Annotated in this window: 40 protein-coding genes and 1 pseudogene; 28 read left to right on the plus strand and 13 right to left on the minus strand. The window is 29.2% G+C overall.

The annotated features are described in order from the left end of the window. The first annotated feature begins 260 nt into the window (after positions 1-260). Entirely contained in the window at positions 261-461 is a 201-nt protein-coding gene (locus tag FAY47_RS20645; RefSeq protein WP_207706244.1) for a hypothetical protein, read from the plus strand. 111 nt (positions 462-572) lie between these two features. On the opposite strand, the gene FAY47_RS21200 is transcribed toward FAY47_RS20645, so the two are convergent. Beyond that, complete coding sequence (locus FAY47_RS21200; protein WP_279232070.1) at positions 573-704, minus strand: hypothetical protein; 132 nt, start codon at positions 702-704, stop codon at positions 573-575. A 235-nt stretch (positions 705-939) separates the two neighbouring features. Here FAY47_RS21200 and FAY47_RS14610 point away from each other — a divergent pair, with 235 nt between their 5' ends. The 6 genes from FAY47_RS14610 (at position 940) to FAY47_RS14635 (ending at position 11043) form a co-directional block, all read left to right on the plus strand. Next, a complete protein-coding gene (locus FAY47_RS14610; RefSeq protein ID WP_143317645.1) occupies positions 940-2661 on the plus strand; it encodes an ABC transporter ATP-binding protein in 1722 nt (573 codons plus the stop codon). A 374-nt stretch (positions 2662-3035) separates the two neighbouring features. Beyond that, entirely contained in the window at positions 3036-4922 is a 1887-nt protein-coding gene (locus tag FAY47_RS14615) for an endonuclease MutS2 (RefSeq protein ID WP_143317646.1), read from the plus strand. A gap of 379 nt (positions 4923-5301) precedes the next feature. Then, the gene (locus FAY47_RS14620; protein WP_143317647.1) at positions 5302-6327 is read left to right on the plus strand and encodes a pectinesterase family protein; all 1026 of its coding nucleotides are present in this window, start codon (positions 5302-5304) and stop codon (positions 6325-6327) included. 299 nt (positions 6328-6626) lie between these two features. Then, positions 6627-7733, plus strand: coding sequence for a hypothetical protein (locus FAY47_RS14625; protein ID WP_185966846.1), 1107 nt, complete (start codon positions 6627-6629; stop codon positions 7731-7733). 335 nt (positions 7734-8068) lie between these two features. Continuing rightward, on the plus strand, positions 8069-9439 hold the full coding sequence (locus FAY47_RS14630; protein WP_143317649.1) for an MFS transporter: 1371 nt from the start codon (positions 8069-8071) through the stop codon (positions 9437-9439). A 2-nt stretch (positions 9440-9441) separates the two neighbouring features. Continuing rightward, positions 9442-11043 carry a glycoside hydrolase family 43 protein gene (locus tag FAY47_RS14635; protein WP_143317650.1) on the plus strand — a complete coding sequence of 534 codons (1602 nt, stop codon included), beginning with the start codon at positions 9442-9444 and terminating at the stop codon, positions 11041-11043. Positions 11044-11162: 119 nt separating this feature from the next. Here FAY47_RS14635 and FAY47_RS14640 read toward each other — a convergent pair whose 3' ends face one another. From FAY47_RS14640 to FAY47_RS14650, 3 genes are all read right to left on the minus strand, one after another. Further along, positions 11163-12182, minus strand: a complete 1020-nt coding sequence (locus FAY47_RS14640) for a galactose ABC transporter substrate-binding protein (RefSeq protein ID WP_143317651.1) — start codon at positions 12180-12182, stop codon at positions 11163-11165. 262 nt (positions 12183-12444) lie between these two features. Further along, positions 12445-14037: an FMN-binding glutamate synthase family protein gene (locus FAY47_RS14645; protein WP_143317652.1), complete on the minus strand. Its 1593-nt coding sequence runs from the start codon at positions 14035-14037 to the stop codon at positions 12445-12447. 293 nt (positions 14038-14330) lie between these two features. Next, positions 14331-15512 carry a MalY/PatB family protein gene (locus FAY47_RS14650; protein ID WP_143317653.1) on the minus strand — a complete coding sequence of 394 codons (1182 nt, stop codon included), beginning with the start codon at positions 15510-15512 and terminating at the stop codon, positions 14331-14333. A gap of 433 nt (positions 15513-15945) precedes the next feature. Here FAY47_RS14650 and FAY47_RS14655 point away from each other — a divergent pair, with 433 nt between their 5' ends. The 3 genes from FAY47_RS14655 to FAY47_RS14665 all read left to right on the plus strand — a co-directional run bounded on the left by FAY47_RS14655 (position 15946) and on the right by FAY47_RS14665 (position 19803). Further along, a complete protein-coding gene (locus FAY47_RS14655) occupies positions 15946-17361 on the plus strand; it encodes a glycoside hydrolase family 1 protein (RefSeq protein WP_143317654.1) in 1416 nt (471 codons plus the stop codon). Positions 17362-17721: 360 nt separating this feature from the next. Beyond that, positions 17722-18810: an FIST N-terminal domain-containing protein gene (locus FAY47_RS14660; protein ID WP_143317655.1), complete on the plus strand. Its 1089-nt coding sequence runs from the start codon at positions 17722-17724 to the stop codon at positions 18808-18810. 15 nt (positions 18811-18825) lie between these two features. Then, on the plus strand, positions 18826-19803 hold the full coding sequence (locus FAY47_RS14665; RefSeq protein ID WP_143317656.1) for a methyl-accepting chemotaxis protein: 978 nt from the start codon (positions 18826-18828) through the stop codon (positions 19801-19803). 143 nt (positions 19804-19946) lie between these two features. Here the strand turns inward: FAY47_RS14665 and FAY47_RS14670 are convergent, their stop codons facing one another. After that, entirely contained in the window at positions 19947-22451 is a 2505-nt protein-coding gene (locus tag FAY47_RS14670) for an alpha-L-arabinofuranosidase C-terminal domain-containing protein (RefSeq protein WP_143317657.1), read from the minus strand. Positions 22452-22864: 413 nt separating this feature from the next. Here FAY47_RS14670 and FAY47_RS14675 point away from each other — a divergent pair, with 413 nt between their 5' ends. Beyond that, a complete protein-coding gene (locus FAY47_RS14675; protein WP_143317658.1) occupies positions 22865-23863 on the plus strand; it encodes a bacteriochlorophyll 4-vinyl reductase in 999 nt (332 codons plus the stop codon). 31 nt (positions 23864-23894) lie between these two features. Here the strand turns inward: FAY47_RS14675 and FAY47_RS14680 are convergent, their stop codons facing one another. Continuing rightward, a complete protein-coding gene (locus FAY47_RS14680) occupies positions 23895-24473 on the minus strand; it encodes a hypothetical protein (RefSeq protein WP_143317659.1) in 579 nt (192 codons plus the stop codon). Between the two features lie 385 nt (positions 24474-24858). Between FAY47_RS14680 and FAY47_RS14685 the strand changes: the two genes are divergently transcribed. The 10 genes from FAY47_RS14685 (at position 24859) to FAY47_RS14730 (ending at position 37326) form a co-directional block, all read left to right on the plus strand. Continuing rightward, positions 24859-25875, plus strand: a complete 1017-nt coding sequence (locus FAY47_RS14685; RefSeq protein WP_143317660.1) for an alcohol dehydrogenase catalytic domain-containing protein — start codon at positions 24859-24861, stop codon at positions 25873-25875. 34 nt (positions 25876-25909) lie between these two features. After that, a complete protein-coding gene (locus FAY47_RS14690) occupies positions 25910-27856 on the plus strand; it encodes an alpha-amylase family glycosyl hydrolase (RefSeq protein ID WP_207729672.1) in 1947 nt (648 codons plus the stop codon). A 4-nt stretch (positions 27857-27860) separates the two neighbouring features. Next, a complete protein-coding gene (locus FAY47_RS14695) occupies positions 27861-29009 on the plus strand; it encodes an extracellular solute-binding protein (RefSeq protein ID WP_143317661.1) in 1149 nt (382 codons plus the stop codon). Between the two features lie 43 nt (positions 29010-29052). After that, on the plus strand, positions 29053-29706 hold the full coding sequence (locus FAY47_RS14700; RefSeq protein ID WP_143317662.1) for a dihydrofolate reductase family protein: 654 nt from the start codon (positions 29053-29055) through the stop codon (positions 29704-29706). A 61-nt stretch (positions 29707-29767) separates the two neighbouring features. Next, positions 29768-30427, plus strand: coding sequence for an HAD family phosphatase (locus FAY47_RS14705; protein ID WP_143317663.1), 660 nt, complete (start codon positions 29768-29770; stop codon positions 30425-30427). 44 nt (positions 30428-30471) lie between these two features. Further along, positions 30472-31896: an amidophosphoribosyltransferase gene (gene purF, locus FAY47_RS14710; protein ID WP_143317664.1), complete on the plus strand. Its 1425-nt coding sequence runs from the start codon at positions 30472-30474 to the stop codon at positions 31894-31896. An 86-nt stretch (positions 31897-31982) separates the two neighbouring features. Beyond that, complete coding sequence (locus FAY47_RS14715; protein ID WP_143317665.1) at positions 31983-33362, plus strand: MATE family efflux transporter; 1380 nt, start codon at positions 31983-31985, stop codon at positions 33360-33362. A 115-nt stretch (positions 33363-33477) separates the two neighbouring features. After that, positions 33478-34701 carry an MFS transporter gene (locus tag FAY47_RS14720; RefSeq protein ID WP_185966847.1) on the plus strand — a complete coding sequence of 408 codons (1224 nt, stop codon included), beginning with the start codon at positions 33478-33480 and terminating at the stop codon, positions 34699-34701. Positions 34702-34734: 33 nt separating this feature from the next. Continuing rightward, positions 34735-36414 (plus strand): M3 family oligoendopeptidase, encoded by a 1680-nt coding sequence (locus FAY47_RS14725; protein WP_143317666.1) that lies wholly within the window; start codon positions 34735-34737, stop codon positions 36412-36414. Positions 36415-36672: 258 nt separating this feature from the next. Next, on the plus strand, positions 36673-37326 hold the full coding sequence (locus tag FAY47_RS14730; RefSeq protein WP_143317667.1) for a hypothetical protein: 654 nt from the start codon (positions 36673-36675) through the stop codon (positions 37324-37326). A gap of 229 nt (positions 37327-37555) precedes the next feature. Here the strand turns inward: FAY47_RS14730 and FAY47_RS14735 are convergent, their stop codons facing one another. After that, positions 37556-38950: a peptide MFS transporter gene (locus FAY47_RS14735; protein WP_143317668.1), complete on the minus strand. Its 1395-nt coding sequence runs from the start codon at positions 38948-38950 to the stop codon at positions 37556-37558. Positions 38951-39280: 330 nt separating this feature from the next. On the opposite strand from FAY47_RS14735, the gene FAY47_RS14740 reads away from it, so the two are divergent. Further along, positions 39281-40513: an MFS transporter gene (locus FAY47_RS14740; RefSeq protein WP_143317669.1), complete on the plus strand. Its 1233-nt coding sequence runs from the start codon at positions 39281-39283 to the stop codon at positions 40511-40513. Between the two features lie 72 nt (positions 40514-40585). On the opposite strand, the gene FAY47_RS14745 is transcribed toward FAY47_RS14740, so the two are convergent. After that, positions 40586-41557 (minus strand): glucosaminidase domain-containing protein, encoded by a 972-nt coding sequence (locus FAY47_RS14745; protein WP_143317670.1) that lies wholly within the window; start codon positions 41555-41557, stop codon positions 40586-40588. 276 nt (positions 41558-41833) lie between these two features. Continuing rightward, positions 41834-43384 carry a nitrite/sulfite reductase gene (locus FAY47_RS14750; RefSeq protein ID WP_143317671.1) on the minus strand — a complete coding sequence of 517 codons (1551 nt, stop codon included), beginning with the start codon at positions 43382-43384 and terminating at the stop codon, positions 41834-41836. 320 nt (positions 43385-43704) lie between these two features. Here FAY47_RS14750 and FAY47_RS14755 point away from each other — a divergent pair, with 320 nt between their 5' ends. Together FAY47_RS14755 and FAY47_RS14760 are read left to right on the plus strand one after the other, a co-directional pair. After that, complete coding sequence (locus tag FAY47_RS14755) at positions 43705-45123, plus strand: TldD/PmbA family protein (protein WP_143317672.1); 1419 nt, start codon at positions 43705-43707, stop codon at positions 45121-45123. 12 nt (positions 45124-45135) lie between these two features. After that, positions 45136-46410: a metallopeptidase TldD-related protein gene (locus FAY47_RS14760; protein WP_143317673.1), complete on the plus strand. Its 1275-nt coding sequence runs from the start codon at positions 45136-45138 to the stop codon at positions 46408-46410. Positions 46411-46508: 98 nt separating this feature from the next. Here the strand turns inward: FAY47_RS14760 and FAY47_RS14765 are convergent, their stop codons facing one another. After that, the gene (locus FAY47_RS14765) at positions 46509-46724 is read right to left on the minus strand and encodes a hypothetical protein (RefSeq protein ID WP_143317674.1); all 216 of its coding nucleotides are present in this window, start codon (positions 46722-46724) and stop codon (positions 46509-46511) included. 135 nt (positions 46725-46859) lie between these two features. On the opposite strand from FAY47_RS14765, the gene FAY47_RS14770 reads away from it, so the two are divergent. Further along, positions 46860-48041, plus strand: a complete 1182-nt coding sequence (locus tag FAY47_RS14770) for a cyclopropane-fatty-acyl-phospholipid synthase family protein (RefSeq protein ID WP_143317675.1) — start codon at positions 46860-46862, stop codon at positions 48039-48041. A 92-nt stretch (positions 48042-48133) separates the two neighbouring features. Here FAY47_RS14770 and FAY47_RS14775 read toward each other — a convergent pair whose 3' ends face one another. Continuing rightward, a complete protein-coding gene (locus FAY47_RS14775) occupies positions 48134-50491 on the minus strand; it encodes a M4 family metallopeptidase (RefSeq protein WP_143317676.1) in 2358 nt (785 codons plus the stop codon). Between the two features lie 365 nt (positions 50492-50856). On the opposite strand from FAY47_RS14775, the gene FAY47_RS20345 reads away from it, so the two are divergent. The 3 genes from FAY47_RS20345 (at position 50857) to FAY47_RS14790 (ending at position 55936) form a co-directional block, all read left to right on the plus strand. Beyond that, positions 50857-54072: a glycoside hydrolase family 9 protein gene (locus FAY47_RS20345; protein WP_185966848.1), complete on the plus strand. Its 3216-nt coding sequence runs from the start codon at positions 50857-50859 to the stop codon at positions 54070-54072. 177 nt (positions 54073-54249) lie between these two features. After that, entirely contained in the window at positions 54250-55350 is a 1101-nt protein-coding gene (locus FAY47_RS14785) for a DNA alkylation repair protein (RefSeq protein ID WP_143317677.1), read from the plus strand. A gap of 55 nt (positions 55351-55405) precedes the next feature. Next, positions 55406-55936 (plus strand): CDP-alcohol phosphatidyltransferase family protein, encoded by a 531-nt coding sequence (locus tag FAY47_RS14790; protein WP_143317678.1) that lies wholly within the window; start codon positions 55406-55408, stop codon positions 55934-55936. 65 nt (positions 55937-56001) lie between these two features. Here the strand turns inward: FAY47_RS14790 and FAY47_RS14795 are convergent. Both FAY47_RS14795 and FAY47_RS14800 read right to left on the minus strand, forming a co-directional pair. Further along, a pseudogene (locus tag FAY47_RS14795) lies at positions 56002-56826 on the minus strand (TerC/Alx family metal homeostasis membrane protein); the annotation flags it as partial. Positions 56827-56942: 116 nt separating this feature from the next. Continuing rightward, positions 56943-57506: a sigma-70 family RNA polymerase sigma factor gene (locus FAY47_RS14800; protein WP_143317680.1), complete on the minus strand. Its 564-nt coding sequence runs from the start codon at positions 57504-57506 to the stop codon at positions 56943-56945. Positions 57507-57671: the final 165 nt, after the last annotated feature.

Genomic DNA, 57671 nt, shown 5'->3' on the forward strand with positions numbered 1-57671 from the left:
AGGATTTGTTAGTCTAACACAAACATATCAAATGATGCATTAAATTCTAATGAACCGCCGTATACCGAACGGTACGTACGGTGGTATGAGAGGTCGGTAGATAAAATAATTATCTACCTCCTACTCGATTAAGCGTGTTATATTTGATTATGCAGTCAATCTTATTCTTATTTTATTCTTTTATTTCAAACCAATCAGGTGTTTTTTCAATTGAATTCCAAAGGTTTTTAGGTATATGAAGCTATTTTAGTTTTGAAATTTTGAGTTTTGTTGCAATTTCATTTTCTTTATCATTTGCTACTAGCTCAGTCCAGTTAGGATTTATAATTAATGTTTTACCTAATGCGATTAAAGGAATAGTATCTTTTACAATTTTAAGAATGGATTCAAGTGTTATTTTTTCATCTTTACTGTCTACAGGTTTTGCGGAAAGAATATTTTCTAATGAAGCATGTATATAATCTAAGTCAAGTTTAATTAACCGAATTCATCTTTTATTATAGTATGGAGAGAAGCAGTTTTGAAACCGCTTTATTACCTACATCATAAACTCTTTCATTGTAGTAGTTTAATTAATCATCAGAAATAGTTCTATATTCGTTACTTGACCAAGTTGTCATAGATGCCATTACTAATCTGTTTCTAGTAGTAATTCTACATGGGAATTTAAAAGTTTCAAATAAATTATTATACTTCGAATTCATTCTTTTGACTCCTCTTTTGAATATTTGCATTATTTTTTATTACTTCTAACCTCATGTATTATTATTTCTTCTTCGATAATGTTTTTATTTCTGTTTATTTATCATAGTTGCTAAAATTGCAAATTGAGTTTGTTGATATTTTGTAGATTTTAATCCAATAAATAGAAAAAAAGTAATAAAAATATAAAGTGTAAAAAAATATAGACGATATTCATATAGAGAGGAGAATGATAATATGAACAATAAAGAGACAATGCTTAAGTTGATTAATTTATTAAAGGGAAATGGGAGAAAGATTTTTGCAATTATTATTTTTTTGCTTATTTCTTCACTAATAGCTATAATTTCTCCATTAATTAATAGGGGCATTATGGACGATGGTTTTTTAAGCAATAACAAAAATGTTGTGATTTTTTATTCTATTCTTGCATTAGTATTAGTAATTATAGATAATTCGATAGAGTTGTGGAAAGAAAATGTGAGAGCAACTTTAAAGGCAGAAATTACATATAATCTTTTTAATAAGTCATTTCATAAATTAAGAAGGATAAATCTTTCAGAACTTAATAAAACAAATAATACTGAACTTTTAAACAATATACATAATGATATTTCTAATATATCAATGGTGGCTGATGGAGTTTTTTTTATTACCATAACACAAATATTTAATATAATAGGAGGAATTATAGGGTTATGTATAATTAGCTGGAAATTAACCATATTAGTTATATGCTTTATTCCTATAAAGTTTTTTGTTGCAAGGAAATTAACAAAAGAAAGAAATCAAATGGCAAATCACTATATGACAGGATATTCTAAATTTGCAAGGTGGTTTGGAGATACTTTAGGTGGGATAAAAGAAGTAAGGATATTTGGATTATTTAATAAAAAAATAGGAGAATTTAATGATATGCAAGGCAATGTCATTAAGCTAGAAAAGAAAATGACTATGCAAAATTCTTTTAACCTTGTATTTGATCGTACATTACAATCTTTTATTACAACTATATTATATATTATTGGTGCTAATATGGTATTTGACTTGAACTTAACTGTTGGAAGTATAGTTTCTTTTATTTCTTATTCTATTTATTGTATAAGTCCTATATCAGCAGTGCTTAATTTAGGACTAGTTCTATCAAATATACTTCCTTCAACAAGAAGATATTATGAGTTTCTACAAATGGATTCAGAAGAGGAAGAAAATAAAAGTACGGTTTCTTTAACAGAAGAGATGATGAATAATCCACAAATTAATTTTCAAAATATATTCTTTTCATATGATGGTGAAAGAGATATTTTAAAGGATATAAGTTTTCAGATAAATCCAGGAGAAAAAGTAGCATTAATAGGGTTAAATGGATCAGGAAAGTCTACTATAATTACCTTGTTTATGAGATTTTATAGAGCATATAGTGGAAAGGTTCTTCTCAATGGAATGGATATTAATAAAATAAATATTGATGATTATAGAAAAAATGTATCTATAGTTTCTCAGGATAGTTATTTATTTAATGATACTATTAAAAATAATGTTTGCCTTTATAAAAACATTAAAGACGAAAAGTTTCAACAAATTTTAAAAGATTGTAATTTATATGAGTTTTATGAAAAACTTGATGAAGATTATAAAATAGGAGAAAACGGACGTTTACTATCAGGGGGACAAAGGCAGAAAATACTTATAGCTAGAGCTTTGGCTACTGAGAATAATATAATAATATTAGACGAAGCAACCTCCAATATTGATATAGATACAGAAAGGCAGATTAATGAATTGATTATGACAAAACTTGCAGATAAAACTATAATAATAATTAGTCATAAACCAAATGTGTTAAAATATATGGATAAAATAATAGTTCTAAAGGATGGAGAAATTAATGCTATTGGAGATCATGATGAACTTTTGAAAGAAAGTAAGGTTTATAATGATATATTAAATAATAGATAAATTTACAAAGTTACTATAGGAAAGAAAATTATATTTAAATACAATTGGCAAATTTGTGATTTTAATATATACTATTTAGTAGATAGGTTTCAAAAAAAGAGAGGTATTTTTGTGAGTGTTTAGTATCTAAAATAGTTAATTAAATATTAATTCTAAAAATGGTGGAGTATACCATTTATTTGTTGTGGAATTAATTATTACTATTAAAGATACAAGTCCACGAATTTACTTTATAAGGATAATACAATTATCTCTATTAATTGTTGAATTTTAAGCTGTGGAAGTATCCATAGCTTTTTTATTATACAAAAAAGAAATCTATCAAGATTTCGTAGGCTTGTAGTGTAATAAAGATATAAGGATGGTTTAATAGAATGAATAAAGAAACATTAGAAAAATTACATTACTACGAATTAAAAGAAATAATAAAAGGATATTGTGTTAGCGGACTGGGAAAAAGATTAATCGATAAGCTAGAGCCTAGTACTAATATAAAGATTATAAATAAAAGATTAAATGAAACATCAGAGGGAAGAAGATTACTAGATGCATCTTATATTATACCACTAGAAGGCATTTCTAATATTTTACTTCTTATAGAAAGTATGGAGAAGGGAGCTTCCTTGGATCCCAATGAATTAATTACTATATCTGATTTTTTAAGAGGATGTAGAAAGGTTAAGCAATTTATGAAGGATAAAGATGGATATGCACCTACATTAAGTTTTTATGGAGAAAATATTTCTGATTTAAGTTATTTAGAAGATGAAATAAATCAATCTATCACAGGCAGTATGGTAGACTCTAATGCTAGCAAAGAACTTAAAAAAATAAGAAGGCAAATTGATATATGCGAAAATAAAATAAAGGAAAAATTAGATAGATTCCTTAAAAATGGCGAAAACAAAGAGTGTATTCAAGAGTTTTTTATTAGTCAGAGAAATGGAAAATATACAATTCCTATAAAATCAGCTTATAAAAATAAAATTCAAGGGACTGTTATTGAAACATCATCAAAGGGAACAACTGTGTTTATAGAGCCAGAAGTTATTGGGAGATATACAAGTGAGTTGTCTATATTAAAAGCAGAAGAGGATGTTGAAGAATATAGAATATTATCTACTCTAACAGATATGCTTTTTGAAAGAATAAAGGATTTAAAGATGAATCTTGAGGTTATATCTGAATATGACATGATTTGTGCTAAAGCTAAATATAGTAAAGCAATAAATGGGATAAAACCTAAAATAAATAATCGTGGATATATAAAGATTATTAAAGGAAAATATCCTCTTATAAATAATAGTGTTCCATTAGATTTTGAGATTGGTGAAAATTATAGAGGTTTAATAATAACTGGACCAAATGCTGGGGGAAAAACTATAGTATTAAAGACAGTTGGACTATTTACTTTAGCAGTACAGTCGGGATTCCATATAGGAGCTGTAGAAGGAACCGAGTTTTCAGTATTTCAAAAGATATTTGTTGATATTGGTGATAATCAAAGTGTTGAAAATGCCTTAAGTACATTTTCGTCCCATATAAAAAATCTAGCTGAAATAATTAGGAAAAGTACAAAGTCAACATTGCTATTATTTGATGAAATTGGCAGTGGAACAGAACCAAATGAAGGATCAGCTTTGGCTATAGCAATATTGGAAGAGTTATATCATAAGGGCTGTATTACTGTAGCAACTACTCATTATGGAGAAATAAAAAATTTCTCCAATGAACATCCAGATTTTGAAAATGCAGCTATGGAATTTGAAATAGAAACTTTAGAGCCATTATATAAACTTAGTTTAGGAAAAGTTGGAGATAGTAATGCATTGTATATTTCTAAGAAGATGGGATTATATAATTCAATTATAGAAAGAGCAAGAATATATATGGATACTAAAAATTACAATTACAGTTTATTAGAAGAGAGTAAGGTTATAAAAGACAAGGATGAAGAAATAGAAGAAGAGTTTTTAGAATATTCTATAGGTGATAGAATTATTCTTTTAGAAAATAATGAATCAGCAATTGTATATAAAGAAAGAGATAAGTTAAACAATATTATTGTATTATACAATAAGGAATTTATTCAGGTTAATTGTAAAAGAATAAAATTAGAAATAAAGGCAAGTGAACTTTATCCAGAAGGTTATGATATGAATCAGCTCTTTATAGATTTTAAAGAAAGAAAACTGGCAAATGACATTGCTAGAGGGTCTAAAAAAGCATTAAAAAAAATAAAAAAGAATAGTAAATTATAATAAGTATTGATTTTAGTTATAAAAATTTAAATTATATGTATTAGAAAAAGCTGAAGCATTTGCTACAGCTTTTTTATTTTAGATACAAAGATGTTGTTTACGATGCTATTAAGGTATTTTACGTAATAATTATGGACAAAAATTAGAAAGTGAAATAAAATTCTTATGGAAGTTTGTGTTATATTTAGTCAACAATGTACAATTAACAACTGGTAAATATCTATTGAATATCAAATTGTCAAAATATATTGATGGGAGGAACAATTAAATAAACAAATGAGATAATTATTGTATCAATAGATATATAGACTTCAGATATTTAATTCAAGTGATATGAAAACGATTGCTGAAGAACTAATGAAATTGTGAGGAAATAAATATGAAGTTAAGAAAAAGTTTGAGTTTTATTGTAGTTTGTTCTATGATGATGTCAGTATTTGGTAGTGTTGTGAGTGCTAAAACGTCAGATATTAAAAAGATAGTTGTTTCAAAAGATGGAGGCGGTGATTATACTACAGTTCAAGAAGCTATTAATGCGGTTCCTGATAATAATACTTCTTGGTATATAATAAATATTAGAAATGGTGTTTATAAAGAAGTAATCAGAGTGCCTGAGAATAAAAAGTTTATTAGTTTAATTGGAGAAAATGCAGAAAAAACTGTATTGACATATGATAACTGCAATAGTGTTTCAGGGACAACAGAGGATTGTACCAGTACATTTTTAGAAGGTGATGATTTTTTTGCTAAAAATATCACATTTGAAAATTCATTTGATTATAATAATTCACAACTAAAAAACAAACAAGCTGTAGCTTGCGAGCCTATGGGAGACAGGCAGGTATTTGTTAATTGTCGATTTACAGGTTATCAAGATACTCTCTATGTAAGAAAAGGCAGACAATATTTTCAAGATTGTTATATAACTGGACATACTGATTTTATATTTGGTTCTTCAACAGCTGTATTTAAAAATTGTGAAATAAATTCAAAATATAAAGAAGGTGCAAGTGTAACAGCACCAAGTACATTAACAGAGAGCAAGATTGGACTTGTATTTCTTGATTGTAAATTAACAAGTGATCCTAATCAACCAGCTAATTCTGTATACCTAGGACGCCCATGGCATCCAAGTTATGTAAAGGATCCAGTATGCTCAAGTGCTACTTTTATACGTTGTGATTTAGGAGAACATATTAATATTAATGGCTGGACAAAAATGAAAAATGTAGATCCAAGTACAGAAAGACTTAGTGAATATAAAAATTTTGGACGAGGGGCTGTAATTAATTCGTTTAGACCACAACTAACGAAATTAGAGGCAAAGCAGTATAAAATTAAAAATATACTAAAGGAAAATGATTCGTGGAATCCTGAGAAAGTAATCTTATCTGCGGAGAAATGAAGGATATAGTATATAGTATATAGTATATGGTTATAAGGAGTTGTATAAGAATGACTTTGCAATTATTCTAATTACAACTCCTTTTTTACACAAGCAGGTTCCATAATATTGGTTTTTGTATATAATATGATAAAACTTGATTAAATTGTAAAAAAATATTATAATGAAATTGTGAAAATACTAGTATTTACACTAATTCCAAAATATATCAAGTGTTTTTGATTGGATTTTTAGAAGAAAATTAGGGATTAATGTACATTAAAGTCAAGATAATTAAAATATAATTAAGGATGATGTATATGCGTAAAAAAATAATAATTTCAACTATTTTACTTGTTTTTGCACTAAATTATGTTGGACAACCTGTGTATGCAAGTGAAAAGATGAGCACACAAAATGATGATTCAACTTTATATTCAGTTTCCAAATCATTTAATACTGGATGGGTGATTATTGGAGGAAATACTTACTATTTTAACAGTAATGGAGTTATGCAAGTAGGTCTTAAGGTGATTAGCGGAAAGCAGTATTATTTTGATACTAATGGAATTATGCAAACGGGTTGGCAAATTGTATCCAACAGAAAGTACTATTTTACAGCAGATGGATCAGCACAAACTGGTTTTTTTGCAATAGGATATGATACTTATTATGGTAATTACCTTGGGCAAATAGCAGTTGGTTTACAAACTATTAACGGAAAGCGTTACTATTTTGATGCTAATGGAGTTATGCAAACAGGCTGGCAGGTAGTAGGAAGTAGTAAATATTACTTCAAAGCAGATGGATCGGCACAACTAGGTTTTTTTACAATAGGAGGGGATACCTACTATGGTAATTCTTTTGGACAAATAGCAGTTGGTTTACAAACTATTAATGGAAAGCGTTACTATTTTAATGCCAATGGAGTTAAGCAAACAGGTTGGCAAGTTGTAGCCAACAGAAAGTATTATTTCACAGCAGATGGATCAGCACAAATAGGCTTTTTTACAATGGGAGGGGATACCTACTATGGTAATTACCTTGGACAAATAGCAGTTGGTTTACAAACTATTAATGGAAAGCGTTACTATTTTGATGCTAATGGAGTTATGCAAACAGGCTGGCAAGTAGTAGGAAGTAGTACATACTATTTCACAGCAAATGGATCAGCACAAATAGGTTTCTTTACACTAGACTATAATACTTATTATAGTAATTCCTTTGGTCAATTAGTAAAAGGAATACAAGTTATTAATGGAAAACGTTATTATTTTAATGATAATGGAATAATGCAAACAGGTTGGCAAACTATAGGAAGAAACACGTGTTATTTTATGGCAGATGGTTCTGCTGCGACAGGATGGGTAACAATTGGTGGTATTTCTTATCATTTTGGACCTACAGGTATAATACTTAAAAATTAGATATTAAGTTTTTTCTATAAGCTAAGTTACTAACTAAAGGTTTATAGTATATAAATAATGAGCTGTTGCATTTGAATTGCTCTAAGGTAAGTAGAAAGTTCCAATTATGAAGTTAATGTCTGATTTCAATATTCAGTTGGAGTCAGACTTTTTTTTACTTTTCTGTGACCTCATTGTAATTTAATAAAAAAATAAAAATATAATATGTATTGTACAATTGTTGTAATTGGCTATGGAGTTATTTTATCTATATGCTAATACAATCCTCTATAGCATAAGCTTCCAATGATGGACTAGAAGAGGAAAATATTTTTATAATAAGAGAGGAGAATTTAATGGATAATTTAAAAATTAAAATGAAAGAAAAAATAGGGTATGCATCAGGGGATTTGGCAAGTAATTTAATATATCAAACTATTTCAATTTACTTATTATTTTTCTATACAAATGTTTTTGGGCTTTCTGCAGCGCAAGCAGGGGTGATGTTTTTAGTAGTAAGGTTTATAGATGCAATTAATGATCCAATCATAGGAACTTTAGTTGATAAAACAAATACTAGATTTGGACGGTTTAGACCATATCTATTATATGGAGCAGCTCCTTTTGCTGTTTTAGCTTTTCTTTGTTTCACTACTCCTAATTTTTCAGAAACAGGTAAACTAATTTATGCATATGTCACTTATGTAGGACTTTCAATTACGTATACCTGTATTAATGTTCCTTACGGGGCATTAACATCAGCTATTACAGATGATAATCAAGAAGTTGTTAGCTTGACATCTGTAAGAATGTTTTTTGCTAATTTAGGTGGGGTAATTGTTTCATATTTTGTTCCAGTACTTTCAGGATATTTTTCAAAGTCTTTTGGACTTTCAGGTGGTTGGCAAATAACAATGGGTATTTTAGGGATAGCAGGTGCAATTTTATTGTTATTCTGTTTTTCAAGCACTAAAGAGAGAGTGAAAAGTGTTAATCAGGATCATAAAATTAAGTTTTCAGATCTTTTTGAACAATTTAAAACTAATAGACCTCTTGTAGTGTTAAGTATCTTCTTTGTATTGATATTTGGTATTAATTCAATTAATAGTTCAATAGGAATATATTATGTTACTTATAATGTTGGACGACCTGATTTAGTACAATGGTATACAGTATTAGGTTCACTTCCTGCATTTATATGTATACCACTAATTCCTAAAATTAATAAAAAGATTGGAAAAAAAGCATTATTAAATATTTCACTTGCCATAACAGTAATTGGCACATTATCTCTTTTAATTATACCAACTGATATGGTTGGATTAATATTAATTTCACGTGTTATTACAGCAATAGGTTCTTTAACTGCTGGTGCATTTATGTGGGCATTGATTCCTGAGACTATTGAATATGGCGAATACGTTACAGGAAAACGTTTAAGTGGTTTGATTTATGCTATTATTGGATTTTTCTTTAAATGTGGAATGGCATTAGGGGGAGCAGTACCAGGAATTATATTAGGAAACTTTGGATATGTAGCAAATCAAGCCCAGTCATCACATGCATTAACAGGCATACTAATAACTGCAACAATCGTTCCGGCAATACTTATGGTATTAGCTTTAATAGATATTAATTTCTATAATTTAGATGATAAAAAATATAAAGAAATTGCAGCTAATTTAAAAGAAAGAGCTGAATTAAACATAGAAGGGAAGAATTTATAAGTATGATTAAAAATCCAATTTTAAAGGGATTCAATCCTGATCCAAGTATTTGCCGTGTTGACACAGATTATTATATTGCAACTTCAACATTTGAATGGTTTCCAGGGGTTCAGATACATCATTCTAAAGACCTTGTTAATTGGCATCTTATTACACATCCGCTAAAGACAACATCACTTCTTGATATGAAGGGAAATCCTAATTCTGGAGGGATATGGGCACCAGATTTAAGTTACCATGACGGAAAGTTTTGGCTAATATATACAGATGTAAAAGTAACAGATGGTATATGGAAAGATTGTCATAATTATTTAACTACATGTGAAAGCATTGATGGAGAGTGGAGTGAGCGCATTACTCTAAATGGATCAGGATTTGATGCATCTTTATTTCATGATGACGATGGAAAAAAGTATCTTGTAAATATGTATTGGGATCAAAGAATTTATCATCATAATTTTTATGGTATAGCTTTGCAGGAATACTCTGAAGATGAAAAGAAATTAATTGGTAAACCTAAAATCATATATAAGGGAACTGATATTAAGTATACAGAAGGACCTCATCTATATCATATTGGGGATTATTATTATCTTTTTACTGCAGAAGGTGGTACAACTTATGAACATTCAGAAACTGTTGCTCGTGCAAAAAATATAGAAGGACCATATGAGGTAGATCCTGATTATCCATTGTTAACTTCTTGGCACGATCCTAGAAATCCATTGCAAAAATGTGGTCATGCATCCCTCCTTCATACACATACTGATGAATGGTATTTAGCTCATTTAGTGGGCAGACCACTGCCCGTAGGAAATCAACCAGTCCTTGAACAAAGGGGATATTGCCCACTTGGACGTGAAACTTCTATACAAAGAATAGAATGGGTAAATGGCTGGCCAAAAGTTGTTGGAGGCAAACAAGGGTTAGTTAATGTTGAAGCACCTAAGATTCCAGAGGTAAAGTGGGAAAAAACTTATAAGGAAAAAGATGATTTTGATAGTGAGAGTTTAAATATTAACTTTCAATCACTACGTATTCCACTTACAGAAGATATAGCATCGTTAAAGGCAAGAAAAGGGAATTTAAGATTATATGGTAAAGAATCTTTAACTTCTACATTTACACAAGCATTTGTAGCAAGAAGATGGCAGTCATTTAAGTTTGATGCATCTACAAGTGTATCCTTTGATCCAGATACCTTTCAACAGGCTGCAGGGTTAACATGTTATTATAATACAGAAAATTGGTCTACTATACATGTTACATGGAATGAGGATAAAGGAAAAGTAATTGATATTGTTTCTTGTGACAATTTTAATTTTGATATGCCTCTTAAAAATGAAGTTATACCAATTCCAAGTTATGTTGAGTATGTGCATTTTAAAGTTGAAGTGCGTGTTCAAGGTTATGAATATTTTTACTCCTTTGATGGAATTGATTGGGTAAAGATACCTGTTACTTTTGAATCTAGAAAATTGTCTGATGATTATATAAGAGGGGGAGGATTTTTTACAGGAGCCTTTGTGGGAATGAATTGTATTGATATCACTGGAAGTAATAAAGCAGCTGATTTTGATTATTTTTGCTATAAAGAATTATAACAGTTAGACTTAAAAATGAAAATCACTAGCATAGTAATACTAAGCTAGTGATTTTTTTCATGTAATGGAACTAAAAATGATATAGTTATCTGTAACAAATGCCAATCATTTAAGTTATATTAACTAGGTACATAATTACTATAAGGAATACGAATGGTAACTCCGCTATCATCAAATTTATATGTTGTTCCATCAAGTGGATTTTTGTTTAAAGCTAAATTCATTCCAGTAATGTAAATAGCTTCAGCCATAGCGTGAGCATCTTGAATAATAGTACCTGTCATAAATCCTTTTTTAACAAGTTCTCTAGCTTCAGGGACAGCATCAACACCAACAATTGGTATTGTTCTTTCTTTATTTCCATTGTTATAGCCAAGCCTTTGTAGTATTTCAATGGCACCTATTGCCATGGTATCATTGGTTGAAATTATGGCTTCAATTTTATTGCCAAATCGTAAAAAGAGTAACTCCATTAATTTTTTAGCTTCCTCTTTATTGTTCCAATCACTATAAGCTGAATCAAGTTCCATAATATTTATCCCTGAATTTTTTATTGTAAGAACTGAATACTTAGCTCTGGCAATTGCTTCTAAATTATCTTTTTGTCCTTTAAACATGATATATTGCATTATATTGTCTTTGTTTTTGTCAATAATTGATTTCTTTTTATTCCATTCATCAATAAGGATTTCTCCTTCTAGGATACCTGCTTGCTCTAAAACAGTTCCTACAAATATAGCCTTGTAATAAGATTTAATAGGGTTTCTATTAGGTGGTTCTCTACTAAATAAAACTATAGGAATATTATGTTGTTTCACTTTATTAATTACTTCTTGTGAAGCATTTAGGTCAACTAGTTCTACTAATAAAAGTTTGAAATTTTCATTTTGTAATATTTTATCAAGAATTTTATTTTGTGTATCTTGTTTTTCGTTAGAAGAAAAAAATTGAAATTCAACTTTTCCTTCAGTTTCCTTTTGAATGTTTTTTAAATTATTAACGACTTCACATATAAATAGACCATTAATGTCATATACTATTACTGCTACCTTGCAAGGATTTATCCTCAATTTAGATTTGCCAAGTTTCATTTTGACACAAGTTTTTTGCAGAGTAAGCCAATTACTTGTCCATGTCATATTCTCATATCTCCTAATTTAATTAATAGATTAAATTAACAATTATTTTTAATATTATGCATTTATTTGGTATAGTGTTACACTATTATCTAAAGTTTTAAACAATAATTTATAGAATTTTTGAAAGAAGAATTATTTGAACCTCTTGGTATTAGAAAGACAGGATTTTTGATAAATTCGCAAAAAGAAGACGTCTTGTAAAAAACTATGCAGATGATATAAAAAGTTATGGCTGTAGTTATATAAACTGCAGCCATAATTCCTATTTATTCAAAATATCCATAGCTTCATCTCTATAAGAATCCATAATATAAGGGATCTTAGTAACTTTTGTACATTCTTCAGTAAGACTCATAAGGTCTTTTCTAGATAAAGAAGGAAGATTGAAACATCTTGTTCCGGCCATAAGTTGTTGTAGCCCGACTTTTATTTTATCAGAATAACTATAAATACCAATAGCTCCAAGAGGAATGTTTTCTATTTCTTTAGATCCTACTAAATTCTTAACTTTTTCATAGCAAACAAAAATTTCTTCAGGAGTTTTACCAAATTCACTAATTGTTTTAGGAAGATCATTAGATTTTAGCCATTTATCTATATTTTTACCTACCATACCAGGGATCATAAGAGCCCTTCCCATACAAACTGCTTTCACAAAAGGTGAGCCTAGAGCTAGTGCTTTAAATACTCCATCTTCAGAAGAAAAACCTCCAGCAAAAGCAACGTCGGGAACCTTTTCTCCTTTGTCTTCCAAAATTTTTAAGAATTCATAGGCTGCTGAATGTAGGTAAATAGATGGCATACCCCATTCTTCCATCATTCTCCAAGGACTCATTCCAGTTCCACCAGAAGCACCGTCTATAGTTAATAAATCAATATTAGCTTTAGAAGACCACTTTATTGCCATTGCAAGTTCAGGAAGTCCATAAGCACCAGTCTTTAGAGTTATTCTTTTAAAACCTAGTTTTCTAAGTCTTCGAATTTCTGCCATAAATTCATCTTCACTAATAAATCCAAGACGACTATGTCTTTCAAATTCTTTGATTGAACCATCTTTAAAAGCTGCTTGATTAATTGGATCAGAAGGATCAGGGGTTACTATATATCCTCTTTTTTGCAATTCTAAAGCTCGTTCAAGACTATTAACCTTAATTTCGCCCCCTATACATTTTGCGCCCTGACCCCATTTTAATTCGATTGTTTCTATACCATGTTTTTCTATAATATATTCGGCAACTCCAAGTCTTGTATCTTCAACGTTCATTTGTATAAGAAGTTCTCCAAATCCTTTATGATATCTCTTGTAAACTTCTATTCGTCTATCCATTTCAGGTGAAAATTTTACTTTATTATTGCTATCTAGTACAAGTCCGGGATCAATACCACAAACATTTTCTCCACATACAATAGTTACTCCAGAGATTGCAGCCCCTATAGCAAAGTGTTCCCAGTTCTTTCTAGCAATTTCAGTTGATCCAAGTGCTCCTGTAAAAATAGGGACACTCATTTTTACTTTTTTATCCCAGCCATATTCTGTTTCAGTATTAACTGTAGGGAAAAGAGCATTATCAGAATTTGCCACAGCATCATTTGTAAGACCTTTTCCACCTAGTGCATAACCATGTATGTTTAAATGTGAATAATCTACAGGATAATCTTTATCTCCTCCAGCAGTTATTTCTCCAAAAGGACCTGGATAGATAAGTTCTCTGCCACGAAAAGTAGATTTAAATACCTCACAATTTCCACGACATCCATCAATACATCTTGAGCATAATCCACTTGAAGGAACTACATTTCTTGAACGATTAAAAGTTCTTGTACAGTCATTTGAATTTGGTTGATCTAAATTCATTAATAGCCTCCTATAAAAATCAATTTAATTTTAAATCTATTTAATAAATAGATTTATAAATAAATTATATGAATCACTTAATAAAGTTAAGCAAAATATGGTTAAAAATTTAAAAAATTAAGTGTTTTGATAAAGTGGAGTTCTGAGGATTGTGTTATTAATGATTTAAAGTTAGTAAATCTTTGAGAAATTTTAGTAAAGTGACCACTATTATTACATTTTAATATCATATTTATGTGGAAAGTATGGAGAGCAGTGGTATCCAATAATATCTAAATGTTGTATGGTTAATTTCATTTGTGTATATTATCAATCACTTTTTTTAATCTTTCCAGAGCTTCAATTAAAGGTTTTGTTGGACATGCTAAATTCATACGCTCATATCCATTTCCCTCTTTTCCAAATAAATATCCCTCATCAAAGAATAGTTGAGATTTATGCATTAATTTTTCTAGTTCATTTATGGTTAAACCAAGCCCATTAAAGTCCATCCATTGTAAGTAAGTTCCTTGAAGGTCGAATACTTTAATAATTGGAATATTTTCTTCGATGTATTCCTTTAATTTTGCATGATTATTGTAAACTAATTTTATTAATTCATCTAACCAATTTTCACATTCCGTATATGCAATTTCACAAGCTTTATATCCTAAAATATTAAGGCCAAAGAATCCATTCGATTCTACTTCTTTTAAATACGTATTTCTAATTTTTTTATTTGGAATTATAATATTGGATGTTTGAAGCCCTGCCAAATTAAATGTTTTGCTAGGTGCAGTGCATACAATCATATTGTTTGCCAAATCTTCAGAAATTGAAGCAAATACAGTATGTTTAAAGCTTGGCATAATAAGATCAAAATGTATTTCATCAGAAATAATAAAAATATCATTTTTTAAACAAATTTCACCTATCTTTTCTAATTCAGCTTTATTCCATACTCTCCCGGTTGGATTGTGAGGGCTACAGAATAGTAGTATCTTATTATTTGATTCTTGAGCCTTCTTCTCTAGGTCATCAAAGTCGATTTCATAAGTTAATCCCTTTGTAATTAGTGCGCTAGTAACTAGTTTTCTATTATTTTTTCTTACTGCTCCATAAAAAGGATAGTAAGCTGGGGTTAAAACTATAACCCCTTCCCCTGGGGCAGAGAAAGCTTTAACTGCTGAGTAGAATGCTCCTACAACACCTGGAGAGCCAACTATCCATTCAGGACTTATTTCCCATCCGTGTCTTTTTTTCATCCAATTACATACTGAATTTAAATAGTTATCTGTAGTTTTTGTATAACCTAAAATAGTAGAATCAAGATGTTTTTTTAATCCTTCTATTATTTCAGGTGGGTTCTTAAGTTCCATATCTGCAACAGAAAATGGAATTATTTCAGCGGAAACGTTTGGAGTCCATTCCTTCATTTGTTCCCATTTTGCTGATCCTGTATTTTTTCTATCAACTATAGTTTCAAAATCGTACATAGTATTTCTCCTTTCATAAATGCTATTTTTTCCAGTGTAGCACAATAAGTTTTTGCTATCAATTAAAGTAAAAAAAGTGAAAAATTCATGTGGAAATAGAAGGGGAGAAAGTATAACCGTATAAAATGAATAAAAAATAGAAATATTGACAAAAATAAAATCCTATGATAACCTTGTCATACAAGGAAATACACAGTATTGTTATATGGTAAAATGCTAATACTCTTTGTGGTATTGTATTTTAGATTTTAATAAAAAATATTATTTTAATAGGATTGTTACTGGTAATGCAGGCTAGACCTAAGAAATATAAAATGAGAGTTCTCTTTATATTTCTTAGGTATTTTTTATATAAATTAATATTATATTTAGGAAATACTAAGTATAATAAACGAAATGCATTAATAATATATGAAGTTTAGGAGGAATAATTATGTCAATTAAATTTCCAGAAGGATTTTTATGGGGAGGAGCTACAGCTGCTAATCAATTTGAAGGTGCGTATAATGAGGATGGAAAAGGATTATCAACTCAGGATATAGCTCCAAAGGGGATAATGGGACCGTTAACTAATGAGCCAACAAAAGATAATATGAAACTCATTGGAATAGATTTCTACCACAAATACAAAGAAGATATTAAATTATTTGCTGAAATGGGATTTAAGACTTTTAGATTATCAATTGCATGGTCAAGAATATTTCCAAATGGTGATGATAAAGAACCAAATGAGAAAGGGTTAGAATTTTATGATAAGGTGTTTGATGAATTAGCTAAGTATGGAATTGAACCATTAGTAACAATTTCACATTATGAAACACCACTTGCACTTGCTAAAAATTATGACGGGTGGGTTAATAGAAAGTTAATAGGATTTTTTGAAAACTATGTAAGAACTATATTTACTAGATATAAACATAAGGTAAAATATTGGCTAACTTTCAATGAAATAAACTCTGCAATTCATGCACCATACATGAGTGCAGGTATTTGGACACCAAAGGAAAAATTAAGTAAGCAAGATTTATATCAAGCTATGCATCATGAATTAGTTGCAAGTGCATTGGCAGTTAAAATTGGACATGAAATAAACTCAGAATTCAAAATAGGATGTATGATCCTTGGAGTACCGAATTATCCATTAACTTCAATGCCAAGTGATGTGATTAAGGCGATGCAACAAGATCGGGAAAATCTTTTCTTTGCAGATATTCATGCAAGAGGAGAATATCCAAGATATATGAATAGATTTTTTAAAGAAAATAATATAGAAATAAAAATGGAACCAGGAGATAAAGAAATATTAAAAAATACAGTAGACTTTATTTCATTTAGTTATTATATGAGTGCTTGTGCTACTTCAGATCCAGAAAAGAATAAAAAAGGACCTGGAAACATTCTATCAGGAGTACCAAATCCATACCTAGAAGCTTCTGAATGGGGATGGCAAATAGATCCAGAGGGGTTAAGGTATATTCTTAATTTATTATATGATAGATATCAAAAACCATTATTTATAGTTGAAAATGGGTTAGGTGCTGTTGATGAACTTATCACTGATGAAAATGGTAATAAGACTGTAATTGATGATTATAGAATTAAATATCTAAATGATCACTTAGTTCAAGTTGCTGAAGCTATTGAAGATGGAGTTGAACTTATGGGATATACTACATGGGGATGTATAGACTTAGTAAGTGCATCAACTGCAGAACTTAAAAAGAGATATGGCTTTATATATGTAGATAGAAATGATGATGGAAGTGGAACTTTAGAGAGATATAAGAAAAAGAGCTTTAATTGGTATAAAGCAGTTATAGCTACAAATGGAACAAGTTTAAAAAAATAAATATAAAATCTTTAAATATATAAAGGTAGTCTATATGATATGCTCTCTTTATAGTAGACAGTTAAAATAATAAAACTGTTACTATAAAGGGAGTGTTTTGTTATGGAAAAGAGGCTAGAGTGCAAGTTATATTGAAGAATAAGCTTTTTTTATCTAACTAATTGAGTTATTGAGGAGAAACTTACATAACAATTACTAAAAGTCAATTTATAGAATAGCTGGATTTTCATAAAGTATAACAAAAAATACTCGAAAATAATAAATATGAAGAAAAATGTACCATTATGTAAATATTATGGTAATGATGCCGTTTAAGTATGTAAGAGATAAGAGATTAATAGTCAAAGGAGTGAAGATATATTGAAAGATTATATTGGAGTAGGATATGGTGATGATATACAAAAATCAATAGAAGAGGCTACAGCTGGACTTAATGATTCAAAAATAATATTTGTTTTTGCAGAAGCTAGTAAATTTAAAGAAGTAGTAGGATTAGTAGGGCAAAAGTATCCAAGTGCAATAGTTATAGGTACAACAGGTTATAGCTTTGCAAATAGAAATATAGTAAAAGATAATGTTGTAGTATGGGCAATGAAAAGTGGAGTAGAAGTGGAAGCTGGTGTTTTGCAAAGCGTAAAAACATTTCCAATAAAAGATATTAAGCCGTTAGAAGATAGTGTTAAAAGAATTGATGCTGGGAATGATAATACAGTTTGTATGGAATTTTGTACTGGGTCAGAAGAAAAAATAGTATCTACACTTAGTTCAGCAATAAGCAAAAAGAATATACCTCTAATTGGCGGAACTGCTCAAGGAGCTGATAGGGATGGAGTTAAATGTGTATCATTAAATGGAGAAATATACAATGATGCTTGTGTATATGTACTAATTAAAAATACAGATGGGAAAGTGAAAGTATATAGTGAAAATATATATAAGGTTAAAAGTGAAAATTTTGTTGCGACTAAAGTAGATGTAGAAAATAGAAGAATTTTAGAACTTAATAGAAAGAGTGCAGCAAAGGTGTATTGCGAAACTTTAGGTATTACAAAAGATGAAATATCTAATTATGTACTTACAAATCCTTTAGCAAGAGTAATAGGAAAGGAAGAATTTTTAACAGCTATTAAATTGGTAGGGGAAAATGGCGACTTAAGCTGTTTTAAAAGAATTAATCAGAATGATGTTTTGAATATATTAGAGCTAATAGATTATAAAGAAGCAATAAATAATACATTAAAAAGAATAAAAGATGATTTTTCTAATATATCAAGTATATTTTCAGTAAATTGTATATATAGATTTATGTTATTTGAAAGCAGAAATTTTACTGGTGAATATGCGCAAATGATGAGCTCGATTGGACAACATATAGGCATTATCGGGGAAGGGGAACAATATAATAAGCAACACGTAAATCAAACAATGGTATGTGTTGTTTTTGAATAGAGGAGAGATGATGAAATGGGTTTATTTGGACGTAAAAAAATAATTGAAAATAATGTAATTAATGATAATACTAAAACAAAAAATAGTGATTTAAGTGAAAAAATGTATCCACTTAAATATTCTGTGAACTATTTAAATAATAGAACAAATGATTTAATTAAAGAGGAAAGTGGTACAAGCAATGAATTAAAAAGAATTGAAGAATCATTTGTAGAAGTAAAAAGCAAGGCTCAAGAAGTAAATACATCTATATCAAACTTTAGAGGACATTTTAATGATATAAAAAATGTTTCAGATGAATTTAATGATAGAATGAATAATATATTGAGGTGCGTAGATGATGCACAAAAGAAGGTTGTAGATTTAAAGGGTAGTTCTAAATCGGTAGAAGATAGTTTTCTGATTATTGAGAAGACCTTTGAGCAATTTCAAAAATCCTATGTAATGATTAAGGAATATACAACAAGTATTATAGATATAGCGGATCAAACTAATCTTTTAGCCCTAAATGCGTCTATAGAAGCAGCAAGAGCAGGAGAGCAAGGAAAAGGATTTGCTGTTGTTGCGGAAGAGGTAAAAGAATTATCTGGAAAGATTAAAGAATTAGTTAATGGCGTAAATACAAGCATGGGAAATGTGGAGCAGGATACTAATAAGCTTAATATATCACTTAAAGATTCAAAGAATGCACTAAGTGAAAGTTATAAGAGTGTAAATAATACAGAAGAAATTTTTGAAGAAATAAAAGTTAATGTAGATGGAGTTAGTGATATTAATGGAAAGATATCTACAGTAATTAATGAGTCAAATATAGAAATACAAAATATAAATGATAATATGAATAATTCTATTAAATATTATGATAGAGTAACAGATGATATTGATAACTTAAATACTCAAATTACTAATAAGGGTATAATTTTTGAAGATATCACAAACTTCTTAGAGCAAATGAATCCGTTAATTGATCATATAGTTGAAAAGAATAAATAAAAATTTATTTTAGAAAAAACAACTACTTCTTGTAACAATTTATTATCTTGATTGTTGACAAGAAGAAGTCGTTTTTATTCAGTTTACACAAATCTATCTACATTCCCCAAAGCTTTTATTATGGAATTTTAAATTACTTTTATTTATTTTAATTTTATTCTTATTACAGACACTGAATTTTTATCAGCGTTATAATCAAAATTATTTGAAATGTAGGATAATTTTTTAGTCTTTATAGATATATTTTCAGGATTTTCAAATGAGTTAGTAGCACTTGTATTTTCACCAGTTATATATTCTACACTAGCTTTTGAAGAAATATTTTGACTTCCACTTATATTAATTTTGATTTTCTTGTCTTTATCTGCTACATTCACAACCTTAACTATTAAGTCATTTGAACTTGAATCGTAGCTAGTAGACGTGTATACGTCAGTACCTCTTCCTTCTTGAGTAAATTCATTAGTCAATTGTCCATTAACATAACAGCTTACTTTATTTCCATTAATAACTACCTTTATTTTATAATTTTCTCCAGTATTTATAGTTGCATATTTGGCATCAGCTTCACTTACAGTTGATTTTGATCCATTTACTATCTTTTCTACAGCAGTTTTAGTATTATTCCATCCACCCAAGTTATACCAATAGTAGTTTGAAGAGTCTTCTGCTCCAAATCCAACCAAGAAACCTTCTTTACCACCTAGTTTTTTTGCATCTACTTCAAAAGTATAATTGCTCCAGTTATTACTATTAGTTATTACCTTGCAATTATCAGCTATTTGATCTAATTCTAATTTTCCATCTTTGAGAGACCAATTTCCACTTACTTTATTCCATTTGCCATTATCGATGTCAAAGTTATCACTAAATATCTCTTCTCCAGTATTATTATTTGTTACTTTTACATTATCGTATTGAACTTGTGTTGACCATCCACCAAGGAGTATTCCTCCTTTAATATCATTATTTTTTGGTATAGTTGGTTTTATAAGATCTCCTTTAAGAATTTGAGTTCCTAAATTAGTACTAAATAATTTTTGTACATAATAATTTGGTGTAGCATAGTTTGTACTACCATTAAACCAAATCATATTAGGAGACCATTGATAATCATCTGATTTTGCAAATAATGGTGCATAAGATGCCATTTTTACTATATCTGAATTTCGTTCAAGGCCTGTTAAATAAGCACCTTCAGCAAGTGCAGATCTTAAAGTGTTACTTTGGGAAGCGTATTCACCAAGGAATACTTTTTGGTTATTTCGATCATATTTATCATATCTATTAGTATTATTCAAAAACCAATCAGGATCCATATAATAATGTTCATCTACTACAGTGTTAGGTACTTTTGCCTTTATCCAATTCCAATTATCATCAAATAATGAACCAGATGATGAAGGACCGGCCGAGGATATTAATGTTATGCCTGGACATTTTTTATTTAGTACCTTTTGAAATTCTTCAAATCTTTTATGATATTCATTTCCCCATTGTTCATTACCTATAGCCAAATATTTTAAGTTAAAAGGTTTCCTGTGACCCGCTTCAACTCTCTTTTTACCCCAAGTGGTTGTTTCATCTCCATTAGCGTATTCAACTAAGTCAACAGCATTTTGTATAAATGAATTAAGATCGCCACCTATATCTCCCATGTAATTAGGAACTCCATTAACACCTCTAGCCTGACATGTCATACCACAGTTTAGAACTGGAACGGGAATAGTATTAATGTCTTCACATAATTGGAAATACTCAAAAAAACCAAGACCAAATGATTGATTATATCCCCATATATTAGGAATTTCTTTTCTTTCTTCTACATTCCCAATAGTATTTTTCCAATTATACATTTCCTCTTTTTTATTACCCTCAATAACACATCCACCTGGGAATCGTAAAAATTTAGGCTTTAAATCTTTAAGTCTTTGAACTAAATCTTTCCTTAAGCCATATTTCTTATTTTTCCAAGTATCTTGTGGAAATAGAGAAACCATATCTAAATCTATTTTGCTTTCATCCCTTATTGAAACTGTAAACTTAGCATTAGAAGTGCTTTTTTTGGCTCTTAAATGACCTTCAAATTTAGTCCACTTATTATTTATTTTGTTAATTTTTTTGCTTTCGGAAATGATATTTCCATTTTCGTCTTCTATTTGAACAGTTAATGATTTACCATTTTCAACATTACGAGCCCAAAAGGAAAAATCATATTTATCTCCATCTTTAACAGTTATGCCTTTATAACCATCATTGGATATTTTTAAGTTATCACCATCAGTTGTAGAAATTAATTCTATATAACTTGGATTATTGCTATTTAAAGGATTGTCTTTGCATACTTTAGCAGATGAATTGTTTGAACCTTGTTGTTCAATTTGCCAAGAATCTAAGGGGTTTTTAAACTCAAAGGAACGATTTTCTATAAGTTCTGCATATAATCCTCCGTCTGCACCGTGATTTATGTCCTCAAAAAATAATCCAGTTAACATATCACTTTCATTGAATAATTTTTCATCAGTATTTACATTTAAGATATATGCATCATTAGTTTCAGTATCTTTTGCTGATACACTTGTGTATCCAGAAGCACTACTAGATGTGAAGATAATTGTAATAAAAATTGTAATAAATTTATGTTTCATAATTCTCCCCCTAACTATAGTATCTTTGTATGCGGAATTTTATTTTTGTTATTTATTTTTAAATCTTAAAGTTATCTTTTTTACCTCCTTTGTTACAATTTTAAAAAATAAAAATCCTACATATTCATGCTTACAAATTTTGGAACATACAACGACATTCTATACCTTTTATTTGTAAAAGTAAACAGGTTTTCACCAGTTTGTAATTATGATTTTGAAATAAAACTATTTATTTATACGTACAAATCGTATACTGGATATACCAATGATGAGGCTGTTGTGCTTAAATTTACCTGTATTTTAGTATATAAGTTTATTTTATATAAAATTAAGGTTATATTAAAAGAGAATATAAATTTACTATAATTATTTACAAAATGTAATAAACTATAAGGATAAGGGAGGCGATAGATATGAACAATTTAGAGAAGAAAACTAAAAGATTTGAAACAGTATTAACTTTAGCTCTAAAAATACCAGGCATTAGAGTGAATAGAAAGGATTTTTTAGAAAAAGAGTTAAACGGTTATATTTCTCAGGAAAGAATAAATAAAGCTATTAAGCTTAATACAATAGAGGCTAGCATTAATTTAAAAGTATTAAATAAAATAGCTGATAATGTAATTAATAAAAGAACAAATCAAACCGCAGGAGCCTCTTTTATAGCAGGATTACCAGGTGGGTTTGGTATTACGGCAGCTATTCCAGCAGATGTTTTACAGTACTTTGGAGTAGCACTTAAAATAGCACAAGAATTGGCATACTTGTATGGTTTTGAAGATCTGTGGAAAGATAATAATATTGATGATGAAAAAGTTAAAAATGAGCTAATACTTTTTCTAGGAGCTATGTTTGGGGTTGGTGGTGCAACTACTGCTGTAAGGTTGATTTCAAATAGTATGGCAAAGCAAGTATTTAGAAAATTGCAAGAAAAGGCATTAGCTAAAACTATTTATTATTCTATAATAAAGAAGATAAGTATTGCAATAGGTATAACTATGACAAAGGACACATTTGCTAAAGGAGTATCAAAAGCAATTCCTATTTTAGGAGGCATAATATCTGGTGGAGTAACATATATGTCTATGAAACCAATGGGAAAGCGACTTAAAGATGTATTATCAAGTTCCTTTGGTGAAAAATATACAATAGAGAATTTAGAAAGAAATATTATTGAATTGGAAAAAGAAACTGGTGAAGTTATAGAAAAAAAGTATAAAGATGAAATAAAAGAATTAGCTATTGAAGAAGAGGGGGTGGAAAAAGATGGAAATATACATAGTGCAAGAAATTTTGATTTAGCAGATGAACTCTTCAAATTAAAGAATGTGTTTGATGAAGGAATAGTAACTGAAGAGGAATTTGAAGAGATAAAGAGAAATATTATTCATAGAAGTATGAAAGAAAATTAATAACACTTCATACTATATTTTTAAACTGTTATTACACTACTTGGTCTTGTAATAACAGTTCTTTTATTATTTCATGGATTTCATACCAATTGCAAACGCGGATGATATTTTTATTTATAGGTTTTCTATTATAGTTTGTGTCAATTAGCAGCACTTTAAAACCTGCATTTGAAAGTTCCATTGCGTTATCATAGCTATCTTCAATAAATATATGGCAGTTTAAATTCTTTGCAGTATCAACTTTATAAGAATTACCTAACACAAATAAATCGTCATAAGGAATTTTATTTTTTATTAAATATCTAATGGTAAGTAGAGTGAGACTTTTATCTCTTGCTGTGACAAAATAGATATTATTATCTAAGTTAAGTTTGGTTATAACTGATTTAGCATCATTTCTAAGTTTCTCAGTTGAATGTAAATTGAATTTATACTTTTCATAAAATTGGGAGTATTCCTCTTCCGTAACACCAACTACCTTGTGTATACAATATTCAGTTGCCTGCTCTTTAGTAATATTAGTATTAAAATATTCATTACAAAGATCAAGCCAGTAGTAAGCATCTGTTATGGTTCCATCAATATCAATACAAATGTTTAAGTTCTTCATTCATTTTCACCTCTCTTTTATTATCATAGTATCATTTATAAGTTAAAAATAAATTAAGCAATGATTATATTTTGTAGACATTTTTCTATGAATTTATTGTTTTGTGGATTATAGAGTATTTAGATAGTAACTTGATAGATGAATACAATGCTATATATAAGGGTTAAATAAGATTTAAGAAAATTTTACCTAAAAGGAATAAAATTGTATAAAAGAATGAAAAATGCAGTTGTATTTTGTATAAGTTAACAATATAAAACAAAATATAAAAGAGTTACACTATATTGGAAGATGAAAATCAAGGAATAAAAAATAGAAAACTATAATAATTTATTTGGCTAGAATTTCTTACTTGTATTAATAAGTTTTGAAGTGGAGGATAAAAATGAAAGGATTAGTTTTTGACAAAAATCGAGAAATTATAGTAAAGGATAGGAATGAACCACAAATATGTTCTGAATGTGAAGTGAAAATTGAAATAAAATATTCAGGAATATGTGGTACGGATTTACAAGTGTTAAAAGGAAATTTAAACTGTATACCGGATATTATTCGAGGTCATGAAGCAGTAGGTGTAGTAAAAGAAGTTGGTTCTAAGGTAAAAACTGTGAAAGTTAATGATAGGGTAGTTATAGATCCTAATCAATATTGTGGTAAATGCTTTTATTGTAGAAATGGTGAAAGTAATTTTTGTATAGGTGATGATGGCAGATTGGCTGTTGCTGGAATGACTAAAGATGGATTATTTGCAAAATACTTTGTTTGTGATGAAACTTTTGTCTATAAAATACCAGATGATTTAAGTTATGAAGCAGCGGTATTAGTTGAGCCGTTAGCTTGTGTATTGCATAATATTAAAGCTGCAAACATACAACCAGAGGATGCTGTACTTATAATAGGGGCTGGACCAATGGGAGCACTTTCCCAAATAGTTTGCGAAAAGATAGCAAGATTAACAGTAAGCATTGAAAAAAATGATTTTAGAAAAAAACTTTCTGAAGAAATAGTTCATTATGCATATTATCCAGGGGAATTAACAGAAGAGAAATTAAGAAAAATAAATATGAATAGAAAATTTGATGTAATCATTGATGCTGTAGGAAATCAAATGAATATATGCGAAGCTATGATAGAAAGAGGAGGAAGAATTGTTATTCTAGGAATTGATTCTACTTATAACTTCAAGTTTAATCCTGCTAATTATCAAGATAAGGCAATAAAAATAATAGGAGCTGGTGAATATAATTTATTGTTTCCAAAGGCTATAAAATGTGCAACTATGTTAGATGGTTTAGAGAAATTGGTGACCAAAATATGTCCTATAGATGAAGGAAAAGAAGCTTTTGATGAGTTATTATCTGGAGAAATGGAAACCATGAAAACAGTTTTTAAATTTGAATAAAAGAAATTAAAATTGTATATAGAGAGTGATTAATATGATAGAAGTAAGTAATTTAAATAAAATAGAAAAATTTATAGAAAGACAAAAGGAAAAGAAAAAATATTTAATATGGATGCCCAAAGTTTGGAATACTATATGTTTTGAGAATATAGTATCAGCAAAGGAAAATGAGATTGAAGTAGATGCATATGAATATATTTTTAAGTTAATAAAATTCTTAAAATCAACAAACTATGAAATGCCAAAAAGTAACGATTTTGATAATAGTTCAATATATTGTTCTTTAGTTAGATATTCAACTGCTTGGGACTATAACCATGACGGTAAATTAGAAATGGGAACGTTTCTAAAATTAATTATATTATTACCTATGCTAAAAAATATAGGAATAGATATTTTATATTTATTACCTATAACAGAATATAGTGAATTATATAAAAAAGGAGATATAGGAGGCCCTTTTGTAGTAAAAAATTATTTTAAATTAGATGAGAATTTACATGATGAATTGTTAGATGAGATAGATGATTTCTCGTTAAACAATGAATTTGCTACATTAGTTGAAGCCTGTCATCTTTTAGGAATAAGAGTAGTGATAGATTTTGTGCCAAGAGTTACGGCGCGGGATAGTGACATAATAAAGGAGCATCCAGATTGGGTATATTGGATTAAAAAAGAATATGAAGATGGTTTTCAAACTCCAAAGATACCTGAACTAGGATTTTTTGAAGAATGTACATATGATAACTTAGAAATAATATATAAGTCTAAAGAGACAAAACAGCATTTAAGAAAGTTTTCTCAGTCACCAGATATATTAAATCCAAGTTTATGGAAAAAGTTAAAGGAGAGGTCAGAAGAAACGGGGGAAAATTTGTTGTTATTAGTTGAAAAAGAAATGAAAATAACAACTCCACCTGCACATTCAGATTGGGTTAATGATGTACAACCTATTTGGACAGATATTACTTTTTTGAAGATATTTATGGATGTGTACCCTGAAGTTCAAAATTATTTGAATAATGATCAAGCGCCTTATGTTATGTTTGACACAATAAAGGCTAATAAATTTCAAGGAAGAGAACCTAATTATGGATTGTGGCAGCATTTTGAGGATGTTTTGAGGTACTACATTAGAGAATATGACATAGACGGAATAAGAGTAGATATAGGACATACTTTACCACAAAGGTTATTAAATCATTTATTCGATGTTGTGAAAGAATTAAAATCAAATTCAATATTTATGAGTGAAGATTTATTTAATAAAAATCATGAATCAGCCTATGAAAGCGGTTATAACATAATGCTAGGAAGTGAATGGCTAGAAATGTCTAGAATAAATAAAGAGAACTTGACCAATTTTTTGGCAGAGCTACAAGGGTTAAAGATTAGTATTTTTGGTTGTGCTGAAACTGCTGATACTCCTAGAATAACAACTAGAGACGGTGGAATTCAACTAGCTCGTTCAATTGCGGTGTTTAATAGATTCTTACCTAATGCAGTTCCTTTTATAACAACAGGTGGAGAAGTAAATGAAGATGAACCTATAAATTGTGGACTTGCAGATAATACAAATGGAGCTGAAATACCTAGAGCGTTTTTTAACAAAATGAAGATAAAATGGACTAACAAAAATGCTCAGTCAATGATTGATTTATTAAAGAATTTGAAAAAGTGTAAAAGTAAATATTTAAATATGTTAAATACTAAACATTTTGAAATTTTAGATTCTCCAAATGAAGTAATTATATATGCTTACAAATTTAAGGGGAGAGCTTTAGTATTAGTGTTTAACTTAAATATGAATGAAGAAAAAGAGATAAATATAAATAAAGCAATTAATTTTACAACAAATCCTATAATTGTTATAAATAGCGTGGAAAATGATGAAAGGAAAATATTAAATAAAGAAACTGATAAGCTTAAAAATGGACAAGCTATTGTTTTAGTTTCTGATTATTTAATAAGTAAGGAATAAAGTGATGAGCGTAGAAAATAAGAAAAAAATAGTAATATGGCACGAATACGATGGAAAAGCAGATACGATATTAGGCTTTCTCGAAGAGATAGCTAAAGAAATAAGTGAAAAAATAAATGTAGATTTTATATTTAAAATGATGAATATGGTTGAGTATAAAGAAAAGCTTAGTAATATTTATAGAACGCAAAATGGTCCACATATGGCTTTAATCCCATCAGATTTGATAGCATTTGCTGAACGTGGATTATTTTCTGAGGTGCCAGAATCAATATTTGATGGATATGCTGATAAGAAGATATACAAGACAATGAGTTACAAGGGAAAACAATATGGTGTGCCCCTATTAGGTGGAAACAATGCTGTTATTTATTATAACAAGGAAATATTAAAGAATGTTCCAAGAGATTTTCAAGAATTGAGAAAGATGAAGGTTGAATTTCAAAAGAAAGGTATTACTCCAATGGCTGTTGATATGGAAATACCTTTTTGGTTTATACCATTCTTTTCAGCATTTGATGGTTGGCCAATAAAGGATGAAAATTTAAAATTAGATTTTGATGCTTTAAAGAAAACATTTGAGTTTTTAAGAGAGTTAATGCAAGAAGGGATAATTGTACATTATAGTTCCATTGATCCTGTGACTAATACAGATTCTACGAAGTCAATGATAGGCAATTTTATAGATGGGAAAATAGCCTGCATGATGAATGGAGAATGGATATGCGATTACTTAATACGTTCATCCTGCAAAGAAAAATTAGGTGTGTGCTTAATCCCCAATATAAAAGGAAAACAGGCTAAAGTAACTACGTCTACTGCAGGAGTAGTATTCCCTTGTAATTCGTTAGAATCTCAGTATAAGGAACCTATAATGGAATTTGTTAAGTATATGATGAGTGAAGAGTGTCAATTAAGATTATTTAAGGAGATTAATAGAATACCTGTTAACAAGAAGGTTGTTGAAGAAGTTAAGCGAAGTGGATCAGAAGTTATAAAAGGTATTTTAAATCAACTTAATTTTAGTGAGACAATCCCGGTGGATTTAAAAATGAAGAGTATTTGGGATGACATAGAACTTGGAATTAAGATGTTAAAAGATGAATCAAATTCAATTGAGGATATAGTAAAAGTTGTCTTACATGAAAATTAGGGATATGCCTAAAGCAAAATAGCAATAAGGAGGATTTGTGAATATGAAGATAATACTTTTAAGTCAAGTATCAATAGATGGAAAGTTAACACTAGGAGTAGGAACTTCAAGTAAAGATTTATTTAATCTTTTAGATGATAATGATAAAAAATTTATTCATGAGTTTAGAGGGAAAGTCAACGGAATAATGGTGGGAAAAAAGACTATAGATACAGATAACCCATTTTTGACTAATAGATATGAAGAAAATAAAAATCCGGTAAGAATAGTGCCAACAAGTACGATGAATTTAGATTTTTCCTCAAATATTTTTACTGATAATGAGAAAACAATAGTAGTAACAACCGAAATGGGGAAAGATGATAAAAAAGTAGATTTTATAAGAAACTTAGGAAAAGAATGTTTGATTTTTGGAAAAGATAAAGTGGATTTTAAAAGTCTTTTTAATTATTTAGAAAAGGAACTTAATATGAAAAGCATAATGGTAGAAGGTGGAGGATATCTAAACTGGACACTTTTTGAGCAAAACTTAATTGATGAAATAATACTTATGCAATTGCCAGTAGTAATAGGTGGTTATAATAATATTTCACTTGTAGATGGAGAAGGATTTAAGGATTTAGAATCAATTAAGAAATTTAAATTCACAGAATGTAGAACAAGAAAAAATTATAATCTGTTAAAATTTGAAAGATAAATAATAATTATATTTAAAATACATATTAGCATATAAAACTTAAAAACTGAGGAGGTAAAGGATGAATAGACAAGACATTAATGCAGTTATATTTGATATGGATGGAGTTCTTGTTGATAGTGAGCCTATATATTTTGAAATAGAAAGGTATTTATTTTCTCACTTTAATGTAAAAGTATCTAAAGAGCAACATGAAGCCTTTGTTGGCACCAGTATAGAAAATATGTGGGATAAGCTTATAAAGGAAAATAACTTAAAGGAGAGTAAAGAGAGGGTAATAAAATATCATAAAAAATACGTTATAAGCCATATGGAAAGTTTGCCTCAGTTATCATTGAACAAAAATGCAAGAGAGCTTTTAGAAGATTTGAAAGAAAAAGACATAAAAATTGGATTAGCTTCATCATCGCCAAGACAGCTAATAAATATAATTTTAAGTAAATTAGATATAAAAAATTATTTTGAGGTTATAGTTAGTGGGGATGAGGTTGAAAAAAGTAAACCTCATCCAGAAATATTTTTAAAGGCAGCACAGCTTTTAGGCGTAGAATCAAAGAAATGTGTTGTAATAGAAGATTCAGCAAATGGAATAAAGGCCGCAAATAATGCAGGGATGAAGAGTATTGGATTTTTGAATACTCATTCTGGTAAACAAAACTTAGAAAATGCAGATATTATAATAAGGGAATTTCCACAAAAAAGCTTACATCTAGATATTTAAGTTTTTGAATAGTTACTTAAAAAATATGATGAGAAGGTGTAAATATGGATTTAGAAATAGATAATAAGTTTAAGGAAGAATGTGGAGTTTTTGGTGGTATAGATTTTGATAATAAATTAAATTGCAGTAAGTTAACATATTTCGGATTATATGCACTTCAACATAGGGGGCAAGAAAGTTGTGGAATAGCTGTATATTTAAAAGATAGAATAAAATGCCATAAAGATGTAGGTACTGTGAATCAAGTATTTAATGAAGAGATACTTGATGGTTTGAAAGGAAGTTTGGCTATAGGGCATGTTAGATATGCAACAAATGGGCAAAACTCTAATATAAATGCTCAGCCCTTCATAATCTCTAATGGAAAAGAAAAAATAGCAATTGCTCATAATGGTCATCTTTTAAATGCAAAAGATTTAAAAAGTAAATTAGCAAAGTACAAATTAAATTCAACAGTAGATTCAGAAATATTAGGATATATGATATTAAATGAGCTAGAGAAGAATGTATCTATTGAGAATAGCATAATAAGTTTAATGGATGATATAAAAGGAGCATATTCATTGGTGATAATTGTTAAAGACAAACTTATTGGTGTACGAGATCCTTTAGGAATGAGACCTTTATGTATTGGCAAATTAAATAATTCATACTTTATAGCATCAGAAAGTTGTGCTTTAGATGCTATAGGAGCAGAATTTGTAAGAGATATAGAACCAGGTGAAGTAGTTACTATAGATAAGTATGGGATAAAAAGTGAAAAGAAACAAATAGAAGAGCAAAAAAAGCTTTGTATATTTGAATTCATGTATTTTGCAAGAGAGGATAGTAAAATAGATGGTATAAGTGTTTATAAAGCAAGAGAAAACATAGGAAAAGAATTAGCAAAATCATTTAAAATAGATGCGGATTTGGTTGTAGGAGTACCTGATTCAGGTATACCAGCGAGTATAGCATATGCTAAAGAAAGTGGTATACCGTATGGACAAGGCTTTGTAAAAAATAAATATGTAGGTAGGACATTTATAAAATCAACTCAAAGTGAAAGAGTAATGGCTGTTAAAATTAAGTTAAATCCAATACAAGAAAATATAAATGGGAAAAGAATAATACTAATTGATGATTCATTAGTTCGAGGTACAACTTTAAAAGGAATAGTGAAACTACTGAAGGCGTCTGGAGCAAAAGAGGTTCACGTTGTAATTGCAGCTCCGCCTATAAAGTTTTCATGTTTTTATGGGGTAGCAACATCAAATAGAAAAGAGTTAATAGCTTCTAGTAAATCGATAGAAGAAATAAGAAAATATATATCAGCAGACTCGTTGGATTTTATGAGTGTTGAAAGTTTATTAAGGGCTGTAGGTAAACAAAACAATAGCTACGGATTTTGCACAGCGTGTTTTAATGGAGAATATCCTTATGTTGAAGATGAGGAGGTCCAGTTAACCAAAAAAGCTATTAATTTTTAAAATATTAATATTACAGATAATTTTATTATAATTTAAAAAGTAGTAGGTGATTACTACATATGAAAAGTTTGAAGTGGAGAAAAAGTATGATTGAAAAAATTTTTAAAAGAAATCCATATCTTAGAACTATGTTAGCGATAGCTATACCAGTTTCTATTCAAAGTTTATTTCAAGCTTCATTGAGTATTATTGATCAAATAATGGTAGGTGAGCTGGGAGAAAATGCAATTGCGGCTGTTGGATTAGGGTCAAGATTTCCTAATATTTTTATAACGACTTTAAATGCAATTGGTGTCTCAACTTCTATTATGGTAGCTCAATATTGGGGAAAGAAAGACAAAAAAAATATAGCACGTTCATTTGGAGGAAATTTATTTATTGGACTTGCTATAACTATTATATTTTTTATTATTTCATTTATACTTCCAAAACAGGTATTAGGTTGTTATACAAAAGATGCTAATGTAATCGAACTTGGAAGTCAATATTTAAAGACCATTGCTGTTGGATATATACCAATACTTCTAATAACTATGTTTTCATCAGTTTTAAGAAGTACAGAACATGTAAAATTGCCTATGTATGCAGGAGTATTTGGTATTGTAATGAATACTTTATTAAATTATGTTCTTATATTTGGCAACTTTGGTTTTACTCCAATGGGATTACAAGGTACGGCATATGCTACAAATATAACTAGATTTTTAGAAGCTTCAATTCTATTTGTGTGTGTATATGTGAAAAAATATCCTGGAGCGTATAAGTTTAAGGAAATATCTGATTTGTCAGTTAGCTTTATGAAGAAAATTATTGCTATATCTACTCCGATAATAATAAACGAATTTCTATGGGCATTAGGAGAAACAATGTATTCTATTGTATATGGTAGGATGGGAACTAGCGATATTGCAGCTATGACTTTAACATATCCAATACAAAATTTAAGTATTGGTTTACTTTCAGGGGTAAGTGTTGCAGCTGGCATTATGGTAGGAAATAAACTTGGTCAGGATGAAAGGGAAGAGGCATTTAAATATTCAAGAAAGTTTGTTCAGTTAGGCATTGTAAGTTCTGCAGTATTTGGAGTTTTATTAATTTTATTGTCAAAAGTATATGTGGTTATATTTAATATATCTGACGATTTAAAGGAGTGTACGGTAAAGATATTAATTATGTATTCTCTAGTTTTATGGATTAAAGTTTCAAATATGATAATAGGTGGCGGAATTTTAAGGAGTGGTGGTGAAACTAAATATACGCTATTTCTTGATATGTTTGGAACATGGGGAATAGGAGTTCCGATGGGATTTGTTTCGTCAATTATTTTTAAATTTCCTATTGAATGGGTTTATTTAATAATTTCAAGTGAGGAGCTTGTTAGATTTATTATTGGAATGAAAATAATGTATTCAAAGAAATGGATGAATAATCTTACTGAAAGAGACGTTGGTAAATCTATAAGCTGAACAGATAAGAAATTTTTTTGTGTGGTAAAATTAAGTGTTTGGTTAAATTTGTATTATAATATTGTGGTATAGAGTTAAAATGTAGTGCAAGAAAAGGAAAGGAGGGATATGAAGTATGGAAACTAAATTGAAAATTACTGAGAATTATAATCATACAATTTATGCTTCTTTTATAGGTTATATTGTACAAGCAATTATTAATAACTTTGCGCCACTATTATTTTTAACTTTTCAGAAAGAGTATAATGTGTCGTTGGATAAAATTTCTCTACTTATTACCTTTAATTTTGGAGTTCAGTTGATGATTGATTTGCTTTCTGCCAAGTTCATTGACAAAATTGGATATAAGATATCCATTGTGGTTGCACATATATTTGCAGCTGTTGGATTGATTTCACTTTCCATTTTGCCAACAATTCTTTCCAATCCTTTTGGTGGATTAGTGGTAGCAGTTATGCTTTATGCCATTGGAGGTGGATTAACTGAAGTTTTAGTTAGTCCTATTGTGGAAGCCTGTCCTACAAAGAGAAAAGAAGCAGCTATGAGTCTGTTACATTCTTTTTATAGTTGGGGACAAGCTGCTGTTATCTTATTATCTACAGCTTTTTTTGTAGTAATAGGTATATCTAATTGGAGAATTCTTACGATTATATGGGCAATTGTTCCCTTATTAAATGGAATTTATTATGCCATTGTGCCTATTGAGACACTAAACAAAGAAGAAGAAGGTATTAGTATAAGGCAGCTTATGAAGAATCGAGTTTTTTGGCTAATGGTAATGTTAATGATTTGTGCAGGTGCGTGTGAACAAGCTGTCAGTCAGTGGGCATCTGCTTTCGCAGAGGCTGGACTTGGGGTTTCTAAAGCTATAGGGGATCTAGCAGGTCCTTGCGCATTTGCTCTTCTTATGGGAAGTGCAAGAGTATTTTATGCAAAATTTAGTTCGAAAATAGAATTGCAAAAATTTATGATGATAAGTGGTGGATTGTGTTTAATAAGTTATCTTATTACATCACTCTCACCATATAAAGTTATGGGATTAATTGGATGTGCGCTGTGTGGACTTTCTGTGGGAATTATGTGGCCAGGAACATTTAGTATTTCATCTCTTAATATTAAAGGTGGTGGAACAGCTATGTTTGCTTTGCTTGCTTTAGCAGGAGACCTCGGATGTTCTCTAGGGCCAACTTTTGTTGGCTTTATGTCTGAAACTTTGAATAATGATTTAAAGAAAGGAATCTTAGCAGCGATTGTTTTTCCCATTATGCTTATTGGAGGATTATTAATTTTAAAAAACACACAAGAAAAAAATTGTAAAACATTTAAAAATAACCTATAATTATTAAAAATACTATATATTTGGAGGACAAAAATGGAAGATGAAAATTTTAAATTATCAGAACTTCCTTATGAAAGAATCACAATAGAATCTTTTGAAAAAGAAGCTTTGGGAATAATTAATGAATTTAAAGAGGCTAAGAGCGGAGAAGAACAATTCCAAGTTCATAAAAAGTACTATTCCTTATATAAAAAGGTATATACTGCAATAGTTTTAGCAGGACTTAGACATAATGGTGATGTATCAAATAAGTTTTATGAAGAGGAACAGGAATATTATGATGAAGTATCTCCTAAAATTAAAAGCTATCAAGTAAAATATCAAAAATTACTTTTTAACTCTAAATATAGGCCTTTCATGGAAAGTAAGATAGGAGAAGTAACTTTTAAAAATATTGAAATTCAATTAAAAGCTTTTGATGATGTGCTCATTCCACTTAAGCAAGAAGAAAATACTCTTGTATCAAGATATAATAAGTTAATTGCTCAAAGCAAGGTGGAATTTAGAGGTGAAACTCTTAATTTTTCTTTATTAGAAAAATACTTAAAGTCAGATAACAGAAAAACAAGGGTTGAGGCTGCGAAAGTAAAATGTGAGAAATTACTTACAATTCAAGATGAATTAGATGAAATTTATGATAAGCTTGTAGCTAACAGAGATGCACAAGCTAAAGCTATGAATTATGAAAATTATGTTGAACTTGGTTATTATAATATGAAACGTAATTCCTATGATAAAAATGATGTAGCTAATTTTAGAAATCAAGTTAAGAAATATCTTGTTCCATTTGCAACTAAGATGCATGAAGAGAGAAGAAAGCGCATTGGAATAGATAAACTTGATTTTGTTGATGAAGGAGTTTATTTTCTTAATGGAAACCCTGTTCCTGTTGGAACACCTAATGACATTTTTGCAGCAGGTAAAAAAATGTACAGTGAGTTATCTCCTGAAACAAAAGAGTTTTTTGAATTTATGTTAAATCATGAATTATTCGATGTCCTTGGAAGACCTAATAAAGTAACAGGTGGTTATATGGATATGCTTTTATCTTATGGGGCACCAATTATCTTTGCTAATTTTAATGGAACAAGCGGAGATGTAGATGTTATGACTCATGAATGTGGTCATGCATTTCAGGGTTATCTAACAAGAGAGTATGATATCATAGAACATAATGATATAACTATGGAAACAGCGGAAACCCATTCTATGTCCATGGAGTTTTTTACAGGTAAATGGATGGATTTATTCTTTGGAGATAGAGGGAATGACTATAGAAAAATGCAATTAGAAGATGCTATTTCATTTATACCATATGGGTGTATGATAGATGAATTCCAAGAAATTATTTATACAAGACCAGAACTTACTCCTAAGGAACGAAGAAGAGTTTGGAAAGAGTTGGAGAATAATTACAAACCACATTTATCTTATAAAGATGATCCATTTTATAGTGATGGACGTAGATGGCAAGTACAAAAGCATGTATACAACTATCCATTTTACTATATTGACTATTGTATTGCGCAAACATGTGCTCTTCAGTTTAAAATAATAATGGATGAAAATTACAAAGATGCTTGGAATAAGTATTTAGAATTTTCTTTAGAATCAGCTAAAGGTTATTTTCCTAATATGCTTCATAAAGTGGGAATTAAAAGTCCTTTTGAAGATGGTTTTATAAAAGAGCTTGTTGAAAAAATTAAATTATAAAAGTTATTAAAAATGCTATGATGTAGATTTTCATTATAGCATTTTTAAAAGAAATTAATTACATAAATTATATAAAATTTTTAATTTTCTAACTTTAATTTATTAGGAATAAGCTATTGAAATTTTACCTGAATAGTAGTAAACTGGCTATTAATCAAGAATATAATCATTAGTAAGTTTAAAAAAACTAAAGGAACTATAATACAATAATTAGAGATTTTTCTAGTGAAAAATAACTTACATAAGAAAAGAGGAATTATGAAGAAAATATTTGGTTTAATAATCAGGATTACACTTGGATTTTTATTATGCGCATTTGGAACTGTAATGGCTCTTAATTCTAATCTAGGATTAAGTCCATGGGATGTATTTCATCAAGGACTGACAAAGGTAACTAGCCTAACAATGGGACAAGCTAGTATTATAGTTGGAATACTTATAGTATTAATTACTAGAATACTTGGGTTAAAAGTAGGTTTGGGGACAATAGCTAATATGATAGTAATTGGATGTTTCATTGATCTTATAATATATATAAAAATAATACCAGTTTGTAACAATTTGTTTACTGGAATAATTATGATGATAGGAAGTTTATTTGCATCAGCTATAGGCAGCTACTTATATATTGGGTGTGAAATGGGTTGTGGTCCAAGAGATGGACTTATGATTGCATTGGTTAAACTAACAGGTAAATCAGTAAGTATAATAAGGTTTTTTATAGAAATGGGAGCTTTAATCATCGGTTGGTTATTAGGTGGCTTTGTGGGAATTGGAACATTATTTACTGCATTTGGAATAGGATATTGTGTTCAATTTATATATAAGATATTTAAATTTGATATAAAGCTATTAAATCATAGGAATATTAAAGAAGGAATACAATTCTTTAATGAATGTATTACAAATTAATATGAATGTAAGGGTCATAATGAAAATTTCATTATGACATATTTTTTTATGATTTTGTTTAATTAAAGGATAAGAACTAAAATTAAAGTATAAGTTTACTTAAGTTCATGTTGAAATAAATAGGTATGAAACTAGAAGAGATGAGTAATTCTTTATTTAAGATACTACTTAAATGCAATACAAAAAAATAAGCTATATCAAGCAATTGCGATATAGCTTATTTTTTATATTATTCCATCATTTTTGTTAACTTCTTATTTAAAGTTAATAGAATTAAACCTATAACTATTGAAATGACAGCTATTCCTCCGAATATTTCTAAGTGTCCTAAAGTTTCAGTATATGCAGCAACAACTCCTGCTAATTTATTTGCAACAAAGCTGCTTAGTAACCAAATTCCCATTAAGAATGATGCGAATTTTGCTGGAGCTAATGAACTTACCATGGAAAGCCCAACTGGGGATAAACAAAGTTCTCCCATAGTATGAAGATAATAAGCACCTACAAGCCATATCATGTTAGCTTTTATTGCAGTATCAACTACATTTCCACCTCTTTGCATAACAGCTCCTACCATAAGCAAGAACCCTATACCTAGCATAATCATACCTATAGCCATTTTTTGAGGGATACTTAAATCTCCTTTTTCTCTTGAAGCTAGTTTGTACCAAAGCTTTGATACAGGTATTGCAAATAAAACTATAAAGAATGGATTTAGTGATTGGAACCATGAAACCGGTACTTCCCAACCTCCAATATTTCTATTTATATACTCTTGAGTATATATAGTAAGTGAACTTCCGGCTTGTTCAAAGCCTGTCCAGAAGACAACAACAAAAGCTGTTAATATACATATAACTATAGTTCTGTTTCTTTCTTGTTTAGTTAATGGTTTATTTTGTACTTTTTCACCCATATTGTTTTTTTCTTTAGTTACTGGCAATTTTCCTAAGTCACCAAGATATTTGTTTGATAAGGTGTTAAATAAAATTTGTCCAATAACCATACCAATACCAGCAGCTAAGAAACCATATCTGAATCCATAATGAATAATTTCTCCACCTTGTGTTGTAGCCATTATTTTTTCAGCTAAAGTACCACATACAAGAGGAGCTAAAAATGATCCTAAGTTTATCCCCATATAGAAGATTGTGAAAGCAGAATCTTTTCGTTTATCTCCATCTGGATATAGTTGTCCAACTAAAGTTGAAATGTTTGGTTTAAAGAAACCATTACCAATAATAAGTAAAAATAATCCTATGTACAATGCGGTTGTACTTTGATTTGAAAATAAGGTGAATTGTCCCAAAGCCATTATAATTCCACCAATAGTAATAGCTTTTCTATGTCCTATATATCTATCTGATATATAGCCACCTGCTAATGGGGTAAGGTATACAAGAGCTGCAAAAGAGCTATAAATACTCATAGCTGAAACTTTGTCTACCCCAAGACCACCTTTGACGAATTCCGTAGTTAAATACATTATAAGTAATGCTCTCATACCGTAATAACTAAATCTTTCCCACATCTCAGTAAAAAATAACATATATAATCCTGGTGGGTGCTTCATTTTTTTTGAAACTTCATTTCTAATATCATCATTTTTTTGTCTAAGTTCCATAATAACCCTCATTTCTATTATTTACACAATATTATGATTTTAGCAATTAATTTTACATTTTGCAACAAGGAAAGTTTGATAAATTGTTATTTATTATGGAGAAAAATTAAAAAAATATGAAAATGAATATAAAATTTTTTGAAAAATAACATGATTTTTTAGGATTGATTTTACTGATTTGTAAAGGAAGAGAATTTATAAATTTTCTTAAACAACGAATATTTATACAAGTAATATATTAATTAAGAAGGGGAAAAATTATTAATTAGGAATATTTTGATTTAAGTGGTACAGTGAGGTAAAATTTATTATGAACAGGGGGTTTTACAAATGAAAGAGTATATTAACAATTACAAAGGGTTGCCTAAAGAGATGTATATTTTATGTTTTGCTAATCTTATTAACAGGCTTGGGGATTTTGTTGTACCATTCCTTGCATTATATCTTACTCAAAAAATAGGTATGACGGCTACAGCTTCTGGAATTATAGTTACTTTATCGTCAGTTATAGGTATACCTGCATCTATTATTGGTGGAAAAGTATTAGATGTGTTTGGAAGAAAAAAGATATACATACTATCTCAAAGTACATCAGCATTAGCTTTAATACCTTGTGCTTTTACTAAAAACGTATCAATAACAGTGGTGTGTCTATTAGTAAGCACGTTTTTTAATGGATTTATACGTCCTGCCTTTAAGTCAATGGCTACTGATATACTGCGTAAAGAACAAAGGCAAGCAGGTTTTTCACTTCAATATCTTTCAATAAATTTAGGGGTTTCTATAGGACCTATTATGGCAGGATTTTTATTTAATAATTTCTTACCTATGCTATTTATTGGAGATGCAATGACATCATTAATAGCGGTATTTTTAATATGGAGAAATGTAGAAGAAACTTATTCAAGAAGCAAGAAAGTTGTAGTAGAAAATAAGGCGGAAAAAGCCGAGAAAGGAAATACGTTTCAGATGCTTTGGAAAAGACCTCATTTATTAATGTTTTTAATTTTAAGTGCAATGTATAGTTATATTTATAGCCATTTCAAATTTGCATTACCTATAACATTAAATGATCAGTTTAATGAAAATGGTGCTAAGTATTTTGGATATCTAATGAGCATAAATGCATTAACGGTAATATTAGTAACTGTATTTGTAACTGCTTTAACTAAAAAGAATCACCAGTTAACAAACATGGTTTTTGCAGGAATTGCATATGCGATAGGTTTTGGAATGATGTCCTACATTAGTGGTTTTGCGTTATTTATTTTATCAACAACAATATGGACTATTGGGGAGATATTAAGTTCTATAAGTTCAGGTGTGTATTTAGCCAATAATAGTCCAAGTAATTATAGAGCTAGACTAAATGCTATTTCAAATATAGGGTGGTTTTTAGGTTCAGCATTAAGCACTTCATTATCGGGAGCGTATATTGAAAACTATGGAAGTAAAACTATATGGACATTAATATTTATTCTATCACTAGTATCAGCTTCACTAATGTATGCCTTAAAAATATTTAGTAATAAGAAAAGTAAAGAGGAAGTTATTGCTGCGTAAAGTAATAAGTATTTTTTTATTAGGAAAAGGTAATATTTGCTTTTAGTCCATGGTGCAAAGAACAGCAGAATTTTAGCTTTGACTTTGCACCTTGCTATCAATAAGCTGTAAATTATTTTCTTTTATTATGTCTATTAATAAATCGGCATAAATGTTATTTCCTGTTTCATCTTGCTTTGTGCTATATCCAGCATTCTCCATAGACTGAGCTTGGTCAATATACTGTGAAGAATTGAAAACACCATTTTCTTTATAACGCTTATTATTTAAAATAAATTTACCATAATCATCTAAAGATTCTGATTTAGTTGAATAACTTCTAAAATTGTCTTTTATAACAGAATTATAATATTCTGATGTAGTCATGGTTACTTTTTTTCCCTTCCAACTATTATCGGCTTTTATACCAAAAAGATTATTTGCTTGGACACTAAGATCAGATTTTCCCCAATTAGATTCTAAAATAGCCTGAGATATTGTAATTGAAGGAAGGATTCCGTAGTTATTATATAATTCAATTGCTTTTGGAGAAAGTTCATCAATAAACTTTCTACTGGAAGAATCTTTTCTTAAGTTATTTGGAACTAAACCGATTGAATCCAACTGTTCTACATATTTATAAGCTTTTTCTTTTTCAGAATCAGTAAAAGATAATTTCTTAAGTCCGTCTTCCAAATTTAGAAGTTTATATTTATTTTCTTTGGAGGTATTTTCTAAGAAAGTTTGTCCCAATTCTTGAATGCTGACATCGGTTGATTTGGAAATATCTTTCTTATATCTTACATAATCAATGGCAGCTAAATATTTCCAATTAACTTGAAGTTTTCCTTTGCTTATTTTATCTGCAGAATCTATATAAAGTTTTATTTCTGTATCATTCAATTTGATAGTATCATCTTTATGAAAAATAAGTAATAATATAATTCCAATGCATCCAATCAAGAATAGAAATATTAATCTCTTTAATGTTGTTAGTATTTTTCTTTTAATTCTTTCATACAGTGTAAGTCTTGTTTTGCTTCTATTTTTTCTTTTTCTCTTCATAAATCCCTCATATATTTTAAAAAAGTTTTTCTTATCATCTATGGAATGAATTAAGCTATATATCTATATTAGCATAAGATTGATTTCATTTAGTAATATTCTATTAAGATTAATATTTTTTTAATCAAAAAACAATTTTCATATAAGATATATAATAGGTAACAATAGAAATAGAACTACTGGTTAAATCCCGGTAGTTCTATTATTATGATGTATTTTTTCAATTTAACTAATTATTTGCTGTTAATAGGTTTGTTGGATTAGGGAAAAAGTTAATTATTTAGCATATTTGGATACTAGTTCAAGTAGTTCTGGTTCATAAGAATTTACATATTCATAGAAATTAATATTTCTATTTTCAATAAGTAATGCTAGTTCATATAGAAAATGTGGTATTTCTCTTGCTAGTATATCACCAAATATTTTTCCAAGTTTTGCATTGTTATTTCCAAATGATCCATTTATGTGAAGTTCGAAGACATCTTCTATAGTATCATCAACTTTTTTACGTTTTCCTGTGAAACCAATATCAACTATTTCATGAACACCACATGAATTTCCACAGCCAGATATATGGATTTTTGGAAGTATATCTTTTGTATATCCTTTTTCTTTGAAGAAATTAATTATTTCATTTAAAGTTTTTTGACTTTGCAAAATTCCTACTTGACATATTGGAACGCCAATACAAGATACACTTTGTTCAAGAGAAGTTTCTCCACCAAGTCCTTGAGTCAGCAAAAGTAGTTTCTTAGCTTCTTCGCCATTTAAATTTCTAAAATAAATGCCTTCAGTCATTGTAAGTCTTATATCTAAATCTTCTACTGATTTTAATGAATCTAATAGTTTTCTTAAATCTTTAATATATATTTGACCGCCAATTGGATGGAAATATACACTGTATAATCCATCTTGTTTTTGTTCATATAATCTTGGATGTTTAATATCTATTTTCTTTCCTTCTTTTAGATATTCTTTTGAGTTTACTATTAAATCTAAATTTTCTTTACTCATAACTTCTTCTAAATGTTTTTTATAGGTTTGAATAAATGTATCTTTGCCCATTCTTTCTAGGATGTATCTTATACGAGCTTTACTTCTATTTTGATAATCACCTTCAGCTATAAACATATTAGTCATAGCTTCTATATGGTAAAGAACCTTGCTTGGTTCAATAAGTTCATCATATTCAATAGCAGTTTTAGGATTTCGACCAAGGCCACCAGCCATAAAAACTTTAAAATATTCTTTGTTATCTTGTTTGGTAGCTAGAAACCCTAAATCAGTAACGGTACAGTGTCCAAAATCTGCATCACTACTTGAAAAAGATACCTTAAGTTTTCTTGGTAATTTATATGATGTTATTTTGTTTAAAAAGTGATTATTTACAGCTAAAGCATATTGAGTAACATCAAAAGCTTCTAATCTATCAACTCCAGAAAGTGGAGATAGAGCTACATTTCTTGGATAATTTCCACCACTTCCTCTAGAATATATTCCATTTTCTATTCCATCTTTCATTATCCCACATATGTCGTCTATTGATAAGTTATGGTATTGGACAGCTTCTCGTGTAGTCAAGTGTATTTTATCTAATTCATATTTTTCAGCTAAATTACATAAAAACTTTAGGTTAGATATATTTGTTATACCAGAAGGTATTCTAAGTCTTATCATAAATTCTTTTTTGCTACGTTCAGAATATACTCCCATTCCGCCAGAAACTTTTTTAAAATCTGCAACGGAAACTTCTCCTTGTAAAAATTTATGACCTATTTCTCTAAAGTTTTCTATTTCATTTAACAACTCTTCATTTAAATTATTCAAAATTATTCCTCCTTACGTAAAGCAAAGTTACTTTTATCACATTATATCACAAGCTTATAAGTTTAGTATGTGATAAAAAATACAAATTTAATGAAATTTACGGTGAAATTGTAATATTAATCCTAGAACTAATTAAAAAAGAGTGAGTTTTTGCTGAAAAGTTTTAGCCTACTTTCTATTTTAAAGATTTTTAGAAAAAAACTAATTTATAATTGTTGTTTATTAAAATATTTTATTTATTAATAGAAAAATGTTACAATTTTAATTATAAAAGGATAAGTAAGATAAGTCTGTATATTTAATATAAATGGAGGTAAGGTATGAGGTTAGAAATAAGTAACTATTTAAAAAAAGTTAAACCGTTATTAAAAGAATTATTAAAAGAATTATTAAAAGAATATGATTATGCATCAATATTAGCAACAGATTCTAAGGGTAAAAAGTATAAAGTAGACAAGAGTAATATAGAGCTAGGTGATGAATATTTCTCTGAAAGAGGTTTTTTAGCTAGAGTATACTGCAGTGAAGGATATTTTGAATATGCTTTTGATGAAATTAGTAAAGAGGAAATTCCTAGTTTGCTTAATAATATAAAAGAGGCTTCAAAACTCAGAAATAATACTAATTTAGATACTATAAAATATGAAAAGAAGGTTGAAGAAAAAATGTTCTTTTCAAAAGGTGTAGATATAAAAATACATCCAGAGAAAGTTAGTGCGGAAAAAATTATTAATGAATTAATAAGTATTAAGGATAATGCACTTAAATATGAAAAAAATCTTTTGGATATTTTTATTATGTATGATTATCTAGTTGTAAATAAGATGTTTATCTCATCAAACAAAGATTTAGAGCAGGCATATATTAATTCCATGGCAGTAGTTATTCCATATATAAATTCTGATAACGGTATTAAGGAGAGATACACTGGTTTTAGTGGCATAAAGGGAGTAGAAATATTGGAAGAAATAAAAGAAGAAGTTGAAGGCGCAATAGATATAGCTAAAGAATTAGTAAAAGCTGAGAAGATGATTTCTGGAGAATACGATGTTGTATGCACTCCTGTTATTACTGGATTAATAGCTCATGAAGCATTTGGACATGGTGTAGAGATGGATATGTTTTTGAAAGATAGGGCAAAATCAAAGGATTATATAGAAAAATATGTAGCATCTCCTCTGGTAACAATGAGAGATGGTGCAGTAGCGGCTCTTGAAAATGGCTCATATTTCTTTGATGATGAAGGGGAAATAGCCAGTGATACTGTAATTATAGAGAAGGGTATATTAAAGTCAGGAATTAATGATATGTTGACAGCTAATGCGTTAAAGGTAAAATCTACAGGTAATGGTAGAAGAGAAAGCTTTCATAGAAAAGCATATACAAGAATGACAAATACATTTATAGAAAGTGGTAAATCTACATTAAATGAAATGATTGCGTCGATAGATTATGGATTTTTAATAGATGAAATGAGAAGTGGTATGGAAGATCCTAAAAATTGGGGTATTCAATGTATGGTTAACATAGCAAGAGAGATAAGAAATGGAAAATTAACTGGGAAAATATATTCGCCAGTTATTATGACAGGATATGTGCCAGATTTGTTAAAGTCTGTTTCAATGGTGTCAAAAGATTTTGAGTTATCAGGTTGTGGACATTGTGGAAAAGGGTATAAGGAATATGTTGTTGTATCTGATGGTGGACCATACATTAAATGTAAATGTAGATTAGGGTAAGGAGGTATTATAATGTTAGAAGTTATATTAAGGGAACTTAAAAATAATAATATTGATGAATATATTATTACAGAAAGTCAATTAGAAGCTGTAGAACTTTATTTTATAAAAAAAGATTTGGAAATGAATAGAAAGAAAAAGTTGAAAGAATATAGTGTTAGAGTTTTTAAGAATTTTATTGGAAATGGAATAGAGTATAAAGGAGATTCAACTGTAAAAATACATGCTTTTACTAGTGAAGATGAAATGAAAAAAATAATAAAAGATGCGTATTTTTCTGCTTCATTTGTTAAAAATAAATCATATTCACTTCCCGATGGATTTATGGGGGTAATAAAAGAGAAAAATAATATGAGTAAATTAAGTTTAGAAGAAAATGCGATAGAAGTGAAAAAATCATTATATAAATATGATAATTTAGATAAGGGGTTTATTAACTCAGCAGAAATATTTGTGGAAAAAAATAATAAAAGAATAATCTCATCTAAAGGAGCCGATGTTTCATTTGTAAAATATAATGTTTCAGGTGAATTCATAACACAGTGGATAGAGAATCAAGATATAGAAATTTACAATAACTTTAGTTATGATAGCCTACCTGGAGAAGAATTATCTTTAAAGGTTAAGGAAGCATTGATAGCAGCAAACTACAGGGATAAAAGTAGTGAACCATTAAAAAGTGGAAAGTATAATTTAGTTCTATCAGGGGATAGTGTTATAGAAATATTAAATTATTATATAGCTCAATCTAGAACATCATTTGTTTATAATAAATATAGTGATTTTAAAATTGGAGATTTATTACAAGGAGAAGATGTTAAAAGTGATAAGTTAAACTTAATATTAAGTTCTAGTATTCCTGTAGATGATAATGGTACAAAGCTAGTAGATAGAGTTTTATTAGAAGATGGAAAGTTAAAAACCTTACATGGCGATTTTAAGTTTGCAGATTACTTAAATGTACCTAAAACAGGGGATTATAATTGTGCTTCATTAAAAGGTGGATCTGTAAGCGTTGATGAAATGTTTCAAGAAGGAGATATTCATATTTTAAGATTTTCAGATTTTCAAATGAATCCTTTGACAGGTGATTTTGGAGGAGAAATAAGATTGGCTTTATTAAAAAAAGATAATAAGGTTATACCTTTTACGGGGGGATCATTATCTGCAAATATTAAGAAATTACAAAGTGATATAATACTATCTAAGGAAATATATAATAATAATTCCTCTACAACCCCCAAGGCTATAAAATTCAAAAATGTTGAAATATCAGGGAGCAATTAAAGGGAGTAATATATAAAGAAATTTATATGTTTTATAATTTTTTATTATCCAAGCATGTAAACCCATGACAATAAAATAATTGTCATGGGTTAGTTTTGTTAAGTAATAGTTCTAGAAGAAGGTAAACTTTCTAAGTCATTTGCTTTTTCAATGCTTTTTTCACTAGGTGAATAATTAGCTTTTGAATTTGGAAGATACAGTCTTTTGAATATTTTTACATCAGAATCGCTAGGACCTGATGTGTTTTGAACGGGAATTTCTTGTATAGGATAATCTCCTGACATTTTATTTGAGGGAATTTTCTCTTTATTCATTTAAACACTCCTAACATATTTATATATAATTCTATTTATATAAATATTCTTTGAAAAAGGAAGAGTATTATTCATAGAATATTTAAATAAAGCATATCAATATATAATTAAGACTGAAAATGGAAGGTGAGAGTCATGTCAGTAGAGAGTATGCTAATTAAAAAACTGTTTAAACAAGAAAATCAAACTCCATTTAAAGTTATATTTAAAGATGGAGAAGTATTAAATATAGGTGAAGGAAAAGCAAAATTTGTAATTAGGATTAATGGTAATATAGATAAAAATTTATTGATCACGAGTACATCATTAGCTTTAGGAGAAGCTTATATGGATAAGATAATAGAGATGGAAGAAGGAGATTTATATAATGCTTTAGATATTTTATTAGGTAAATTAGATGAATTTAAAGTAGATGAAAAAGCTTTAAGTAAATTAATGTTTTCTTCTACATCTAAAAAAAATCAAAAGAAAGAGGTCACTTCGCATTATGATATAGGAAATGATTTTTATGAGATGTGGTTAGATGATACTATGAGTTATTCATGTGGATATTTTAAAAATAATAATGATACATTGCTTGAAGCTCAGAAAAATAAGGTTCAACATATCTTAAAGAAGTTGCAATTAAGTGAGGGAATGAATTTACTTGATATTGGATGTGGATTTGGATATTTATTAATTGAAGCAGCAAAAAAATATAAAGTTCATGGTTTAGGAATTACATTAAGTGAACAACAGTATTTAAAGTTTAAAGAAAGAATTAGGGAAGAAAATTTGGAAGAGTATTTAGAAGTTGAACTTATGGACTATCGTGATCTGAAAAAGAGTAATTTGAAATTTGATAGAGTTGTAAGTGTTGGAATGATAGAACATGTTGGTCGTCCTAATTATGATCTTTTCTTTAAAAATGTTGATTTGATTTTAAAGGACAAAGGATTATTTCTATTACATTTTATAAGTGGAAGAAGAGAATACCAAGGAGATCCATGGATTAAAAAATATATATTTCCGGGAGGTGTTATTCCAAGTCTCAGAGAAATTATAAATATTGCAGGTGAGTTAAATTACTATACATTAGATGTTGAAAGTTTGAGAAGACATTACCAAAAAACATTACTTTGTTGGTATGAAAATTTTAATAATAATATAGATGAGATTTCAAAGATGTTTGATGAAAGGTTTGTTAGGATGTGGAAGTTGTACTTAGGTGCATGTGCTGCATCTTTTCATAATGGAATGATAGATTTGCACCAAATATTATTCTCAAAAGGAAATAACAATGAATTAGAAATGACAAGAGAATATTTATATAAATAGAAAATTTAGAAGGTACAGTTACTAAATTAGCTGTACCTTCATTTATTGTGATTTATGGCAAGTGATAAATAATATAATTATGTTAATGCTAATTATTTAATTGTTATATCATCTAATGCTACATAACCATAGTATTTATAGTAAGTAAATCTTATTTGTTTTGTATTTTTATCTAGATCATAGCTTAAGGTATCTCCGTAACTTGGAAAATCAGAAATATCATCAATAGTTGTCCAGTTAGTTCCATCAAATTTTTCAATTAGGAGTTCTGAATAATATATGCTATTTCCCTTTAGCCAAAATGATAGAGTTCCTTGACCTGAAAGGTCGAAGCTAGGTGTTACAACTGTACTTCCATCTGAGTTTAATCTTAAAGCTGGTGCTGATTTTCCAGAATTACTGCTTGTAGTATATACACCTATACCAGATGAAATATCCCATCCTGTTGGTATTCCTGATGATATAGAACTGCTTGTTCCAACTAGATTATCAAAACCTTCATTTAAGGAATCTGATTGTTGTGAACCAGAAACGGTAACAACGCAAGTAGCTGTTTTTCCGCCATCTACTGTTTTAGCAGTAATTACTGCTTTACCAGCAGCTTTTGCAGTTACAAGACCATTAGATACTGTAGCAACGGATGGGTTGCTGCTTGACCAAGTAACAGATTTATTTGTTGCATCAGCAGGTGTAATTGTTGTGCTTAAAGATACAGTACCGCTTACATTAAGAGTGGCAGAAGTTCTATTTAAAGAAACGCCTGTTACCTTAACTGTATCAGTTGATGAACCAATTCCTACGGCTGCATATGCATTATTTATAGCTGAAACTTCAGCACTATTAGCACCGTACAAGTCAGTTGCTGCTTGAACTAATGCATTTCTAGATCCAAGGAAGTTAGTTGAAGAAGTCATATATTCTGTTAATCCTCTATAATAGATTTTTGCAGTTTTTTCACATCCTATAGATTGAGCTACTAAATATGCAGCTTTGTTTGGAATACCTGAATTAGTGTGAACTCCGCCATTATCTGAAGAAGTATTTACATAGTCGCTCATATTATCTGGTTGATCATATAATGTTGGATTAGCTAAGCTTCTAAGTGCATCTCCAGGTTTATTTGGGGTATAAACATCATCTCCAACTACCCAGTCAGAAGAATTGAATTCCCATGTTCCGCCATTTTTAACGTTATATCTGTCATATGTTTGAATAAGTACTCCTAATATATCGGATATAGACTCGTTTAATGCCCCAGATTGATCTTGATAAGTTAAGTTAGCAGTACGTTCAGTAACTCCGTGAGTCATTTCATGACCAACCACATCTAAGTCACCACTTAAATAAGTAAATGTGCTTCCATCACCATCGCCGTATACCATTTGAGATCCATCCCAAAAAGCATTGTTATAGTTAGAACCATAATGAACTGTAGATACTAAATTCATACCATTATTATCGATACTTGTTCTGTTAAATAAGTTTTTATAGAAATCATATACAACTCCAGCAAAATAATGAGCGCTAACAGCAGCTTTTAATGAAGTAGTATTGAAAGTACTTGAATTGTTAGTAATTAAAGTACCTGGTTGAGTTTCTCTATTGTTAGCAGTGTAAGTTAATATTTGACTTCCAGAGCTAGCTTTGGTAGTATCCTTTAGCTGATACTTGCTTCCAGATAAATAGATATTAAGTGGTTTAGTACTTCCATCAACAGCTATGCCAGTTCCTTTTGCAGCACCGTCGTATCTAATTTTATCTTCTTTGTTTATTATAGTTCCTGAAGTAGCTTCAACATAAACATCATAGTTTGTTATTTCAGGTTCATAAAATTTAATATTTACTTTATAAGTTTTATAGGCTTGTCCATCTTTAATGAAGGCTACAGTTTCTACTTTAGGATCATAAGCCAATTCCTTATATTTGAATTCTTTTTCAGCTATTTTTATAGCATCCTTTTCTGTTATGGATTTGTCTCCTAGCTTAGAAATGCTTGAAATTTTATTTTCTACGTCTCCTGTGACATTAGTAGCTTGTCCATCTTTATTATAATGAAGAATAATAGATTTATCTTTAACAGGTATACCATCAATATATTGATTCATTTTAACGTGTGTAAATCCTAAAGAATCTCTTTCGGATTTTTCAATCTTAAGATTATCTTGTACGTTATCCAAATTAAATAATTCCTTGTTTTTCTCAATAAAGTTAAGTGCATCATCGTTATTTGTTATTTCTTCATCCGATAACTTTCCTGATAGAAATACTTTTCCTTCTGAAGAATCGATATCGTATTTTAGTTTATTATCACTTAAACCTTGAAACTTTTGCAAAATTTGTTCTTTTGAGTCTGATATCGCGATTTTCGAATCAGTGGCGTAAGCTACATTAGGTAAAAGTGATAAAGTTAAAGTTGAACTAATTAATAGTGATAAAATTTTCTTTTTCATAAAAATACCCCCAATATAATATTTATTTGCTATTAAATTACAATTGCAACTGTTGTAAATAATTTTACAGTAAATATAAAAACTGTCAATAGAATACTGCTAAAAATATTATTTTTTTAATATATTTGGATGAAAATTATAAAAATGAAAAAAATGCAACTATAAACTTAATTAATACAAGTTTTTCAATAAATGACTAAAAAAGTAAATTTATTAAAAGTGCTTTTTAAATCTCTATTTCAGTCATAGAATACTTAAATTAAGTGAGAAATGTAGAATAAGGAATAAAGTGGGGATTTTACGAGGATAACAAGAAAATTGTACCAGTAAATGGTACAATTTATTAAAATAGTGGAGGTGATTTTATGAATTATAGAAAAATTAAAAGAGCAATAGCACTTATAATAGTAACTCCTATATTTTCAGTTGTGGGATTTACTATGCCAGCTAAAGGAGAGGTTTTGCCAAAGTATGCAAACAAAGTTGTAGAATCAAAGGAAGAGAAAGTCAAAGAACCCTACAACTACGCCAAGGCTTTTCAGTTATCTATGTACTTTTATGATGCAAATAAATGTGGCCAAGTAAATGGAAATGATAAACTAACTTATAGAGGAGATTGTCACTTAGATGATGCTAAAATACCACTTGTACCTAGAGAAAATCAAGGAAAAGGGACAAACATGTCTAAAGAGTTTATCGATGCAAATATAGATACACTAGATCCAGATAAAGATGGTTGTGTTGATTTAAGTGGAGGGTATCATGATGCAGGTGACCATGTTAAATTTGGCCTACCACAAAGTTATTCAGCTTCAACTTTAGGTTGGGGGTATAATGAATTTAAAGATGCCTATGCAAGAATTGGAGAGCAACAACATATAGAAGATATTTTAAGATGGTTTAATGATTATTTCTTAAAATCAACTTTTAGAGATAAGGATGGAAATGTCGTAGCATTTGCTTATCAAGTAGGTGATGGAAATTCAGATCACTGTTATTGGGGATCACCAGAATTACAAACTACTGATAGACCAGCATATTTTGCAACATCAGAGACTCCTGCCAGTGATCAAAGTGCAGGTGCGGCTGCTTCTTTAGCAATAAATTATTTAAACTTTAGGGATAAAGATGCAGAATATGCAAATAAATGTTTAGATACAGCTAAAGCATTATATAAATTTGCACAAAATAATAGAGGCCTTGGTTTCTCAGGAGGATACTATAACTCAGGTGGAGATGAAGATGAACTTTCTTGGGCAGCAGTATGGCTAAATATTGCAACTGGAGAAAATTCTTATATAAATGACATAACATCTGTAGATGAAAGTGGAAATTATACAGGTTATATTAAGAAGATTCTACACAGTAAAGCAGATTCATGGCAAAATATTTGGGTTCATTCTTGGGATACAGTTTGGGGGGGGGTATTTGCAAAACTTGCACCTATAACCAATGATCCAAACCATTGGTATTACTTTAGATGGAATGCAGAGTATTGGTCAGGTGTTCAACATGAAAGTTCAAGTGATGCAACTTATTTAAAACCAACACCAGGCAATTTTAGAGTAATAAGTACTTGGGGATCTGCAAGATATAATACAGCAGCTCAGCTTTGTGCTTTGGTCTACAATAAATACAAGCCTAATAAAGGATTTGTAGAATGGGCAAAATCACAAATGGATTATATTTTAGGAGATAATCCTTTAAATAGATGTTACGAAGTTGGATATTCAGAAAGCTCAGCTAAGTATCCACATCATAGAGCATCTCATGGATCAGTAACAAATAGTATGGAAAATCCAGTAGAATCAAAGCATACTTTATGGGGAGCTTTAGTTGGAGGACCAGATTTTGAAGATAAACATGAGGATGTTAGAACAAATTTTGTATATAATGAGGTAGCTATTGATTATAATGCAGCCTTTGTTGGAGCTCTTGCAGGACTTTATGATATATATGGTGAAGGGCAAGAGCCAGTAAAAAACTTCCCACCAAAGGAAGAAGATACTACACCTTTCTATACAACTGCAAAGGTTGAACAGGAAAATAAGGAAAGAACTCAAGTAACAGTTAGGGTAAACAATGATACTGCTAATCCACCACATAAAGTATCAAACTTGAAAGCAAGATATTTCTTTAATATTTCAGAAATGCAAAAAGCAGGACAAACTATTAAGGATTTAAGTGTTCAAGTAATGTATGATCAAGCCAAAACTCAGGATTCAGTTGCTACAGCAATAAATGGACCATATGCTTACGATGAGGAAAATGGTGTTTATTATGTTGATATTGATTGGGATGGAGATAACTTTCATGGAACTAGAGAACTTCAATTTGCTTTAGTTGCAGCTCAGGATTCTAATTATACAACCCATTGGGATCCAAGTAATGATTGGAGTAGAACAGGGCTTTCAACTACTGACTTAACTAAAACTGATAATATATCAGTGTATTTAGGTGAGAAAAAGGTATTTGGTACAGAACCAGCAAAAGCTGCAACAATAAATATTGTTACACCAACAGATAAACAAGAAATAGATTATACTGGTAAAAATAAGAAACCAATAAATATAACTACAGATGTAAAGGCTAATGATGAAAAGATTGATTATGTAGAATTCTATGCAGATGATAAAAAGATAGGAGAAGCAAAGGAAGAGCCATATTCGATTGAATACATTCCAGAAAGTGTTACTTCAGATATCTTTAATAAAGACGTAGTATTAACAGCAAAAGCAATTACTACTACCGGAAAAGCTGTGTTAAGCAGTTCAGTTAACATTAAAGTTATTTATAAAATACCACCAGCACCAGTGGCCAATATAGTAATACCTGAAGAAGGAAAGATATTAGATGTAGCTTCAGGTGAAACAGAAACTGATATTAATATAGAACCTATTGATGAAAATTCTGATGTAGAAAAGATAGAAGTTTTTGCAAATGATGAAAAGATAGGTGAAGTATCTGGTAATAAGGGTACTGTAAAATATACAGCTCCTACAGATAGTAATTTACATGGATTGGTTAAAGTAAATATTACTGCTACAGCAACCTTAAAGGATGGAAGTATAAAACCATGTGTTCCAGCTGAGCTAAAGTTAAAATATCCTGTAAGTTGCAGCTTAAATTTAGATATTACAAAGAGTACAGATGATTCAACAGTAAATACAGTTGGCACTAATTATTTAATAACCAATACTGGAAGTGAAGCTGTAGATTTATCTAGGGCTAAGATACGTTATTATTTTAAGAGCGATTCTAAGGCAAGTCAAAAGTTCTTCAGTGATCATGCAAGTATGGTGTTTAGAACTTCACCATGGTATGTAGATGCCACAAGTAGCATTAAAGGAAAATTTGTTAAGCTAGAGAAGCCAACTGAAAATGCAGATACTTATTTAGAAATATCTTTTGAAGGTTTAAAATATTCTTTAGGAGCTAATGGAACTATTGAATGTCAAACACGTTTTGCAAATGCAGATTGGTCTATGTTTAACCAAGAAGATGATTATTCATATAAGGATAATAACCATATCGTTTTAATGTATGATGAGGTAGTTGTAAGTGGTGTTGAACCAGAATAGTATTTATTTAAGAAGTAGAGGACAAGTCATATGGCTGTCCTCTTTTTGTGCATGTTTTGTTAGAAAAAGTGCAAATTATCTTATAATAAATGCTTTATAGAAATTTATTATAAATAAGACATATTGTCGTCTTATTTATAATGTTAAAATAATAATACAATAAAGGAGGATATGATTATGGGAGCACAGCTGAAAGACATATATAATGAAAAATTGTTACATGAATTTGGTGAAAAGGTTCATAATGTATATTGCAAATTTGATCCAAAAGGTTTTACTGATGATATTATTACTGGTGATTGGGATAGTCTCCCACTAAAAGCAAGGATGAGACGAATCACAGAAACTTTAGGGCAACACCTTCCAATGAGTTATGGAGATGCACTAAATGTGCTTTTTTCAATTGATGAAAGCTGTATTGGGGTTCCATATCTGTTCTTTCCAGATTTTGTGGAGGTATATGGTCAAGAAGAGAAATACTTGGAGCTTTCCATGAAAGCGTTGGAACGATTTACTCAAAGGTCTTCTTCGGAATTTGCGATAAGACCTTTTATAGTGAAGTATCCAGATCGTGTTATGAAACGTATGATGATTTGGGCAAAGCATCCCAATGAACATGTTAGACGCTTAGCTAGTGAAGGTAGTCGTCCACGACTACCTTGGGGAATGGCTCTTCAAATATTTAAGAAAGATCCGTCACAGGTTATTAATATACTGGAACAGCTTAAGAATGATCCTTCACTTTATGTAAGAAAAAGTGTTGCTAACAATTTAAATGATATATCAAAAGATAATCCTATTGTTGTACTTGATATAGTGAAAAAATGGATTAATATAAATCCCTATACAGATTGGATTTTGCGAAAGGGATGTCGTACTTTGATTAGAAATGGGAATCTGGAAGCCATGAAACTGTTTGGCTACACAAACTTTTTAGCTGAAAAGTTGCAGATTACAGAAGCGTCAATTTCCCTGGGGTTATCTAGTATAAAGATTGGAGAAAGCTGTGAGTTTAGATATGAACTTGATATTCCAAAGTGTGAATCGGCACATATTAGAATTGAATATGGAATTGACTTTGTGAAGGCAAGAGGAAATAAATCACGGAAACTATTCTTGTTGTCGGATAAGACTGTAGAGGGAGGAGCACATATTAGCGGTATCAAGATACACAGTTTTGCTGATTTAACCACCCGACGTCATTATCCTGGTGAACATAGAATTGCTTTACTGATCAATGGACAGGAGAAAGCATATACAATACTTAAAATAATTTAAGATTAATAAATAGATTACTTACATATATAGTGTTTTAATTTTTGGAGGTAGCAAAATGAAAAGTATACCCAATATCATATCTTTATTAAGAATATTGTTGTCTGTAATCCTGTTCTTTTTAAAACCATTTAGCATATTGTTTTGGATTGTATATTCTGCATGTGGATTTAGTGATATTATTGATGGATATATTGCAAGAAAAATTAATTCAGTTAGTAGACTTGGAAGCTTTCTTGATAGTGTTGGAGATGTTGTCTTTTTTGCGATTTTTAGTATTATTTTTTTAGCAAAAATCATAATTCCGATGAAGATATGGATATGGGTAATATTCATCGCTGTTAGTAAAATTGCTTCAATTATTATCTCATACCGCAAATTTCATGAATTTGTTATACTTCATACTTATGCCAATAAAGCAACAGGGTTTCTTTTATTTATTTTTCCATTTGCATATATATTTTTAAATATAAATATTTCAAGTTATATAATTTGTATTATAGCAAGTTTAGCTACAATTGAAGAATTAATTATACATTTGGAGTCTAAAGAATTATTAAGAGATATCAAAGGAATATTTTTCAGTTAACAGCACAGCTAGAAAGTTCAAAGGAAATAATTTGCACTGCATAGTTAGAAAATAGATTAATTAATCTATTTTTTTCTAGTAAGCATTATAGATATTATTACACTAACAGTAAGAATAAATATAATTATAAAGATTGAAATAGCTACAGGTATATGGTACATAAAAGAAATACCAAGCTTTATTCCTGTAAATATAAGTATTAGACCTACTCCGTACTTAACATATTCAAATGTGCTATGGAGTTTTTCTAAAAGAAAATATAAATTTCTAAGTCCCAATATTGCAAGAATGTTTGAGGAATATACAATTAAGGGATCAGTTGTTATTGCAAATATTGCTGGTATTGAATCTATTGCAAAGAGTACGTCAGATCCTTCTATTAGAAATAGTAAGGCAAATAATGGTGTTGCATGAAGTACATTATTTATCCTTATAAAAAATTTTTCTCCATGGAGATCTTCAGTGACTGGCATTATTTTTTTAAGGATATTAATTAATTTGCTGTTTTCAAAAGATACATCATCTTCATTGTTAATCATAATTTTTATACCGCTAAAAATAAGCAATATACCAAAGATATTTAGAATCCACTTAAAGTTACTTATTACAGCAATACCTAGCATTACAAATATAAACCTTAATATAATTGCTCCTAAAATACCATAACGCAAAACTCTTTTTTGATATTTTGGGATTATGCCAAAATTTGAAAATATCAATAAAAATAAAAAGAGATTATCAACACTAAGGCTTAGTTCTATAATATATCCACCAAGAAATTCTAAAGCTTTAGTTGAGCCTAAATAAAACCAAATGATTATATTAATTATTAAAGCTACACAGGTAATTAATAAAAATTTATATAAGTGTTTTTTAGTAGACATTATTTTCTCTCCTCTATCTTTAAATTTTCAAATTGGACTTATATATAGTTTATCCAAATAAAAAAAATAAATGTAAAGATGAGGAGAAAGTAAACACTAGTAGAACTTTTGAAATGTATGAATTAATTAAGTACTTTTTTTAGCTTTTTTTGTAAGCTTATTTTTCTATTGTTGACTGTAGAACAAGGCATGTTCTTCCAATTCGCGTAAGATTTTAAACTATTTTGCTTAAGCATATTAAAAACTAAAAGCTCCTTTTCTGGAGGAGTTAGGGTATCTATTAATTGAAAGAAGTTAGAAGAACTATATTTATAGTTTAGATTATCTTCAAAAGAACTAAAGAAGTTAGCATTTAGTGAACTAAGGTCACCGTCAAAGGTAAGTGTATTTATTCCTTGAACTTGCTTAGTTATATTAGATTTTTTTACAATAGCATAAATGGAATTTTTTATAGCATTAGTAGCATAAGCAACAAATCTATGAGATACAGGATTGTACATTTCTATTGCATGAAGTAATGTTATATAACATTCATTTTGGATATCTTCGAAATCATACCCATCTATAAATGCTTTACTAGAAAAGTTAATAATAAAAGGAGTAAATTCACTAATTAAATTTTCTTTAGATTTAATATCACCTGATTTACATAATGATACAAGGGATTCGATGTAATCATAGTTCATAGGGCGCCTCCGTTAAAAAAGATTTATAAATGATAATAGGTATAAAAGTAACTGGCCATGGCTACTTCTATACCTAAGATCTTAGGAATTATATACCTAAATATTTACATATTTATATTATCAGTAAAAGGTATGAATGTCAATAAGTTACAAAATAATAATGTT

It is taken from the genome of Clostridium sp. HBUAS56017, from assembly GCF_007115085.1.
Classification (GTDB): Bacteria; Bacillota; Clostridia; order Clostridiales; family Clostridiaceae; genus Clostridium; species Clostridium cibarium.

Coding starts and splice junctions, on each gene's coding strand:
- FAY47_RS14725 (WP_143317666.1), top strand. CDS start 34,735: ATGGAAGATGAAAATTTTAAATTATCAGAACTTCCTTATGAAAGAATC.
- FAY47_RS14735 (WP_143317668.1), bottom strand. CDS start 38,950: ATGGAACTTAGACAAAAAAATGATGATATTAGAAATGAAGTTTCAAAA.
- FAY47_RS14740 (WP_143317669.1), top strand. CDS start 39,281: ATGAAAGAGTATATTAACAATTACAAAGGGTTGCCTAAAGAGATGTAT.
- FAY47_RS14790 (WP_143317678.1), top strand. CDS start 55,406: ATGAAAAGTATACCCAATATCATATCTTTATTAAGAATATTGTTGTCT.
- FAY47_RS14640 (WP_143317651.1), bottom strand. CDS start 12,182: ATGACATGGACAAGTAATTGGCTTACTCTGCAAAAAACTTGTGTCAAA.
- FAY47_RS14800 (WP_143317680.1), bottom strand. CDS start 57,506: ATGAACTATGATTACATCGAATCCCTTGTATCATTATGTAAATCAGGT.
- FAY47_RS14630 (WP_143317649.1), top strand. CDS start 8,069: ATGGATAATTTAAAAATTAAAATGAAAGAAAAAATAGGGTATGCATCA.
- FAY47_RS14775 (WP_143317676.1), bottom strand. CDS start 50,491: ATGAAAAAGAAAATTTTATCACTATTAATTAGTTCAACTTTAACTTTA.
- FAY47_RS14690 (WP_207729672.1), top strand. CDS start 25,910: ATGATAGAAGTAAGTAATTTAAATAAAATAGAAAAATTTATAGAAAGA.
- FAY47_RS14625 (WP_185966846.1), top strand. CDS start 6,627: ATGCGTAAAAAAATAATAATTTCAACTATTTTACTTGTTTTTGCACTA.
- FAY47_RS14695 (WP_143317661.1), top strand. CDS start 27,861: ATGAGCGTAGAAAATAAGAAAAAAATAGTAATATGGCACGAATACGAT.
- FAY47_RS14765 (WP_143317674.1), bottom strand. CDS start 46,724: ATGAATAAAGAGAAAATTCCCTCAAATAAAATGTCAGGAGATTATCCT.
- FAY47_RS14680 (WP_143317659.1), bottom strand. CDS start 24,473: ATGAAGAACTTAAACATTTGTATTGATATTGATGGAACCATAACAGAT.
- FAY47_RS14685 (WP_143317660.1), top strand. CDS start 24,859: ATGAAAGGATTAGTTTTTGACAAAAATCGAGAAATTATAGTAAAGGAT.
- FAY47_RS14650 (WP_143317653.1), bottom strand. CDS start 15,512: ATGTACGATTTTGAAACTATAGTTGATAGAAAAAATACAGGATCAGCA.
- FAY47_RS14635 (WP_143317650.1), top strand. CDS start 9,442: ATGATTAAAAATCCAATTTTAAAGGGATTCAATCCTGATCCAAGTATT.
- FAY47_RS14760 (WP_143317673.1), top strand. CDS start 45,136: ATGTTAGAAGTTATATTAAGGGAACTTAAAAATAATAATATTGATGAA.
- FAY47_RS14665 (WP_143317656.1), top strand. CDS start 18,826: ATGGGTTTATTTGGACGTAAAAAAATAATTGAAAATAATGTAATTAAT.
- FAY47_RS14620 (WP_143317647.1), top strand. CDS start 5,302: ATGAAGTTAAGAAAAAGTTTGAGTTTTATTGTAGTTTGTTCTATGATG.
- FAY47_RS14670 (WP_143317657.1), bottom strand. CDS start 22,451: ATGAAACATAAATTTATTACAATTTTTATTACAATTATCTTCACATCT.
- FAY47_RS14720 (WP_185966847.1), top strand. CDS start 33,478: ATGGAAACTAAATTGAAAATTACTGAGAATTATAATCATACAATTTAT.
- FAY47_RS14700 (WP_143317662.1), top strand. CDS start 29,053: ATGAAGATAATACTTTTAAGTCAAGTATCAATAGATGGAAAGTTAACA.
- purF (WP_143317664.1), top strand. CDS start 30,472: ATGGATTTAGAAATAGATAATAAGTTTAAGGAAGAATGTGGAGTTTTT.
- FAY47_RS14730 (WP_143317667.1), top strand. CDS start 36,673: ATGAAGAAAATATTTGGTTTAATAATCAGGATTACACTTGGATTTTTA.
- FAY47_RS14715 (WP_143317665.1), top strand. CDS start 31,983: ATGATTGAAAAAATTTTTAAAAGAAATCCATATCTTAGAACTATGTTA.
- FAY47_RS14610 (WP_143317645.1), top strand. CDS start 940: ATGAACAATAAAGAGACAATGCTTAAGTTGATTAATTTATTAAAGGGA.
- FAY47_RS14655 (WP_143317654.1), top strand. CDS start 15,946: ATGTCAATTAAATTTCCAGAAGGATTTTTATGGGGAGGAGCTACAGCT.
- FAY47_RS14675 (WP_143317658.1), top strand. CDS start 22,865: ATGAACAATTTAGAGAAGAAAACTAAAAGATTTGAAACAGTATTAACT.
- FAY47_RS14745 (WP_143317670.1), bottom strand. CDS start 41,557: ATGAAGAGAAAAAGAAAAAATAGAAGCAAAACAAGACTTACACTGTAT.
- FAY47_RS21200 (WP_279232070.1), bottom strand. CDS start 704: ATGAATTCGAAGTATAATAATTTATTTGAAACTTTTAAATTCCCATGT.
- FAY47_RS14755 (WP_143317672.1), top strand. CDS start 43,705: ATGAGGTTAGAAATAAGTAACTATTTAAAAAAAGTTAAACCGTTATTA.
- FAY47_RS14705 (WP_143317663.1), top strand. CDS start 29,768: ATGAATAGACAAGACATTAATGCAGTTATATTTGATATGGATGGAGTT.
- FAY47_RS14645 (WP_143317652.1), bottom strand. CDS start 14,037: ATGAATTTAGATCAACCAAATTCAAATGACTGTACAAGAACTTTTAAT.
- FAY47_RS14770 (WP_143317675.1), top strand. CDS start 46,860: ATGTCAGTAGAGAGTATGCTAATTAAAAAACTGTTTAAACAAGAAAAT.
- FAY47_RS14615 (WP_143317646.1), top strand. CDS start 3,036: ATGAATAAAGAAACATTAGAAAAATTACATTACTACGAATTAAAAGAA.
- FAY47_RS20345 (WP_185966848.1), top strand. CDS start 50,857: ATGAATTATAGAAAAATTAAAAGAGCAATAGCACTTATAATAGTAACT.
- FAY47_RS14785 (WP_143317677.1), top strand. CDS start 54,250: ATGGGAGCACAGCTGAAAGACATATATAATGAAAAATTGTTACATGAA.